Below are 57,671 nucleotides of genomic sequence, written 5' to 3'. Positions count from 1 at the left end.
AATGGGAGCACAAAAAATTATTGCAATTGAACTCAATCAAGAAGCGACCCATCCCTATTTATTACATCGTGAAAATATCACTTTTATTAGACCGTCTAAGCATTTAGGTGGCTTTCTTGATTTTAATCGAGAGCTATTGGATCAAAGAATACGCTTAGGTTATCTTGATACTTTAAAAACATTTAAAAAATTAAAAGGGCATCGTTTTGCTTTTTATCCTGAAGAAAATATTCAAGAAATAGCTTTATCTTTTCATAATCAAATTTTAAACTATGAAAATCAATACAATCATCATTTACTTACAATTTCAGATGAAACACCTATTCTTGATTTATTAAAAGAAAATACGTATTTAGATTACTTAAAATTAGAAGATTATTTTATCTTAGGTTTAGAACTTTATATGAGTGAACATGATTACGATGATTTAAAGGTTTATCATTTTAAAGATATTATTCAAGACATCAAAAACCAAATTAAACCTGATTTAAGAGAAATAGAAAGAATTGATTTTAAAAATATCGCCCAATCTTTTAAAGATCTCACAAATCATCAAATTCTTAAAAATTACTTATCTTATTTTATAAATAAAAAAGAAGAACATTTAAATTATGAAAATCTTTTCTTAAAAGAATTTGTCCTAGCGATGTTTATTACTTGTGTCTTAAGCTATGAAGTCTCATAGCTTTTTTTGACATCCTTACTGTTTTTCTATAAACTAGTACTGATAGAAAGTTGGAATATTATGAAAAATATATTAAAAATCATTTTATGTGTTCTTGTTTGTTACATAGCAATCGGACTTGGCTGGGTGACAAAAGACATCATTATTCATGAAAACGGTAAAGATGGAATTGCTATCTTAGGATACCATGGTGTCGTAAGTGAACAAGAAAAAAAAGAAAACTATGCATCAAATCCTTATTTTATGTCTATAAGTGAATTTGAAAAACAAATGAAATATTTAGCGGATAATAATTATCAATGTCTATCCATGGAAGATGTTGAAGCCTATTATCACGGAAAAAAAGAAGTATCTAAAAAAGCTGTATGTTTAACTTTTGATGATGGATATAAAAACTTTAACACTATTGTTAAACCTATTATAAAAAAATATAATTTGCAAGCTACAAACTTTGTCATTGGTTATAAAACCAAAACCAATAATCCACTTTACTTACAAACAAATGATTTGAAAAATGATCAATATGTTGAATACTACAGTCATTCTTATGATATGCACCATATTGGTCATTTACCCTATAAAAAGAAAATAGAAACCATGACAACAAATGAAATAAAAAAAGACTTTGAAAAAAACAAAGGCCTTGTTTCAACAGATTACTTTGCCTTTCCATATGGTGTCAGTTGTCAAAATGCACAAGATTATCTCAAATCAAGTTCTGTTAAACTAGCCTTTAGTTACAATCAAAATAGACATATGACATGCAATGATAAACAATACTTGCTTCCACGTTATCTTATGTTTTCTAATATGCCCTTCCCCCTATTTAAATGGTGGATAGAATAAAAGAACTATACGAATGAATCGTATAGCTCTTTTAATTGATAATTTTTAAAACATCTTCTTCATTTCTTACATTAAATATGTTTAATGTAAGAACATTTAATTTTTCTAGCGATGCATTTGTAATTTGTTTTTCTAAAGGTCTTGATAAAGTTCCTAGTTTCACTTTAAGCAGTTCTTTTAAAGTATTGAGTTTTCCTTCATCTCTAAGTAGTTTTTTACAAGTACTGTCACTTGCATTTCTTTAATGCACATCCGCTTTCCTCATATAAATTTTTTATATTAAGATTTTATACATTGCTTTTTGTTTATATTGTTTATCATATTTATAAGGAGTTTTTCTGATTTAATTGTATCATATGCTTAAAGATAATTTGTCTCATATTTGTTTCACATTTGTCTCATTTCTATTATCATTTTATCTTCTTTTTCCCTTCTTTCAATGGACAAATAGTCCAAAAAAAGAAGTCCCTTAGGACTTCTTGAAATACCTTTATCAAGTTTTATTTAATCACTCTTACATTAATAATTCCTTCAGCTGCTTCGATACGTTCAATAATATCTTGACGTACATCATCATTTGTATCAATTAATGTATAAGCATAATCCCCACGAGAACGGTTCACCATATTTTCTATATTTAAGTTGTGATCAGCAAATAATTTAGAAATACGTGCCAAGATATTTGGCATATTTTTATTGGTAATACATAGTCTTACTTTTGATTCTCTTGGTTGATTAACAGCTGGGAAATTCACAGAATTTTTAATATTTCCATTTTCTAAGAAATCTTTTAATTCTTGAACAGCCATTTTCGCACAGTTATCTTCACTTTCAGGAGTAGAAGCTCCTAAGTGAGGTAATACAATAATATTATCTTTTCCAATTAATTCTTGTGAAGCAAAATCAGTTATATATTTACTTAATTTACCTGATTCAACTGCTTCTAATAAATCCTCGTTTACAACTAAGTCCCCTCTAGCAAAGTTCAATAAACGTGCTCCGTCTTTCATTAATGCAAACTTTTCTTTATTTAACATACCCTTTGTATCTTTAGTACTTGGTACATGGACAGTAATGTAGTCACATGTTTTAAATATTTCATCCATATCTTTTGCTTGACGTACATGTTTTGATAAAGCCCAAGCAGAATTGACGGACATAAATGGATCATATCCATAAACTTCCATTCCTAGTTTATTAGCTGCATTTGCAACTAAAACTCCAATAGCACCTAAACCAATAACCCCTAATTTTTTACCTTCGATTTCAGGTCCTACAAAGTTTGATTTTCCTTTTTCTGCTGTCTTTCCTACATTTTCATCATCCTTTAAAGTATTGACCCATTCAATACTTTCAACGATCTTACGACTTGATAAAAATAAAGCACATAAAACAAGTTCTTTTACCGCATTCGCATTTGCCCCCGGTGTATTAAAAACAACAATTCCTTTTTCTGAACATTTTTCAACAGGAATGTTATTGACCCCCGCACCAGCTCTCGCAATCGCTTTAACATTTTTTGTAAATTCATATTCATGTAAAGATGCACTTCTAAGTAAAATAGCATCTTCATTTTCTAACGTTTCCCCATATTCATAATCTTCATTAAAATAATCCAATCCTACTGAAGATATTTTATTCATCAATTTAACCTTATACATACTTGACTCCTTATCGATTATTTTCTTCAAATTCTTTCATAAATGCGACAAGTTTTTCAACACCTTCATATGGCATTGCATTGTAAATAGAAGCACGAATTCCCCCTACAGAACGATGACCTTTTAAATTTGTCATGCCTGCTTCGATACTTTCTTTAACAAACTTCGCATCTAAATCTTTATTTGGTGTTGTAAAAGTCACATTCATAAGTGATCTATTTTCTTTATCACTATGTGCTTTATAGAAAGTCGATTGATCTAAATAGTCATAAACTAATTTAGCTTTCTTTTCATTTCTTTCTTTCATAACTTCTAATCCACCTAAAGAATCGATCCATTCAAGAACAAGTCCTAAAACATAAATTGCATAAGCTGGTGGTGTGTTATACATTGAATCATTTTTAATCATCAATTTATAATCTAATAAAACAGGTGTTGTTTTGGCAACATCTTGAAGTAAATCTTCACGAATAATTGCTACTCCTAATCCAGCAATTCCCATGTTCTTTTGAGCACCCGCATAAATCATCCCATATTTACTTACATCTACTGGTTTTGATAAAATATTAGATGACATATCCGCAATAATTGGTACCCCATTTGTTTCAGGTACATATTTCCATTCTGTTCCATAAATTGTGTTATTGGCACAGATGTGTAAATAAGATGCATCTTTAGATAAATCTAATTCATCTTGTGTTGGAATATGTTTAAAATCATTGCTACTACCATCATAAACAATATGAATATCCCCATATTTTTTTGCTTCTGCAGCTGCTTTTTTACTAAAAGCACCTGTAATCGCATAATCAGCTTTCCCATTCTTTAAAAGATTTAAAGGAACCATTGAAAATTGTTGAGTTGCTCCCCCTTGAATAAAAACAATTTTATAATTTTCAGGAACATTCATCACTTTCTTTAATAATCCTTTTGTTTTTTCAAAGATATCTAAGTAGGAAGAGGATCTATGACTCATCTCCATTACAGACATACCACTGCCTTCATAATTCAACATTTGTTTTGCTGCTTTTTCAAGTACAGCAACAGGCAACATTGAAGGACCTGCTGAGAAATTGTAAACTCTTTTTTCGGTCATATATAAAACCTTCCTTTCTTATTTGTATTGCTAACATTATATTGTATACAATTTTGTTTGTCTAGTGATATTGTATAAATTCATACAATTTATAATTTGTTATCAAATAGATAAAAAATTATAAATAAAAAGACAGATTACTCTGCCTTATATATATGCCAAACAAAAAGAATCATGCCAATCATTAAAGATACCATTGCCACAATCAAATAAGAATCAATACTTATAGATGAAATAGGAATATTTAACATCTTAATATAAAAAGATTTTGATATTTCAATTAATCCTATCATCATATAGTCAATCAAGGCTTTTACTAAAAGAACTATTGAAAAAACCAAAGAAAAACTTGATTTATTTAAATTATATAATCTAAAAAAACATAATAATATCCACAATAAAATAATTATTCTAAAAAATATTGATTGCATAATCGAATAAATAAAAACAAAGATTTTTGAAAAAGAACTTAACTTATTTTTCATACGATGAATCATTTTATTCCAAAACTGATTTTGTTTTAAAATATTCATAATTTGTTTTTCTTCAATAGATATATTCAATTCATCTTTGATCATTTTTTTACATAATGTAGAAAATTTTTGTAATTCTTTTTGATCTAATTTTATTTTATTTTTATTGGTATTTCGCATAGATTGATCAAAAGCATATCTATTTAATTGATAAAGAGCATCACTCTTTTTTATTTTATTTTGTAACTGATTTATTTGTTGAAAATTTGCATCTGTTTCTTCGTCTATAATTAAATCAATAATTTGATTGACAATAAGTGAATTAATATAATTATCACTGATTGTCTTTACACAAATTGTTTGAAATGTCATGGAGATCGTTAGTAGACACATTAAAACGACAACAACAATACAAGTTTTTAATTGTCTCTTTTTTTGCATTAAACTCACCTTATTTTTATTATACCTAATAATACAAAAAAAGAAACTGTTCTTTAAAGATGTAAAAAACAATTTCTATCATGATGATTATAAATCCCAATTGCTTCTAAATAAGAATAGATTGTAATACTTCCTACAAATGACATACCTTTTTTCTTTAAATCCTTAGAAATTTGATCTGATAACGTACTCGTTGTTTCATTTTCTTTTTTTTCATAAATAATTTTATCATTTGTATAAGCCCATAAATATTTAGAAAAAGAACCATATTCTTTCTGTATTTCAATAAATATTTGTGCATTTTTAACTGCTGCTTTAATTTTTCTAGAATTACGAATAATCTTTGGATTATTCATTAACTCATTTATTTTGCAATCATCATACATTGCTATTTTATTAACATCAAATTGATCAAAAGCCTCTTTAAAAGCTTCTCTTTTATGTAAAATAGTGATCCAAGAAAGCCCTGCTTGAAATGTCTCTAATAAAAACATTTCATACAATTTTTGATCATCATAAACAGGTTTTCCCCATTCATGATCATGATAATCAATATAAAGAGGATCATCATTGACCCATGAACATCTATGCATTTTTAACCTTTCTAAAATCAGTTAATTCAATTTGATACTCTTTAAGCCAATCTTTTAACCATGATGAACATAGAAAATCACATTCCATTGCCCTAATAAGCGTAAAAGATGAATGTGTTAGAATATATTGATCTAAATACCCTGGATGGAAAACCATCACGGATACATCATGATTTCTAATAAATTCTAAACTGTTTTCAATATATTCTTTTGGATCATAAAGCATTTGTTCATTAAGCTTGGCCATTGCAATACCATAAATATTATTTTCTTTTTCAAACTCTTGATCAAATAAAACATTTTCATAAAAAAGACCATATTTTTTAGCCACATTTCTTAAAGCTATAAAAAATTTTTGTGAAATAACAGCATGACATTCAAAATAATCAGGATCTTTTCCAGTGATTTCTTTAAAACGTAAATATTGTGCTTCAATTTCCATCTCAGCTTCTTCAATAACTACTGTATCTTCTTTTCTACTTCTAATTTCTCTTGATGAACAAAATTCACCATTTTCTTGAACTAAAGATGGTATAAGCTTAGGATCAGTTAAGGGTCTTCCCGCACAAATATTTGTATGTTGCCCTAAAGCAATATCAAAATCTTTTACAAGTTCATACCCATGGTTTGCATGTTCCATATTTGTCATCATCCCAACACTTGTAATAACACCCTCTTTAACTGCTTTATAAATTCCTAAATTGACTGCTTCACTAAATCCTAAATCATCAGCTCTCATAATCAATTTCATACTTTTGTCTCCTTTTCCTATCTTTAAGATAACTTTTAGCTTTCGCATATGTTTTTATATTTTTTTCTTTAATTGTTCTAATATGTTGAATAACATCTTTATTTAAAACAATACTTCTTTCTTTATGATAAGGATTAATGATAATTCCATCAAGTTTATCTTGATTTAAACACATTCTAGAATAATCATCAAAACTATAAACTGAACCTTTTTTATTTTTACATTTTTGATCTTTATTCATTTCTAATTGACTTGTATAAATTGGATAATATTTTTTATCATTTATTTGATAAATAGGAAAATCTTGATAATCAAATACAGCTAAAAAATAAGCTCTTGTCGCAAGTTGTTCAAATAAAATATCTAAATAATCATAGTGTTGACGATTAACTTGGTCTAATAAAAATTGAAGATAAGGATTATAAACTTCTTCTCGAGAAGAAGCTAAATGATTATTTTTATTCGTAAAGATATACCCTTGGTCTATTTCTTCTTGAAAACATTGATCAATCAATAATGCATAATAGTTTTGCTTAGAATCTACTTCTATCCATTCTTGAATCTCTACTTTTTCTTCATAGCCATAAGGACCTATCAAAAATAAAGAATCTAATTTTTGTATAATTCCATCAACTATTCCTAAAACAAACAATTCATCATTTTTATGTTCATAAATTCCTTCAACACAAAAAGAAAAGTACTCCTCTTTTTCAATTTTACTTTCTTTCTTAAATAATTTCATAGCATCACACCCTTTAATTATTATATTTATTTTATTTGTATTTTACATGAACTTTAGATACGCTTTTAAAACTTTTAAATGAGCAGTTGATAAAGGTAAAGCCTCTATTTCCTCTAAAGTATACATTCCTTCTATTTCATGTTCTAAAACAAAATGATAAACATGCATAAACCATATACGATGACTAAAAACATGTTTAATGTCTTTAATATGTGCTTGAATTATTAATTCTTGATGATACTTTTCTTGAAAAGAAGAAACAAAACTATAGGGACTTTCAACATCATATTGTACAAAACCATAAAAATTTTCTAATAATCCCCCTGGTGGATTTTGAATAAGTAAATATTTATCTTGATAAGTGATGATTCCTGTAATATAACTTATCTCTTGTTTTTTTATTTTTTTTATATTAATAGGTAAAACATCCATTTGTTTATTTTTAAAAGCTAAACATTCTTTTTGAATCGGACAACGAGAACAAAGTGGATGGACAGGTTTACAAATCGTTGCTCCTAAATCCATCATTCCTTGATTAAAAGCAGAAGCATCTTGATTTAAAATCAATTCTTGAACTATTTGATATATTTTCTTTTGTACTTTTGTTTCTGCAATATTTTCTTTAAGCAAATAATAGCGACTGATAATTCTTAAAACATTGCCATCTACAGCTGGAACTTGCTTTCCATAAGCAATTGAACTAATAGCACCGGCAGTATATTCTCCAATTCCTTTTAAAGATAAAATATCATTATATTCATAAGGAAATTTCCCTTGATATTTTTCAACAATTATTTGAGCACTTTCATGTAAATGCTTCGCACGTCGATAATATCCTAAACCTTCCCACATTTTATAGACTTCTTCTAAAGAAGCACTGGCAAGTGCTTCAATTGTAGGAAAGTTTTCTAGAAAACGCTCATAATAAGGGATAACTGTTTCTGTCGTTGTTTGTTGTAACATAATTTCACTGATCCAAATATGATATGGATTTTGGTCTTTTCTCCAAGGAAAGTCTCTTTTATTTTGTTGATACCATTGTATTAATTGTTTTTGCATTCTTTTCACCTTTATTTATTTTAAAGGATATTATTTCTTTTGAAAAGAAAAATATGGCTTTCGCCATATTTAAAGTAACATTAATAATGTTCCACCAACAAGAATCAAAAATCCAATCAATGATTTCTTATTTAATTTTTCATGGAAGACAACATATGAGAAAATAATTGTCACAACAATACTTAATTTATCAATTGGTACAACTATACTTGCTAGTCCTTCTTGAAGAGCCTTGTAATAACAAAGCCATGATAACCCTGTAGCAATTCCTGATAAACAAATAAAAAGTAATTCATGACGGTCTATCTCTTTGATGGCATGTTGTTTTCCTACAACAAACACAACGACCCATGACATGATTAAAACAACTACAGTACGAATAGCTGTTCCCAAATTAGAGTCAATATTTTGCATACCTACTTTTCCAAGTAAAGACGTTAAGCTTGCAAAAACAGCTGAAAGTAAAGCATAAATCAACCAACTTTTATGATGTGTCGTTGTTGAACTTTCTTTTTGATCAATCATTAAATACGTACCTGCACCAATTAGAATAACACACATCCATTTTAATAAAGTCATATCTTCTTTTAAGAAGATAAAAGCTAAAACAATTGTAAGAATTATACTTGATTTATCAATCGGTACGACTTTATTAACATCTCCTAATTGTAAAGCTTTAAAATAACAAAGCCATGATGATCCTGTCGCAAAACCAGATAAGATTAGAAAAATCCATGTATTTATTGAAATTGTTGAAATCTGATTTTGACTATGTACAATAAAAACCATTAACCATGAAAAAATCAAAACAACAATTGTACGTAATACTGTTGCTACATGAGAATCTGTTTTTTTAATTCCACACTTGGCAAGAATTGATGTAATTCCTGCAAACAAAGCTGATCCAAACGCATATAAAACCCACATAAATAAATCTCCCCAAAAAATTATAGTTCTTTATGCTTATTTTGTTAAGAATGCAATCTAAATCATAACAATTAATTAACATTAAATATATTTCTTTAAAACTTGAATAACAATATTCATATCAATTGGTTTAGCAATATGATCATTCATTCTAAATTCTAAAGCTTTCTTTTTATCTTCGGCAAAAGCATTGGCTGTCATCGCAATAATTGGAATATGTGATCTAATAGGATCATTCATTCTTCTTATTTTTTGAGTAGTATAATAACTATCTAAAATAGGCATTTGAATATTCATTAAAATCAAAGAATAATAATCTGTGGGCTGTTTTTCAATTTGTTCAATACACTCTACACCATTTTTAACACGATCAATAAACATTCCTTCTTCATTTAAAAGTTCTATTGCTATTTCAGCATTTAAATCATTATCTTCTACTAATAAAATTCTTTTTTATAATTATTTTGTAAAATATATGTATAAATTGAAAGGAATAAAGCAGCCACTAAAATGGTAAAAATAATTTCCCACCCTAAACGATGTTCTTTTTTTGAATTATTATATAGATCTTTTTTATTTTTCATAACTGCCCTCCTACAAAAAAACAGGAAAAATATGCACAAAGGTATGGTTTTCCTGTTTAATATAGTTGCAACTGGCTGTCATTTTAAAGACCCTATAGCTTTGCGTCACAATTTTTCAATTGCTTTGCCTATTAAGTTATCTTCATTATATTTTACCCAACAATCTATGTCAATTTATTGAAAATAAAAACGAATACTAATTCAGTATTCGCTTTAAAAAGTGTGATTTTTCAATAATCTTTTGACAATGTTTTTGATATAATTCATGTCCTTTGACCCATTCTTTAATTCGATTTGATGATTCCATCAAACAAATCGCACCAATAATAAAAAATGGTACTTGAGGAACAACAGGAAGCAATAATCCAACAAATCCTAATAATATAAAAAATACTCCTATAACAAATAAAAGACTACGATAAATGTATCTTAACTTCATATAACTGCCTCCTTTTTACAAACAAAAGAATAAGAAAGTTATATGAACAAGTCATGAACTAATTCTAAACAATTCTTAAAGATATTCTGGACTATTTCTTAAGAAATAATAATTGTTAAAAATTTTGTGTATGATTTATCAAAATCAATCATGTTACTTAAAAACATAAATAACCATTCATTATATTATTGAAAATCTTAAAGTAACTTCAGTAAATCTATTGGGTTTTCAAAAGTATATTGACTAGGAATATCTTGACAAGCAACACTTCCCCATTTAGCTAGTCCAAAATCAATGTTGGCATTTAAAGCAGCTTGATAATCCGAATAGGCATCTCCAATATAAATCACCTCATCAGAATTCAAATTTAATTTTTCTATACATTTTAATAAAGGCTCTGGATGAGGTTTATGATGCGTTGTATCATCTTCTAAAATAACAGCTGACATATATTGATCAATGCCTTTAGAAACAATATCAATTTCATATTGATCTCTTAACTTTGAAGAAACGATTGCTTGTTTAATTTTATGATTTTTAAAGGTTTCTAAAACTTCTTCAAATCCTTCAAATAAAGTAGCTCCCTCTTCATAGTCATTAACATATTGCACCCATCTAGCATAGGTTTTTTCTTGATCTTTAACACCTAATTCTTCCATGACCTTCATACCTGGATAGGCTGCAAATTTTAAAACTTGTTCAAAAGTCCAATCTTCTCCCGTTTCTTCTTTAATGATTTTCATCAATGGATACATGTTCATATTCAATGTATTTAACAAAGTTCCATCAATATCATAAATAATTGCTTCATATTTTTTCATTTCTTTCAATCCTTTCCTTTAATAAATAAACAACCCCTCTATAAACTAATCCATCAAATAACATAGAAGAAACATCTTCATGAAAATAAAGATTTTCAAAACAACTTTGATTTATTTCATTTAATACTTTTTCAATAATATTTTTTTCATATCGCCATTTTAAATCTAATGAGAGTTCTAAACGCTTTGGATCAATCATTGTAAAAACTATACTTAGCAACAAACTAAGAATCTCATTAAATTCTTCTTGGTTTTGACATTCACGAATTTGTTGATTGATTGTTTTCCCTTTTAAAGATATCAACCCTATTTCCCCCATGATTCCACTTCTTCCATAAAGTGGTTCATCTTTATAGAAATAAGAACTTCCTATACCTACTTCATTAATATACAAATAATAAGTAGAATCTTGTTGATAAGTAAAATAACATCCTTGATGAATCATCTTAACATCATTTTGTAATTGAAGAGGAATGTTTATTTCTTTTTTGATATCTTTTAACCATTGATGTTTTTCAAGAACATTATGATGATCCGTCACATAGACATCTTCATAAACAATACCTTCTACTGCTATTTGACAACAATGTATCTTTTCTTGATCAATTAAATCTTTGATAGTCTTTTTCAATTCATCCTCACTTTGATAAAATAGAATACCCTCTTTTTTTATTTCATTAAAATTTCTTAATTGATAAATAACTTTATCTACTTGAACATAAAGACAAAGAATCAAATAATTCTTTTCATTTAATGCAAAGCGTGTTGGACATCTTCCTCCACTTGATAAATCATTTCCTACTTCTTGAATCAATTGTTTTTCTTGAAGCGTTCTTACCATATTACGAATACTTGGTTGGGATAATTGTAGATTTTCTACCAATTCATTCATTGTTGAACTGTTATGAAGATAAAGATATTTTAAAATAGCTAATAAATGTTTTTTCTTTGTTTCTTTTAATGCATTCATATTCTCACCTTTACTTTTATTATACTATAATAAAAGTAAATTAAAAGAAAAACCAGAATCATCTGGCTTTAGGTTTAAAATAACGTGTCATATCCACACCTTCATGTTTTAATAAAGCGATTTTTTTATCAATACCTCCTGCATATCCCGTTAAACTGCCATTTGTACCAACGACACGATGACAAGGAATAATAATTGAAATAGGATTATGCCCTACAGCATTTCCTACTGCTTGTCCTGACATTTTTTCTTTATGCATTTTTTGAGCTACAACTTTTGCAATTTTTCCATAAGTTGTGACTTCACCATAAGGTATTTCACAAAGTATCTTCCACACTTCTTGTCTAAAATCACTACCTTGTGGTTTTAATGAGAGTTCTTTAATATTTGGTTTTTCTCCTTTGAAATAGCGATTTAACCATTCTTTTGTTCTATGCAGTATTTCTATTTGATCATTAATAATGGTTTCTTCTTTTAATGTTGCTTGAAAATATTTTTGTCCTTCTAACCACAATCCTATTAAATTTTTTTCATCACTTACTAAAAATAAAGTTCCCACGGGTGATTTATATGTTGTTTGATAATACATAATCTTTTCTCCTAAATATCTTGTATATTATTTTGATGACTAAAAAGCTGTTTTTGATATTGTTTTGGTGTAATGCTCATTCTTTTTTTAAAGCTTTGAATAAAATGACTGACATCGTTAAAACCAACTTCTAAAGCAATTTGTGAAATGGTTGTTTTTTCTTTCCCTAATAGTTCTAAACTTTTTTTAATACGATAATTGATTAAATATTCATACGGTGTTGTTTGAAGAACTTGCATAAAAAGTCTTCCACAATGACCAACACTCATATTTCCATAAGAAGCAATTTCTTCAAGAGAAATATTTTCTTGATAATGTAAATGAATAAAAGCGAGACATTTTGTAAACTATGATGATAATCTTGTAAAGTATTTTCTTCATGATCTGCTTGTAATAAAAGATAATACATAAATTGAACAAGTTGTGTTGCTAAATAGTATTCTTTATGTTTTTCTTGATAAAATTCAAAAGATACATGATTGATGTTTTTAATAATGTCGATTATTTCTTTTTGTTTTAAAAGACAAATTCCAATGTTCATTTGTTCAATTTCTTTTTCCATAGGACCTTTTTCATAAAAATTAATAAAACTTTTTGGAAAAAGAAAAGAACGATAATGTGCTGTTTCTACTTCGATAAACTGATGAAATACTCTTTGAGAAATAAAAACAGCTTCTCCTTGAGGAACTTCTATCGTTTTTCCAAGTGAAATAATTTTTATAATTCCTTCTAAAACATAAGTTATTTGCATATCTTCATGCCAATGCATTTCTTGAAAACGCATACGCGGTGGAATTGTTTTTTTATTATTACAATCAAGAGCAAGAAAAGGAAAATTGGTATGAATACGTGGATTTTTTACAAATAAATCATAAGAGTTATAATCTTGCATCCAATCACCCCTTTTCTTTTATTTTAATCTATTTATTTAAAAAATTCATTAAAATCTTTTGGTGATTCTTTTCTATTTGATAAAGTATATGTACGTTTTGATTACACCACTTTTCTTCATTTTTCCTCCACATTTGGTAATAACATTGAACAAGCAAGAGCAATTGCACAAACAATTGTCATAATAATAAAAGCATAATTTAAACCATAAGCATCTGAAACATAGCCAAGAACAGGACATAATGCTGCGCCAATACTTACCACTAAACCTAAAGTAATACCAGAGGCAAATCCAGTATGATTAGGTATATACTTTTGTTCTAAAACAACCATTGGACTATAAGAAAGACTTTCACCACATATCATGAAAATAAGCATTATTAAGGCAATCACGAAATGACTTGTATTAGTAAAAATAAAGATTGCAGGTAAGAAGATACAAAAACTAAGACGTACCATTTTACGATGTCCAAAACAATCGGCAATTCCTCCACCTAAAAAAGTAATCGATCCTATTCCATAAAAAACACTCAATAACATACTTGCGAATGAATTTGATTTAGAAAATTGTTGAATAAAATAAAACGCTAAGAATGTGGAAATTCCATTAGAAAGAATAGAACGACTAAAAACAACACAACATAATTTAATAAAACCACTCCAATCATCATTTTGTTCACTTTTTACTTCTTCTTTCTTTTCAACTTCTAAAACATCCAAATTTTCAAAATCTTTATCAAAGAAAGAACAAACAATTCCAAAAACAATACCAGGAATCAAGAAAAGAATTGTTCCTTTCATCCCAAATAAATTCATTAAAAAAGCTGTATAAACTGGTCCTAATGTAAAACCAACCTTACCACCAAAAGAGAAAATACTCATTCCTTTTCCTTTGGCATTTTTACTAGGAACACTATTGAAAAGTTTGGCAGCTTGAGGATGGAACATCGCTACTCCAATTCCACTCATAATGACTACAATCCATAATCCAAAGAAATTAGAAATAAAACCCGTAACTGCCATTCCACCTGAAGCAAGTAATACGCCTAATGTCATATATAATAGTTTATTCTTTTTATCCGATAACATCCCAATAAATGGTTGAACGAAAGCTCCAAAAACATTTGATACCGTAACTAACATGGCAGCTGTTGTATAATCATAATGATATGTTGCAATTAAAAATGGTAATACAGCAGATAAAATACTTTGATTAATGTCTGAACATAAATGTCCTAAAGATAAAATATATTTATAGGGAGATATCCACAAAAAGCACTAAAAAATATAACAATATCAACATTTATATAAGAATATAAAAAAAAGATGCCGAAGCATCTTTCTCATTAATAATTTTCTGCATGAACTTCAAAGTATGCTTGTGGATGATTACATACTGGACAAACATCAGGTGCTTTTTCACCAACAACGATATGTCCACAGTTACGACATTCCCAAACTTTGACTTCACTTTTAGCGAAAACTTCTTGCATTTCTACATTATGTAATAAAGCTCTATAACGTTCTTCATGATGTTTTTCAATTTCTCCAACTTTGCGGAATTTAGCAGCAAGTTCTGGGAAACCTTCTTCTTCTGCAGTTTTTGCGAAACCTTCATACATATCAGTCCATTCGTAGTTTTCACCTTCAGCTGCAGCCGCTAAATTTTCTGCTGTATTTCCAATACCATTTAATTCTTTAAACCACATTTTAGCATGTTCTTTTTCATTATCAGCTGTTTTTAAAAATAATGATGAGATTTGTTCAAAACCTTCTTTTTTAGCTTTTGAAGCAAAGTAAGTATATTTATTTCTTGCTTGAGATTCTCCCGCAAATGCTTCCATTAAGTTTTTTTCTGTTTGTGTTCCTGCATATTTATTAGCCATATTATATCTCCTCTTTTCTATTCCTTGTTAGGAATAATTCCTACTTATATATTAATTCAACTCATCCTATTTGTCAATAAAAATGAATAGAAATAAAAGTGAGGCTATTTAACCTCACTTCGTTCAACCCATTTAATACATACATCTTTTCCATATTATAAACTTTTTTTAAATCTTTATTAATATACAAAAAAATCTAACATTTGATTGTTAGATTATTTGACACCGTGTGTTGTATTTTCATCATAATGATATGTATCAACCATTTGATGAACTTCTTTTCTAATATTACTATCTTCATCATAAGCCACTTGATAAAGATGATCTAATTGATCAAAGAAATCATGAGATAACTCAATAGGTTTACCAATATGAATCATCTTATTAGGTGTTGTTTGCATACCTTCTTCTTTCATCAACATTTCTTCATATAACTTTTCACCAGGTCTTAGACCAATAAATTTAATTTCAATATCTACATTTGGCTCTAATCCCGATAATTTAATTAAGTTTTTAGCCATATCTAAAATCTTAACAGGTTTTCCCATATCTAAGACAAAGATTTCCCCACCATGAGCATAAGCACCTGCTTGTAATACAAGTGAAACAGCTTCAGGAATCGTCATAAAATAACGAATAATATCAGGATGAGTAATTGTAATTGGTCCTCCATTTTGAATTTGTTTTTTAAATAATGGAATAACTGATCCATTAGATCCTAATACATTTCCAAAACGTACAGCTACAAATTCTGTTTTTGATTTCTTATCAAATGATTGAACAATCATTTCACATAATCTTTTTGAAGCACCCATAATATTGGTTGGGTTAACAGCTTTATCTGTTGAAATTAAAATAAACTTTTTAACTCCATATTGATCTGCAGCTTTAGCAACATTTAAAGTTCCAAAAACATTATTTTTAATTGCTTCATGTGGTGCATCTTCCATTAAAGGTACATGCTTATGAGCTGCTGCATGATAAACAATATCTGGATGGTAATAAGCAAATAAATCATTGATCTTATTTTGATCTCTAACAGAAGCAATCATTGTTTCTAAATTTAATTTAGGATATTTACGTTGTAATTCTAATTGAATATCATAAGCATTATTTTCATAAATATCTACAATAATTAATTGTTTAGGATGACTCTTAGCAATTTGTCGACATAACTCACTACCAATAGATCCTCCACCACCAGTAACCATGACAACTTTATCTTGAACATATCCCATAATTTCTTCTAAGTTTACTTTAATAGGATCTCTTCCAAGTAAATCTTGAACTTCTACATCTTTTAATTTTTCTAAAGTAATTTCATCATTTAAGAATTGATAAATACCTGGTAATTTTTTTAATTTACATTTAGTTTCTTTACAAATATTTAAAATTTCAGAAACTTCTTTATCATCAATAGAAGGTAAAGCAATATAAATTTCATCTACATGATATTTTTCAGCTTGTTGCAAGATTTCATTTCTTCCTCCAACAACAGGTACATTATGGATTCTTCTTCCTTTTTTAGATAAATCATCATCAATAAAACATACCACTTCTTTATTGATTTTTGGTGTAACTAATGTTTCTCTTAAAATCTTTTCACCAGCTGAACCAGCACCAATAATCATGACACGACTTTCTATATGTTCTCCTCTACCTAATAAATGGTGTCTAGAAGCATATAATCTTAAAAAACGATATCCAAATCTAGCTCCACCAACAAGCATAAGCAAGATAAGTAAATAAAGGAACACCGTACTAATAGGTGGGGTCACCGGACAAATCGTACATAAAATACAATAAACAATCGTACTTAAAAATGATGCTATAATAACATTTAATAATTCATTGACAGAAGCATATCTCCATAAACTATCATATAATCTTAATAAGACAAAAAAGATTAAGCTACTAACAATTAAACCACTTAATAAATAATAAGAATATCGTAAAAAACTTAATTCTATATGACCGTTATAAGCAATAATAGATGATAAAAAGAAAGCAATAATGACACTTAAAATATCAAAAGCGACTAAGCAAGTTTTTCTTATTAAAATCTAACTTCTTTCTTTTGTCATAAAATCCCCTCTCTTAATTTTTGACATTTTTATTTTCACTTTCTAAGTAGAATAATAAAATATTAACTATAATCATTATAATGTCCAAAATAAAAATAACAATAATTATTTTGTTCTTTTTACTAAACGACATTATTTGACACTCAACAACACTATCATTCATTTTTTGTATTCAAATACTACCATATCAATATTCTTAATACAATTCATTTCTATTGATTTTTCAAACTAATTGATAGATAATATCAATTAGTATTGGAGGAGATTTCATGTCTTTTATTGATATACATGGTCATTATGCTTGGAATATTGATGATGGTATACCATCTTATGAAGATGCAAGAAAAGCTTTAGAGCTTGCTAGAGAAAATAGAATAAGTGCAATCGTTGCTACACCACATGTAACTCCCGGTGTTCATACTAAAGATGATATTCATGATTTTATTCAAAGAATTGATGATTTAAGAATGCTAGCAACTGAATATAATATTGATATATTAGATGGCTGTGAATTATTTCTTAATCATGATTATCAAAAAGCTCTAGATCAAAATCTTTTTATTCCTATCGAAAACACACAATATGTTTTAGTAGAATTTGATGTACGAAAAGAAATAGGAAATGAACAAGAAGTAGAAGAAAGATTATATGATGTACAATTTAAAGGTTATACTCCTATTATTGCTCATGTTGAAAGATATTTTAAAAATGGAATAGATATTGAAAGAGTAAATGGTTTTATTGAAAGTGGTTGTATTATTCAAGTAAATGCTACAAGCTTTTTAGGGTATCATGGTAAACAAGCTAAAAAAATAGCTTTTCAACTATTAGATGAAGGCTTGATCCATGTAATTGCTACAGATACGCATCGAGCTACTGGTTCTCGAAAACCTTGTTTAAATAAAATATTTTATTTACTTGAAAAAAAATATAATTATCATGCTATTCATACTTTAATGTCAGAAAATCCTTTACATATTTTAAAAAATGAATGGTTAGAACCGGTCTATGCAAGAGAATCATTTTTTAAAAAATTAGCTAAAAAACTTAAATCTAAATAATTCAAAAGGAGTCAACAAAGACTCCTTTTATTTATTCCTATAAAAACTTAAAAAGTAAGCGTCAATTTATAAGCATAGAATAAAAGAAGTTTAACAACTTTTATTGTTTAAACTTCTTTTGTAATTTATTAAAATACTTTTTTCTTTTTTAAGATAATAATTGCTAGTAATGATACCAAACATCCCATTGTAAGTAATTCAACTGGTGTTTGATCACCTGTTTTTGTACTCTTTTGAGTTGTATTTTTGACAACAGTTGTCGTAACATTATTTGTTTTGTTGTTTGCATCATCTTTTTTATCTGTTGTTGGTTTTTGACTTGAATTGTCATCTTTTCCAGTATCTGGTTTTGAATTATCATCTTTAGAATTACTAACTGTAAATACTGTTTCAACATTTCCTAATGTAGAAGTAATTTTAATCGTATATTCTCCATTATCTAATGTTTTTAAATATTCTTCACTTAAAATAATGTTTACTTTGTTAGAAACATTTTCAATTGTATAGTATTTTGTATCTAATTCTTTACCATTAACAAATACTTTTAAAACATTTCCTTTAGAAACATTCATTGTAATTTTCAATGGTTTTGAATCTTTAACATCATATTTACTATTTTCACCAGCAATAATTTGTGCTCTTTCTTGAACATTAATTAAAGCTGTTCCAACTTTACCATCAATTCCTGAATATTTAACACTTACTTCTTTTGTATCTTTTGTGATTTTTTCTTTTGGATTTTCAAATACCCAACCTTCAGGTAATTTAATTGTATCTAATGTATCACCAACGAAACCATTTAATTCTAATCCAGATTTTTCTAAATCTTTTTCGAAAATTCTTTCTTCAACTGTAAGTAAAACTTCTCTTCTTGTTCTTGCAGCTGTTGTATTTCCTTTTTCATATACTGTGTAATATAAATTATATGTTCCTGGTTTTAATGATTTTAAGGCTTCTTGATCATCTTTACCTGTACATAATAGTGATACATGTGTGTTTCCACCAACATTTGTGAACATTGGTTCATCATTAATAGAGTAATCAACAACAGTTCCTTCATCAACAGTAATACCTGCTAATAAATCTGGCATGTCTCCTTCTGTCATCGTAACATCTTTTTCACCACTAATTTTATAAGCATTTGCATAGAAAGTATCCGCATCTTTTTGTTGTTGTTCATTTCTAGCATAGCGAACATAATCTACTTCAAATTTTGTTCCTGCTAAGTTTTCACCTGCAGCACCAGGCCAAGCTCCACCTAAAGCCAAATTAAATTCAATATATTGCGGTCTATCGATACATTCTAAAGCTCTTTGATCATCACTATAATCAACTGTTCTTACAATTTGATCATCTACATACCATTCAATTTTTCCTTTTGACCAATTGATTCCAAAAACATGATAATCATCATTAAAGATACCACTTGGTAATGTATAACAAGTACCATGTCCAGCATACTTTCCATCATCTTCACCATTAGTACCATAATGAAGTGTTTGATAAACTTGTTTATTACCATTAACCCCACCAGCAGTTCCATTACCAATTAATTCCATGATATCTATTTCACCACTATCGGGCCATCCAATACCTTGAGCAATGTTACCATCTAAATGAAAATCAGAACCTAAGGTCCAAAACGCTGGAAATACTGCTTGACCTTTAGGTAATTTAGCTTTCATTTCAATTCTTCCATATAAGAATTCTTGTTTACCATGAGTTCTTACACTTCCTGAATCATAAATAACTTTTCTTGTTGTATCTCCTTGTGTTACTTCATATTGATCTTCTGTTTTTCTATTTGTTGCTTTAATAACTAAATTTCCATCTTCAAGATAAACATTATCTTTACTATTTGTATAATGTTGTTGTTCTAAACCACGAATATGTCCTAATTCATAACCCCAATTCTTTTTATCTAATTCACTTTCATTAAATTCATCAGCCCATACAAGATTATAATTGTCATCTTCATTTGTCACTTCTGTTAAAGAAACATTATCAACAAATACTTTTCCTTTATATGTAGCATCACTTGTTGATTCAGTCCATTTCATAAAACAAACTGTTAAATCAGTAGAATTTTTACCATTAAAAATACTTTCTTGGTCTCCTGTATCGATATCTAATTCAATATCTTGATATTGTCCTTTATTTTCTTCTGTACATTTTACTGTAACTTCATTGTTATTTACAAGATATTGTGCATTCTTTTTTAAGTTGACAAACATTGTTTGTCCTACTTCTGTTAATTGCACTTTTGCCTTTAGTTTATATTTTGTATTTTTCTTTAAATTAACTGTTTGATAAATATTAGCATTTCCATTATTTTCTGGTAAAAAACCACACCAGCTTCCTTCATATGAACATCCTGGCCATTTTGTAAATCTTGCATTTGTGACTTGCCATGATGTACGACTATTTATTTCATATCCTGATGAAGGATTTGTACCATTTTCAAAAGAACCATTTTTAATAAGTTCTCGATCTAATTCAATTAAATCTTGTTTATCATTAGGTAAAACAGTAAGTATAACTGCTCTTCTTGTTGATGGTTTTGTAGAATCAGTACTACTTCTAGCTGTATAGTATAAGTTATATTTACCTGGTTTTAATTTCTTTAAACTTTGTTTATCATTTTTACCTGAACAAACTAAATCAACAGAAGTAAGTCCACCTTTTGATTTAAATGAATATTCATTATCAATTGAATAATCTAAAATACTATCTTGATCAGAAGTCACACCTTCTAATAAATTAGGTGTTTCACCTTCTGTCATTGTCACATCATGTTCACCATTGATTTTGATTGCATTTTCATAGTATTCCTTAGAATCTGCTTTTTGTTGAGCATTTTGACCATAATAAACATAATCAATTTCATATTTTTGCCCTGCAAGATTATCTCCAGCATCTCCTGCCCAGTTTCCACCAGTTGCTAGATTCATTTGAATATATTGTGGTCTGTTAAAACATCTTTTATATTCTTCATTATTGCTATAATCAATAGATCCTACAATTTTATTATCAACATAAAATTCCATTTTATTTTTAGACCAATTAAGACCAAAAATATGATAATCATCATTAAAGATTCCTTCTGGTAATGTATATGTTGAAATAGATTTTGAATGATCTACATCTGTAGCTGAACCAGCATGTAAAGTTTGATAAACTTTTTTATTACTTTTTCCATTTAAATCTTCATTTTCTGCACCAATCATTTCCATGATATCGATTTCACCGCAAACTGGCCACGAAGCACCTTGTTCACTGCTAATTCTACCATCTAACGTAAAATCTGAACCTAATGTCCAAAAAGCAGGGAAAGCACCTTTTCCTTTAGGAAGTTTTGCTTTCATTTCAATTCTTCCATATAAAAATTCTCTTTTCCCATGAGTTCTAACACTTCCTGAATTATAAATAACTTGTCTATTTCCTCTTGGATTTTTATATTGATCTTCTTTATCACGATTAGTTACTTGTAATACTAATTGACCATCTTTAACATAAACATTTTCTGGATCATTAACATAATGTTCTTGTTCAACACCTCTAATAGAACCTAATTCATAATCCCAATTTGATGTATCTAATTGATTTTCATTAAAGTCATCAGCCCAAACCATTTCATATTGATCATCTTCTGAAGCATCGCTTACTGCTTTAACTGATACATCATCGATCCATACTTCTTCATCAATAATATCTTGATTTCCATTTCTTTCTGTCCATTTAATAAAAGCAATAGATCCAGAAGTATTATCACCTGAATTAAAAGTAAATTCTACATCTTGATATTGACCTGCTTTATCTTCTGATGAAGAAATCGTCGTTTCAATCGTTTTTCCATTATTATCTTTTAATCCTGCACTTAATTGACCATTTTTTACTGCTAAAAATACTTGACCTTTCGCATTAGAAATTTTTACTTTTCCTTTAACAACATAATCTGTATTTTTCTTAAAACTTACTCCTTGATAAACTGCGGCATTATTAGAATTTGATGATAACTTTCCATAATAATTTCCATTATCATTTCCAAATGTACCTGTACCTGTTTTAGACCATGAAGCACCATTATTATCAAAACTTCCATTAACAATTAAATCACCATTACGATCTAATTTAACTAAATCATACTCATGGGCAACTTGTGAAGTTGCACCTTGAGTCGTATTTTCAGCAAAAACCATTGCTGAATACGAACTAAGCATTGACATTGACGTCAATACAGATAAAACAACTTTACTTATCTTTTTATTTTTCATATTATTTCCTTTCCTTGCTTATCTAATAATTGTTACTCTTTTTTTAACAAAAAATAAAGACCAAATAAGATACACTAAAAAAAGTGTAAGTTATTTGGTCTTGCCTACTTAAAGTAACAATCCATATTTACATCTTGTATTTTAACATAGAGTTTTTGTCTATGCAAGGGGTTACATTTAATTTAAATCAATTAAAAAAGTTGAGTTTCCTCAACCTTTTTATAAATTTTCACCATTAGAAGCAATAACTTTCTTATACCAATCATAAGAATCTTTTTTGCTCCTTTTTAATGTTCCATTACCTTCATTATCTCTATCTACATAGATAAATCCGTAACGTTTTTTCATTTCACCTGTTGTAAATGAAACACAGTCAATACATCCCCAAGGAGTATATCCCATTAAATCAACACCATCTTCTTCAACAGCTTTTTTCATTTCTTCGATATGAGCTCTTAAGTAATCAATACGATATGGATCATGGCATGAACCATCTTCTTCTTTAACATCAATTGCTCCAAAACCATTTTCTACAATAAATAATGGTTTTTCATATCTTTCATAGAACATATTTAATGCATATCTTAATCCTTCTGGATCAATAGCCCATCCCCAATCTGATTCTTTAATATATGGGTTTTTAACTGAATGTTCACTTGAACCATCTGTTGATTTTGAAACATCTTTTGTGACTGTTGAATCTACAACATTTGTCATATAATAACTAAATCCAATATAATCAACAGTACCTTCAGCTAATGCTTTTTTATCTTCTTCAGTGATATCAATATTGAATCCTTTTCTTTCAAACATTTTTAAAGCATAAGCAGGATAATGTCCACGACATTGTACATCGCAGAAGAAAAAACGATCATGCATTTGTTGTTGTGCTAATACTTGATCAGCTGGACGACAACTAAATGGATAAATTGGAACCATTGCAATCATATTTCCAATTTTGAAATCAGGATTGATTTCTTTACCAATTTTTACTGCTTTAGCAGATGCTACTAATGTATGATGTCCACAGATATACATTGCTTCTTCTGGATTATCATAGTTTCCAAAATGAGCTCCACTGTTTGTCCAACCAAAGATATCGTTTTTAAAGTTCATTTGGTTATTAATTTCATTGAATGTCATCCAATATTTAACTTTATTTTTATATCTTTTGAAACATACTTCTGCAAATTTAACAAAGAAATCAATTGTTTTACGGTTCATAAATCCACCGTATTCTTTAGCTAAATGATAAGGCATTTCAAAGTGTGATAATGTGATAACAGGTTCAATACCATATTTTAATAATTCATCAAAAACATCATCATAGAATTGTAATCCTTCTTCGTTAGGTTCTTTTTCATCCCCTAATGGGAAAATTCTTGTCCAAGCAATAGAAGTTCTAAAACATTTAAATCCCATATCCGCAAACATGGCGATATCTTCTTTATAATGTCCATAGAAATCAATACCAACATGGTTAGGATAGTATTTACCTTCTACTACACCATCAGTGATTTCTCTAGGTACACCATGTGCTCCTGCAGTCATGACATCCGCTACAGAATATCCTTTAGAAGTATTTAATACTCCCCCTTCAAATTGATGAGCAGCTAACGCTCCACCCCATAAAAAGTCTTTTTGTAAAGCCATATACTACCTCCGTCTTCTTTTTTCATCATTATACCATAAGGTTATAAATCTATAAAATATTCTCTTATCATTTAAACCAACATTTACAAAAATCAGCTTATAAAAGTAATCATTGTAAATAATATTTACAAAAAAAGCTAGAGAGTATTCTCTAACTTTTAAAATAAAACATAAATATATTGATAAATAAGAAGCTTTAATGATGAATTATTTTCTTGAATCAATGTTAAACACTCTTCAACATAATTTCTAATTTCATCTAATTCCTCTTGTAAAATCACAGTATTTGAATAAGCTGCTTTTAAAGCGATATATCGATAATTATTTTCTATTTCTGAATTATACTGTTTTAATTCATTTAAATAATCATAATAAGCAATATATTTTTTATTTATATTTTCTTGAGATAAAAGTTTTTCTCTTTGTTTTAAAAGATATTTTCTTCTTAAAACAAGGATAATAGTTGCAATAACAAAGAATAACACAAAGATTACCACAATAAATATAACTTTATGATCTTCACTTTGGTTTTGTACTTCTTTTTTCTTTATATCCTTTTTAGTCTTTTTCTTTTTTTTCTTTTCTGTTTGCTTATTTTCACTATTACTTTGTGTGTTACCTTGTGATTTTTGTTCTTTATTTTCAGGATTTGGTTCACTACTTTGTGAGTTTTGTTGACTACTTTGACTTCCACTACTATTTGAACCTTGTTGATCATTTGAATTTGATTTTTGTTCTTCAATATTTTGTTGATTCGTTTCTTCCGCTTTTCCAGCTGCCGGTTCATCCATCGGATCACTTCCAGAAGCATCACCAGATCCCGGAGTCGCTTCAATCATTACCCAACCAACACCTTTTACATAAACTTCGACCCAAGCATGTGCTTTTGCTTGAGTAACAGCAGCAACATTGCCCCCTTTAAAATCACTTTCATCTAAAACAAATCCCGTCGTATAACGAGCTGGAATATTTATAGTACGTAATAATAAGGCTGCACTTGAAGCAAAATGCATACAATAGCCTTTTTTATTTTCTAACAAGAAATATAAAACAGGGTCTTGATCACTTGGACAACTACCTGGATGTAATGTATAAACACATTGACTAGCAAGTAGATTTTTAACAAGTGTTACTTTTTCATAGATTGTCATTTCTTCATGATAACCCGCTTGATTTAATAAATTTAATAATTGATTTTTTATATCTTGTGAAACACCTAGATAATTTTCTTCTACAAATTGATCATATTGAGGTGTTGTATAATCCCCTGAAGCATTTAATAAGTCACTAGATGAAACACCTATTTTTACATTCGTATGTCTTGATGAACTTTGACCTTTTGAATAGCTATCTAATTTAAACGTTTCTCCATCATAACTATAATAAGGATAATATTTATAAGGAACTCTTTTGAAATGTAAATAAGCTAAATGATTTCTTTTAGCGATAAAATGTTCATGTGTTTTTTCAACATCTACATGTCTCATTCCTGGTAAAGAAATGACTAAAGATAGAATTGGTAAAATAAGTAAAATATATGTACAAATAAGCAAAGAATAAACAGATGTCGTTAAATATAAAAATAACACAACGCCTAATATACTAAAGTATTTGATTCTACCATTTCTCATATTTTTATTTTTGGTTCCTTTACTTCTTTTAAAATACTTTTAATAACGTCTTGAATAACAACATCTTTAACTTTTGCATCATAGGTTAAAATCAAACGATGTGACAATACATCATAAATAACTTTTTTAATATCATCAGGAATAACATAATTTCTATGATCCATATAAGCTATTGCTTTCACCATTTTTAATAAAGAAATAGATGTACGTGGAGAAGCCCCTTGTTGAATCAATTCATGATCACGTGTTTTATGAATAATTCTTACAATATAATCATAAATCTTATCATCCACATAAACTTGATCTACTTGTTTTTGTAATTCTATTATATCTTGCGGTTTACATACAGATCGAATGATATCTAAAGGATTTTCTTGACTTTTTCTTTTTAAAATTTCAATTTCATCTTCTAATGAGGGATACCCCATTGTAAGTCTCACCATAAAATGATCTAATTGTGAATCTGGTAATAATTGTGTTCCTGCTGATCCATAAGGATTTTGTGTAGCCAGGACTGTAAATGGTTGTGGTAATTGATAAGTGATACCATCAACTGTTGTTCTTCCTTCTTCCATTACTTCTAATAAAGCAGATTGTGTTTTAGGAGATGTTCTATTTATTTCATCTGCTAAAAATAAATTACACATGATAGGTCCTTCTTTATATTCAAAATCATTGGTTTTTTGATTATAAATAATAAAACCTGTAACATCTCCTGGTAAGACATCACTTGTAAATTGCATACGATGAAAATCTAAAGATAAAGCTTTAGAAAGTGCTAACGTTAAATTTGTTTTCCCAACACCAGGTATATCTTCTAATAAAACATGACCCCTTGCTAAAATACAAGCCAATATTTTTTTAATATGTTCATCTTTTCCAACGACCGCCTTTTTGACCTCGTTAATTACTAATTCTAATTCATTCATTCTTTTTCTCCATATTGCTTTCATCATAGTCTCTTTCAAATCACTAAAAAAAAGAAAACCTCGAGAATATCCCAAGGTTTTCTATCAATGATTGTGAGTATATTTTGATATCCTATAAATTAGAATACCCCATTAAATCTTCATCAACTGCACGTGCCACTTCACGTCCTTCTCTAATTGCCCAAACAACTAAAGATTGACCTCTACGCATATCACCAGCAACATACAATTGTTTTTGATTTGTTTGGTAATTTTCATCTGCCACATTTCCTCTTGGTGTAAGTTTTACATCAAAAGCTTTAGCAACATAATCTTCGCAGCCTACAAATCCTGCAGCAATTAAAACAATATCTGCATCTAATGTTTTTTCGCTTCCTTTAACAGGAACCATTTGCATGCGACCTTCTACTTGTTTTGATTCAAGTGAGACAATAACGACTTGTTTTACATTTCCTTTATCATCTTTAATAAACTCTTTAACAGTTGTTTGATAAAGACGAGGATCATGTCCAAAGACAGCAATAGATTCATTTTGTCCATAATCTGTCTTTTTCACACGTGGCCATTCAGGCCATGGATTTGAATCCAAACGTTCATGAGGTGGTTCTGGCATCATTTCTAATTGAATAACTGATTTACATCCTAAACGAATAGCTGAACCAACACAATCATTACCAGTATCTCCACCACCAATAACAAGTACATTTTTACCTTTTGTTTCAACAAAAGTTTGATCTTCTAATTGACTATTAAGTAATGATTTAGTAATTCCAGTTAAATAATCAACCGCAAAGTAAATACCTTTGGCATCTCTCCCTGGTGCTTTAATATCTCTAGCTTTTTTACTACCACAAGCAAGAATAACACGATCAAATTCTTTATATAATTGTTGAACTTGTTTTCTATTTTCAATACCGGCATTTGTTTTAAAAACAACACCTTCTTCTTCCATTAATTCAATACGACGATCAATAATATGTTTTTCAAGTTTCATGTTAGGAATACCATACATTAATAGCCCTCCTAAACGATCTTCTCTTTCAAAGACTGTTATTTGATAACCTCTTTTATTTAATTGATCGGCTGCTGCAAGTCCTGAAGGGCCTGACCCAATAATTGCTATTTTTTTATCAATACGATGTTTAGGTGGATGGGGTTGCATCCAATTGGAAGCATAAGCTGTTTCAATAATTGCATTTTCATTTTCTCTTACGGTAACGGGATTTCCATTTAATCCACAAGTACATGCTGCTTCACATAAAGCAGGACATACTCTTGATGTGAATTCTGGAAAATTATTTGTTTTTAAAAGTCTTTTTAAAGCGGCTTTATAATTTTTATGGAAAATTAAATCATTCCATTCAGGTATCAAGTTGTTTAGTGGACAACCTGATACCATTCCTTGAATCATTTTTCCATTTTGACAGAAAGGAACTCCACAATCCATGCAGCGAGCTCCTTGGCATGATTGTTCATCACGAGATAATGGTTTATGAAATTCATTAAAGTTCTTAATACGTTTTAATGGTTCAACTTCTGTTGATACTTGTCTTTCTATTTCTAAAAATCCTGTTGGCTTTCCCATAATCTACATTCCTTTCTTAAAAGCATTGAATGCTTCTACTTTTGCTTGTTCATTTGTAAGTCCTTGTTGTTCAAATGAACTAATAAGTGACATCATACGTTTATAATCATGAGGAACAACTTTTTTGAAGTGTGCAACTTCATTTCCAAAGTCATCTAAAATCTTTTTCGCAACATTTGAATTTGTATATTGATAATGTTTTTGAATCATTTCTTTTAATTGATCTTCATCATAACGTGATTTCACATTTTTATATTCTACGAGTTCTTTATTGACATGTTCATAGAATGTATTATCTGGATCATAGACATAAGCAATACCTCCAGACATACCAGCAGCAAAGTTACGCCCTGTTTTTCCTAAAACAATAACCATACCACCTGTCATATATTCAAGACCATGATCTCCAATACCTTCAACAACGGCATGTGCTCCTGAGTTACGTACGGCAAATCTTTCACCAGCAATTCCATTGATATAAACTTCACCAGATGTTGCTCCATATAAAGCAACGTTACCAATGATAATATTATCTTCTGGTTTAATTGTTGAATCTTTTGGTGGTACCACAATTAATTTACCACCTGATAAGCCTTTTCCAAAGTAGTCATTACTATCTCCATAAAGATGTAATGTTAAACCTTGAGGAATGAAAGCACCAAATGATTGACCACCTGCTCCATAGCAGTTAACTTTGAAAGTATCTTCTTCTAATGATGTTCCATATTTCTTCGTAATTTCTGATCCAAAGAGTGTTCCAAATGAACGATCGATATTTGTAACATGGACATCAATTTCTTTACCTTGATGTTTATCTAAAGCTTCTTTAAATTGTTTATAAAGAACTGTTGTATCTTTGACTTCATTTAATTTGAAATCATATTCATTATTCTTTTCATGATGACTATGTTTACTAGAAGTAAATGGATTATTTAAGATTTTTGATAAATCAATATTTTTAACATCATCCTTAGGTTCTAATAAATCACTACGACCAACCATTTCATCAACTGTTTTGAATCCAAGCTGAGCCATATATTCTCTTAATTCTTGAGCAATGAAACGCATAAAGTTTTCAACATATTCAGGTTTACCTTTAAAACGTTTTCTTAAAATAGGATTTTGTGTAGCAACCCCTACTGGACATGTATCTAAGTTACATACTCTCATCATAACGCATCCCATTGTTACAAGTGGTGCTGTCGCAAAACCAAATTCTTCTGCTCCAAGTAAAGTAGCAATTGCAAGATCTCTACCTGTCATGAGTTTACCATCTGTTTCAATAACAACACGGCTTCTTAAATCATTCATGATCAATGTTTGATGAGCTTCTGCTAAACCTAATTCCCATGGAAGACCTGCATTATAAACTGAGTTTTTAGGAGCAGCCCCTGTTCCTCCATCATATCCTGAAATAAGGATAACACCTGCACCTGCTTTAGCAACACCGGCAGCAACTGTTCCAACACCAGCTTCTGATACAAGTTTAACTGAAATACGTGCTTCTTTATTAGCGTTCTTTAAGTCATAAATCAATTGTGCTAGGTCTTCAATTGAATAAATATCATGATGTGGTGGTGGTGAAATTAAGCTAACCCCTGGTGTAGAGTGTCTTGTTTTAGCAATCCATGGATAAACTTTACCACCTGGTAAGTGTCCACCTTCTCCTGGTTTTGCTCCTTGTGCCATTTTAATTTGAATTTCATTGGCACTACATAAGTATTCACTTGTTACTCCAAAACGTCCTGAGGCAACTTGTTTAATAGCTGAACATTTACTATCACCATTAGGAAGTGTTTCAAATCTTTCTGGATCTTCTCCACCTTCACCACTGTTAGACTTACCATGTAATCTATTCATTGCAATCGCCATTGTTTCATGTGCTTCTTTTGAAATTGATCCATAAGACATCGCACCTGTTTTAAATCTTCTAACAATTGATTCCACAGGTTCAACTTCTTCAATTGGAATTGATTTTGTCTTTTTAAATTGCATTAAACCTCTTAAGTTTAAATGTGCTCCTTCTTCATCAATCATTTTTGAATATTCTTTAAATAATTGATAGTCACCTAAACGTGTTGCTTGTTGTAATTTATGAATCGTTGCTGGATTATATAAATGTTCTTCTTTTCCTGATCTTTCTTTATGATCACCGGCGCTATTTAATGAAATGTCTACATCTAATCCAAGTGGATCATATACTTGATCATGTCTATATTCGACATCTTTTTCAATATCTTTAATTGTTTTTCCTTCAATACGACTTACTGTTTTAGAAAAATATTTATTCACTAAATCACTTGATAAACCGATTGCTTCAAAGTTTTGTGATCCACGATAAGATTGAATTGTACTAATTCCCATTTTAGAAGCAATTTTAACAATACCATGTAAAATACCACTATTATAATCATCAACGGCTGCATAATAATCTTTATCTAATAAACCTTGATCAATTAAATCAAAGATTGTATCTTGTGCTAAATAACCATTGATAGCTGAAACACCATATCCAAGTAATGTCGCATAATGATGTACTTCTCTTGGTTCAGCTGATTCAAGAATTAAAGCTAAACTGTTACGTTTTTTAGTTCTTACTAAATAAGAGTTAACAGCTCCAACAGCTAATAATGAAGGAATTGGTAAATGGTTATCATCTACTGCCCTATCTGATAAAATAACAATATTACATCCTTCATGATAACGTTTATCTACTTCTACAAAAACACGATCAATTGCTTTTTCTAATGAAGTATTTTTAATATATGTAATATTAACTTCACCTACTTTAAAGCCTTCTTTTTTCAAGTTTTTGATTTTTAAAATATCTGTATTACTTAAAATAGGGTGATTGATTTTTAATAAATGACAGTTTTCTGGTTTATCTTCCAACATATTTCCATCTCGACCAATACAAATACTTGTTGAAGTAATGATTTCTTCACGAATCGCATCGATTGGTGGATTGGTTACTTGTGCAAACAATTGTTTAAAGTAATTAAATAATGGTGGATGTTTTGTTGATAAAGCTGCAATTGGTGTATCATTTCCCATTGCTACAATATTTTCATTACCAGTTAAAGCTAAGTTTTTAATATAGTTTGTATCTTCGTAACTATAACCATGAATCTTTTGTAATTTAGTTAATTCTTCTCCTTCGTATCTTTCTACTCTAATACTAGGAATTCTCATATCTTTTAAATTAATTAAATTGCTTTCCAACCATTCTCCATAAGGTTGTTTTGTTGCATACGTTTCCTTTAAAACGTCATCTTCAATAAGTTCACCTTTAACAGTATCAACTAATAACATTTTTCCAGGTCTTAGTCTTTCTTTTAAAACAATATCTTTAGCTGGAATATCTAATGATCCTACTTCTGAAGATAATACTAAATAATGATCTTTTGTAATGTAATAACGTGATGGTCTTAAACCATTTCTATCTAAGATAGCCCCCATGATGTCTCCATCACTAAATAAGATAGAAGCTGGTCCATCCCAAGGTTCCATAAGTGTAGCATTATATTCATAGAAATCTTTTTTTGCTTGTGACATGCTTTTATCATTTTCATAAGGTTCTGGAATACACATCATGACAGCTCTTGGAAGTTCCATACCTGACATTACTAAAAATTCCAATGTATTATCTAACATAGCTGAATCGGAACCATTGACATCAACAACAGGATATACTTTTGAAGTATCCACAACATCTGTTTGCATGTTTTCTTCTCGACAGAGCATGTTATTCGCATTTCCTTTAATTGTATTGATTTCACCATTGTGAACAATAAATCTATTAGGATGGGCTCTTTTCCATGATGGCATTGTATTTGTTGAGAAACGTGAATGAACTAAAGCAATGGCACTTTTATAACTTTTATCTTGTAAATCTTTAAAGAATAATCGAAGTTGTTGTACTAAGAACATTCCTTTATAAACAATTGTACGACTTGAAAGTGAACATACATAAGTATCTTCAAATTGACTTTGTTCAAAAATTCTTCTCACTTGATATAATTTTCTATCAAAATCTAAACCACAATTTACACCATGAGGTTTTTTAATAAATGCTTGGACAATATATGGCATGGCATCTAATGCTTTTTTCCCTAAAACACTAGGTACAGTTGGTACAGCACGCCAACCTAAAAATTCTAATCCTTCTTTTTTAACAACTGTTTCAAACATTTTTTTGACACGTAAACGTACTTTTTCATCTTGAGGCATAAAGAACATTCCAACTCCATAATGTCCTTTTTGAGGTAATGTAAAATCTTTAATAATCTTTTGAAAATATTCATCTGGTATTTGTGTTAAGATTCCTACACCATCTCCAGTTTCCCCTGCTGCATCCTTTCCAGCACGATGTTCTAATTGTTCAACGATTTTTAAAGCATCATCTACTGTTTTATAAGTTTTTAATCCTTTGATATTAACAACGGCCCCTATTCCGCAGTTATCATGTTCAAATGACTGATCATATAAACCTACATTTTCTTTGTTCATAAAGGTTCCTCCTTTTTTTGTACAGTTAGAATAGCACATTTAGTAATATGTGTAAAGATTAGCGTTTTTTTTATGATTTTCCTAAAAAATAGCTAGATTGTATACATTTTTTAATGTTTTATCAATGATTTGATAATCTTTTTTTAGCAAATTAATAAATTTATTACAAAAGTGAGAAAAAATTTTTTTATTTTTTTTTTATTTATTGGCATTAAATGATAAAAAGAGTAGAATAAATGTAGTATTAATATATGGAAAGAGGAGAAAAATATGGAAGGTATGTTTATTGTCGAAACTTCTGCTAGACATATTCACTTAAGTGATAAAGATTTAGCAACTTTATTTGGTGAAGGTCATCAATTAACAAATAAAAAAGATTTATCTCAACCTGGTCAATTCGCTTGTGTTGAAAGAGTAAAAGTAATTGGACCTAAAGGAGAATTAAATATGTCTGTTTTAGGACCTACAAGAAAAGAAACTCAAGTAGAAATTTCTTTAACTGACGCTAGAAGCATTGGTGTTCAAGCATTAATTAGAGAATCAGGAGACATCGAAGGAACTGCTGGATGTAAATTAGTTGGTCCTGCAGGAGAAGTTGAAATTCCTTGTGGCGTGATTGCTGCAAAAAGACATATTCACTTAACACCTGAAGATGCTGAAAAATTTGGAGTAAAAGATAAAGAAATCGTTAAAGTTGAAATTAATACAGATGGACGTTCTTTGATCTTTGGTGATGTTGTTTGTCGTGTAAGCGCTTCATATGCAACAGCTATGCATATTGATACTGATGAAAGTAATGCAGCAGCTTGTGGTAGAGAAGTTTACGGTAAAATCATTAAATAAGAAAAAGAATGGTTTTAGATATAATTTCTAAAATCATTCTTTTTTTATACCTATAATATCTTACTTCGACAAATTATGATATAATCTTCGTGGGTGATGACATGAAAATATTAGATACTCTTGGAAAGTCAAAAAAGGCTATTGGTGGTGTTATAGCAATTATCGTTTTAGTTATTGCAATCTTTTTTGCAGGTGTTCATTATGCAAGTGGTAGTAACAATGATAAAATTACTTCAACAACCATTAAAAATCAATTAACTGAAATTAATGAGCTTGCACTTTATTCATATGATTATAGTAAGGTAGGAAAATTTTCTAATAAATTATCTTTTAATGGTTGGAAAATTCCTTTAACACAAAAAACTTTTATTATTACATATAATGGATCTATTAAAGCAGGGATTGATTTAAAACAGGCTAAAATAAGTATTGATAATGATCAATTAAATATTACTTTACCTGCAGCAAAAATTTTAAGTCATGAAATTGATGAAAAATCTATTGAAGTATATGATGAATCATCAAATATTTTTAATCAGATAAGTATTAACGATTATAAATCTTTTGCAACTAAAGAAAAGAAAAAAAATGAAAAAGAAGCTATTTCTAATGGTATTTTAGAAAAGTCTAAAACAAAAGCTGAACAAACCTTAACCACATATCTACAGGCTATTCCAGAAATTAAAGATCATTATAAATTAAATATTACAATTGAAGATGCAAAAACCGATGAGTAACAAACTCATCGGTTTTCTATTATTATTTATTAACAGCTTTTTTTAATGCAGAACTTGCTTTAAATGCAGGTGCTTTACTTGCAGCAATTGTCATTGTTTCACCAGTTCTTGGGTTTCTACCTGTTCTTTCACTACGAGTACGAACTTCAAAATTACCAAAACCTTTTAAAGAAACTTTATCTCCTTTAGCTAAAGCATCAGTAACAACTTCAACTAAAGCAGTTACTACTTTATCTACATCAGTTTTTGTTAATTCAGTGCTTGAAGCAATAGCTTCTACTAATTCAGTTTTATTCATTTTTATTATCTCCATTTCTCGAAATTTAGGATAATAAATCCTAGTCATATTCTACTACGTTATCTATTTATTTACAATAAAATAGTATGTAATCAATTATAATTCTTCTATAAATTGTTCACATATTTCTTTGGACGTTGCCCATGATGTAACTAGACGTATACATGTATGTTGGTCATCTATTGTAAACATATACGTTGTTATATAGTTTTTATTTATTTTTTCCAACGTTTGTTGATCAACGATTGGAAATATTTGATTAGAAGGACTTTCAATATACATCTTATAGCCTTTATCTTTGAATCCTTTTCTTAATATATCAGCACATTCATTTTCATGTTTTCCTATTTCTAGATATAAATCATTTTCAAATAAAGCATTAAATTGAACTCCTAATAATCTTCCTTTAGCAAGCATGGCACCTTTTTGTTTAATATGATATCTAAAATCGGTTTTTAATTCATCATTAATAATAACTAAACATTCACCAAATAAGGCTCCCATTTTTGTACCACCAATATAGAAAACATCACTATAAAGCGCCATCTCTTGTAAAGTTGGTGCATCTTTCAAGACAAGTGCACTTCCAAGTCTTGCTCCATCTATAAATAAATATAAATTATTTTGTTGACAGCATTCATAAATGCCTTTTAATTCTTCTAAAGTATAGTACGTACCATATTCTGTTGTTTGTGAAATATATACCATTTTAGGTTGCACCATATGTTCATCAGGATGTTCACGCATGATTTCATCAATCATTTCAGGAATCATCTTTCCATCTTGATGTGGCTTTGTTAAAATCTTATGCCCGGTAAATTCAACAGCTCCTGTTTCATGAACATTGATATGTCCACTATCAACAGCAATAACAGCTTGATAATCTTTTAATGCTGAAGAAATCATAATCATATTTGTCTGTGTACCACCTACTAAAAAATGAATATCTACATTTTCATTTTCTAATATAGCTTTTATTTTATCTTTAGCTTTTTGACAATATTGATCTTCCCCATATCCTACTGTTTGAATAAAATTTGTCTTATTTAAAGCTTCCATCACTTGTGGATGAGCTCCTTCTAAATAATCACTTGCAAAGTTATACACCTTAACCTCCTAAAGAAAATAGGAAACACTGTTTCCTATAATTCTTCTCCATTTGTTTCAATTACTTTTTTATACCAATAATATGAATCTTTTTTGTATCTATTTAAAGTACCTGAATTTTCATCTTCTTCACGATCAACATAAACAAAACCATAACGTTTTTGATATCCGTTTAGCCAGCTTAATAAATCAGTATAAGACCATGTACAATAAGCAAGAACACGACAACCATCATCACATGCTTTTTTAAGTTCTTCGATATGACGTTTTAAATAATCAATACGATATGGATCATGAATTTGTCCATCTTCTAATTTATCAAATGCACCTAAACCATTTTCGGAAATAACGATTGGTAAATCATAACGCGAAGTAATTTCACGACAACACATTCTAATTCCCATTGGATCAATTGTCCAATCCCAATCTGTTGTTGGTAAAAACTCATTTTGTGGTTTTTTATAAAGACCAGGTACACCTTGAACTTTAGCGGTACCTTTTTTACCAGTGTTATTCATTGTATGATCACTACCAACACCATTAATATCATTATATTCAACAACACATGTTTGATAATAGTTCACACCCATGAAATCAATAAGTGAAGCTGCTTTTTTCATTAATGCTTCATCACCTTCTTCGAAGATAGGAGCACATCCTAATGATTTTAAATATTGAATAGCAGCACGTGGATAACGTCCATAAGCATAAGCATCCATCCAATAATAATTTTGTAAATCATCATAGTCCGCTTTAGCCATTGCATTTTCAGGTTTACGATCATAAGCATAACTTGGACTATAAGCAAATGAAGCTCCTACTTTTGCTTCTGGATGAAGTTCTTTTAAAGCTATAACACTTTTAGCATGTGCAATATTGGCATGATGATTGACTTGATAGAATGTTTTCATATCATCTACTTTTCCTGGTGGATGCATTCCTTCTAACCATCCATGTCCTGTAAAGATATTTTGTTCATTCATTGTAATCCAATATTTTACACGATCTCCATATCTTTTAAATAATGTTGTGGCATAATTTACATAATCATCAACAATTTTTCTGCTTTCCCAACCATGATATTGGTCTTCTAAAGCTTGTGGCATATCCCAGTGATAAACTGTAACCATAGGTTCAATTCCATATTTTAATAATTCATTGATAAGATTATCATAAAATTCTAAACCTTTTTCATTGACTTCACCATTTCCATTTGGATAAATACGTGTCCAAGCAATTGAAAAACGATATGTTTTCAATCCCATTTCTGCCATCAACTTGACATCTTCTTTGTAACGATGATAATGATCAACGGCCTTATCACCTGTTGTTGCTTTAAAAGTCTTTCCTGGAATTCTTACAAATTTGTCCCAGTTGGAAACACCTTTACCATCTGCATCCCAGCCACCTTCTACTTGATAAGCAGCAGATGCACTTCCCCAAAGAAAATCTTTAGGAAATCCTTTTGTTTCTTTAAAATACATTCTTTTTCTCCTTATTTCATATATTTTTTGATAAACTGACTTAATGTTTGTTTAAAGTCATCGTTTTCAACAAGTTCATATAAGTATTTTTCATCTTTTAAGACAAACAATACTTTTTCTCCTCTATTTTTATTATATAGCGGATAAACCATCTTTAATGGTACAAAATCGTCATCTTTTGCATGAAAATACAATGTAGGTATATCATTGTGTCTAACATATTTTGTTGTATTTTCTTTTAAATCAATATGCACAGCTTTTTTAATATGGCGTGCAATAATTGAAATTGCTGGATATTTTGAAATCTTATAATCTGCTTCTAAACGATATCCAATAATATCATATGGTGACGTATAAGCCCCATCTGAAATAATAGCTTCAACATTTTTTAAAACATGTCTACCTGAAGCATTTAAAATTGTATTTGCTCCTTGTTCTTTACCATACATTAATATTTTATGATCTTTCCCATAAGTTTCTAATAGGTACTTATTCCAACATACTAAATCATTGACATCCTTGATTCCAAATCCTCTAATATAACCATCACTTTGTCCATGTGCACAAGCATCTATTAATAAGATTTGTGCTTCTGGCAAATGGTCTTCAAAATATGGAACATATAATTGCATATCTTTTGCCTGTAAACCAAATGGATGTGAAATTAAAACTGTCATTTGAGGGTTTTCTTTAGGAATCAAAATTCCTCTTAATTGAATATCTTGGTCATTTTTTATATAAATATTTTGACTATTGAATTTTGTTTCTAAAATACTTGGTCTATCTTCTTGTTTATGATGTCTGTATAATAATTTTTTTGCATATTTTTTGGATAATGTGTAAACAGATGCTGCTGCAGTAGAAACACCTCCTAAAACTAATAATCCTTTAATTGCTGTTTTATTATTCTTTACCATTTGAATATTCCTCCTTATATTCTTCCATTAATAATCTATTAATATTAGCTACCTGTTCAAATGAAGTAAGACGATATTCATCATGATTCATCCTTGCTGCATAGAAACGAATTGCTTTTTCTAATTCCAAACGCATAATTTCTTTATATTCTGGTGGAAATGTTGAAATTGGAAAACATACAAATAAGAATGTATTATAATCTTTTGAAAATAAATCGATAAGTAAATCATATCCTTCTATTTCTAAAATTCTATTTCCTATTTCTTTTTGTAAATCATGATTAGCAAAAGTCAACACATCATTCATTACAAAACGTAGAATATCTTCACATGCATCAATATATTGTTCATGATTATTTTTATAAAGTGATTTGAGATATGAAATAACAATATTATTTTCTAACTGATCTGGATTTAATCTTTCAAAATGATTAAATAATCTTTCAGCAACTTCTTTATTCAATAAAATAAGGTTTCCAAATTCTTTTATAATTGAAAGTGTAAATCTTGGCATTTGACATAAGCGCTCAAAGATTTCTAATAATTCATCTTTAGTTGATTTAAAAAATCCATCTATATGATTTGTCATTTTCTTTATGGTCTCTTTAAAATATTCTAAATGAAATTGATATTCAGTATCTAAATATTTTGCATTTACTCCATCCCATTCATATTCATATAAAATTTTATCTAATAAAAGAGCTATTGAATCCATAAATTTTTTATAATTTTTATTATATAATAATCTATCTAAATATGGATTAAAAAATGTATAAAATTCATCAACAGTTTCTTGGTTTGTACCAGAATGATATTCTAAGTAATCTAGAATATTTCGATAATCTAAAGGTTCTAGTATTGTATTAACTGTATGTGTTTCAATAAAATGCTCAAAAACATGACAATGTAAAATTGTTTTAAATTGATTAAAATAAAGAATCTTATTTAAAGCATCTTTTATAATGTATTCTTGTTCTTGTTCATGAAGATTAACAGAAAATGTTGGTACGATTTCATCTCCAGAATAATCTATAGTAACAAATACATCGATTGCTTTAAATTGAATATCTAAAATATAATAATGAAATTTATGTTCAAATTTTTTTGTTTGTACTGCACTATGACACCTGTATCTTCCTATATATGTGCTTTTATGGGTTTCTAAATATTTTTCAATACATTTTCTTGCCATCATTTTTTCTCCTTTATATTCTTATTTTACCATTTTTGATTATTGATGAAAACAAAAAAAGGAAATCAATCAATGAGTTTCCTTTAATTATCATCTTTATAAAAGTTTCTAATTATATCGGATTATAAGAACTATAATCTATTTCCTGGGAAATATAGCAAATATTGTTTTATTTATAAAAAACTTCATGTAAATATAGTCCTTGTGGTTTAGCTTTAAATAAACACTTTTTTTGTCCTTTACTTTCTAGTAACTCTTCTAAAAATTCTTTAGTAATTCTGTGTGCCCCTACTTGAATCAAGCCACCAACTAAATGTCTTACCATATATCTTCTAAATCCATTACCTACAAGCTTAAAAGTAACAATACCTTGATTATTTTCAATTTCAATTTGATAAAGTGTTCTAATTGTATTGCCATATTGATCAACAGCACAAAAGGATGCAAAATCGTGTTCACCAATAAAAATTTTTGCAGCATTCCTCATTGCTTCTATATCTAATTCTTTTCCATATTGATAAATATAATTTGTTTCGAATGGAGAATAATCATTCATACTTAACATATAATGATATTCTTTCTTAATAGCAGAATAACGACTATGAAAATTTTCATCAACTAAGAAACTATCAATAATATAAATATCATTAGGTAAAAAGTGATTAATAGCCCTTTTCCATTGTTTTTCAGGCATTTCCCTTAAAGTATCAAAGTGAAAGACTTGTCTTCTACCATGAACTTTAGCGTCTGTTCGACCACTTGCATGAATAACAATATTTTCATCTTTACAAATATTTTTTATAGCTTTTTGAATTTCACCTTGAACTGTTCTAAATTGATTTTGAACTTGAAATCCGTGAAATTTACTACCATCATAACTTACAATACATTTTATTCTATTCATTACATAAAACTCATTATAATCACACCACAACATACACCTAATGTTATTAACATTGATAACGTATCTAAATGCGTCCATGTTAAAACTTTGTATTTTGTACGTGTTGCTTCTGGATTATAATTTCTACTTTCCATAGCGTTAGCAAGTTCTTCTGCCCTTTGAAAAGCAGAAATAAATAAAGGAATAATTAATGAAATAATTGATTTTATTTTTTCCATAAAAGATCCCTCATTAAAATCCGCACCTCTACTAGCCTGTGCTTTCATAATTCTTTTCGCTTCATCTAATAAATCAGGTATAAATCTTAATGCAATTGAAATCATCATAGCAAGTTCATGCACTGGAAAATGAAATCTTTTTAATGGATTTAATAAACTTTCAATAGCTAGTGTTAATTCTAAAGGCTTCGTTGTAGAAGTCATTAATGTTGTTAAAGTAATAATCAATACAAGCCTTATAAAAATATAAGCAGTTTGTATTAAAGCACCTGAGTAGATACTAATACTTCCTATTTTTATTATAACATCACCTGTTTTCATTAAAAATATATTAAAAATCATCAAAAACACCATCATAAAGACCATCGGTTTTATTGCTTTTAAAATATGAGAAAGTTTAATTTTAGAAACTAACGAACATAATAAAACATAAATTGCTAAGATACCGTATCCTATAAATCCCGCATCAAAAAAAACAGAAATTAAAAATATGAAAACAGCACATATTTTTAATCGTGGATCTAAACGATGAATTATTGAATTCCCCGGTATATATTTACCAAAAGTCATATTATCCATGAAGTTCACCACCAATCGCTTCAACTAAATCATCAATATCATTGATAGATGTATCTAGATGATAGCCTTTTAGATTTAACTGAATAATAAGATTTGTGATTAAAGGTAAATCTATTCCTAAATTTAATAAATAATCACTATCTAGAAAAATATCTTTTACTTTCCCAGCTTTTTCAACTTGTCCGTCATTCATTACAACAACATTGTCACAATATTCTAAAACATGGTTCATATCATGAGTTACTAAAACTACTGTTTTACCCATTTCATGAATTTTTTTAAATAAATCCATCATTTCTTTAATCCCTGATGGATCTAATCCAGCTGTTGGTTCATCTAAAACAAGAATATCTGGATCCATAGCAAGTATTCCAGCAATCGCTACCCTACGTTTTTGACCACCTGATAAATCAAATGGGGACTTTTCTAAATAAGTTTCATCTAAACCTACCATTTCAAGAGATTTTTTAGCTATTTCTTTAGCACTATTTTCGTCAATTCCAAAATTCATTGGACCAAACATTATATCTCTTTCGATTGTTTCTTCAAACAATTGATATTCTGGAAATTGAAAAACAAGACCTGATTTTTTTCTAAGACTTTTTAAATTTTGAGGCTTATTATTTTGTGAAATAATATAATCATCTATTTTTATTTCTCCACTTGTTGGTAATAATAAAGCATTTATATGTTGGATAAGTGTCGATTTCCCACTACCTGTTTGTCCAATGATAGCTGTAAATGAACCCTTTTCTATTTTTAAATTCACATTTTTAAGTGCATAATATTCAAAAGGCGTATTATATCCATATATATGATCTAAACTTTTGCATGTAATTGACATAGTTGTTTCTCCAATTCTTCTACATCTAATGTATCTTTAATTTGATAACCTTTTTTTTGTAATTTTCTAGCAATTTTTAATGAAAAAGGAATATCTAATTTTAATTCTTTTAATAATTTTTCATTTGTTAATATTTTTTGAGGTTTGTCGCAATCTACAATCTCTCCTTTATTTAAAAGAATAACTCGGTCAGCATTTTTTGCTTCTTCAATATCATGCGTTATTGAAATGATTGTCATATTATTTTGTTTCTTTAACTCTTTTACTAATTCATTTATTTCTTTTCTACCTCGTGGATCCAACATACTTGTTGCTTCATCTAAAATAATGATAGATGGACTCATCGCTAAAATACCTGCAATCGCAACTCTTTGTTTTTGACCACCGGACAATTTAGTTGGTTCATGATCCAAAAAATTCTCCATTCTAACTACTTTAGAATACCTATTAATAAGTTCATCCATTTGTTCTCTTGGTACACAAATATTTTCTAGTCCAAAAGCTATATCATCTCTAACAGTAGCACCAATAAATTGATTATCTGGATTTTGAAAAACAATTCCTACTTTTTCTCTTATTTTATATAAATTTTCTAAATTTAATTGATAATCATCGATATAAATTTCACCAGATTTTTTTTCTAATAATCCTATAAGTAATTTAGCAATTGTACTTTTACCACTACCATTATGTCCTAAAATAGCTACATATTCACCTTTATGGATTTGAAAAGAAATATTGTTTATTGTTTGTAATCCAGGTTCGTATTCAAAACATAAATTTTCTACCTTAATTATTTCTTCCATTGTCTTCTCCTCATGAACGTGTTTAGTTCATTCTATAATTTATAAGGAAACAAGTCAAATAAAAAAGGACTGAATTTCTTCAGTCCAACATCATTATTTAGTTAATGATAAGATTGCCATTGGTGCATTATCACCTTTACGGTTATATGTTTTTAAGATAGTAGTATATCCACCATTAACATCTTTGAATTTAGGTGCAACGTCATCAAATAAGATTTGAACAGCTGTTTTTCCAGTTGCTTCATCAACAACTTTGTGCATATCTGCAGCAGCTTGTCTTCTTGCATGTAAGTCTCCACGTTTACCTAAAGTAATTAATTCATCAACAACACTACGAACTTCTTTAGCTCTTGTTACAGTTGTTTCAACTTTTCCGTATACAATAACTTCAGTAGCTAAACTACGTAACATAGATTTTCTAATATCTGAAGTGCGTCCTAATTTTCTATTTTTAGCCATGAGATTAACGCTCCTTTTCGAGTATTCTGAATTAATCGATAGGTTTAAATCCTAAACCTAATTCAATTAATTTTTCTTTAACTTCTTTTAATGATTTTTTACCTAAGTTTCTTACTTTAATCATGTCATCTTCTGATTTAGAAGCAAGATCTTGAACTGTTTGAATACCAGCTCTCTTTAAACAGTTATATGAACGAACAGATAAATCTAATTCTTCGATAGTCATATCTAATACTTTATTTGTAGTATCATTTTGAGTTTCAGACATAACTTCCATATTCATAGCCATATCAGTTAATTCAACAAACATATTTAAATGTTCAACTAAAATTTTTGCTGCTAATGAAATAGCTTCAAATGGTTTTAGCGAACCATTAGTTTCAACTTCTAATACTAATTGATCATACTTAGCACTTTCTCCAACACGAGTTGGTTCTACAGAGTAAGCAACTTTTTCAATTGGTGAAAAGATTGAATCTGTTGGAATAACACCAAGAGTGTTAATATTTACTTTATTTTGATCAGCAGATACATATCCACGATCTTTTTTAGCAAATAATTCCATATATAAGTGACCACCTTCTGCAACATGTGCAATTACCATGTCATTTGAAATCATTTTGACTTCAGCTGGACATTGAATATCAGCACCAGTTACAGTAGCAGGACCTTTTACATCAATAATCATTGTAGCAGTGTCTTCACTGTCTACATCAAAAACTAATTTCTTAATATTTAAAATCATTGCTGTGACATCTTCAACGACACCATCAATTGCGGAAAATTCATGGATTGCTCCTTGAACTTTGATTGCATAAACAGCAGAACCAGGTAAAGAAGAAAGTAATACTCTTCTTAAGGCATTACCCAAAGTAATACCAAATCCTCTTTCTAATGGTTCAATGACGAACTTACCATAATTTTCAGTTTCGTCATAATGATCTATATTAAAGTTTGCTTTTTCGAATTTATGCATATGTTCCCTCCTCTATAGGAATGTTTTGTATTCTAATTTACTACAATAATACTATCCACGAGGACGTTTTGGTGGACGACAACCGTTATGTGGAATTGGTGTTACATCATTAATTGAAGTAACTTCTAATCCAGCAGCTTGTAAAGCTCTAACTGCTGCTTCACGTCCTGGTCCTGGACCTTTTACATTTACATCTACAGTTTTTACTCCATGTTCCATAGAAGCTTTAGCTGCAGCTTCTGATGCCATTTGTGCAGCAAATGGTGTTGATTTTCTTGATCCTTTGAAACCTAATGCTCCAGCACTTGACCAAGTTAATACATTACCATGTTCATCAGTAATTGTTACAATAGTATTATTGAAAGTAGAATGAACGTGTGCAACACCTTTTGCAATATTTTTTCTTACACGTTTTTTACCACGTGTTTGTTTTACTCTAGCCATTTCCTTTCAACCTCCTATTATTTTTTCTTTCCTGCGATTGGTCTAGCTTTACCCTTACGAGTTCTAGCATTAGTTTTAGTTTTTTGACCACGAACAGGAAGTCCTTTACGGTGACGCATACCTCTGTAGCTTCCGATTTCCATTAAACGTTTGATGTTTAATTGAACTTCTCTACGTAAGTCACCTTCAACTTTAATTTTTTCAACTTCTTTTCTGATTTTTGTAACTTCTTCTTCAGTTAAATCTTTAACTCTTACATCTTCACTGATACCAGTAGCTTTTAAGATTTCTTTAGCTGTAGATTTACCGATACCATATACATAAGTTAATGAGATAACAACACGTTTATCACGTGGGATATCTACACCTGCAATACGAGCCATTTTGTTTCCTCCTAAATACTAACCTTGTCTTTGTTTATGTTTTGGGTTTTCGCAAATAATCATTACGCGCCCTTTTCTTTTAATTACTCTGCATTTATCACACATTGGTTTTACAGATGGTCTTACCTTCATCCTGTCTACCTCCTTTTGGAAGATTTTTTATTTATGTCTAAATGTAATTCGCCCACGTGTTAAATCATATGGAGATATTTCAACGGTAACTCTATCCCCCGGTAAAATGCGAATGTAGTGCATACGGATTTTACCAGAAACGTGAGCAAGAATTTCCACTCCATTTTCTAAAGCCACTTTAAACATTGCATTTGGTAATGTTTCTAAAACAGTAGCTTCTACTTCAATAACGTCATCTTTTTTTGCCATCGTTCTTCAACTCCTTTTATTAAAGTTTTGTAAGAATTCTATAACCGTCATCAGTAATGACGATTGTATGTTCATAATGAGCAGCTAACGAATGATCCTTTGTAATAACAGTCCACCCATCATCAAGAGTAACTGTTTCTTTTGCTCCTAAATGTGCCATTGGTTCAATAGCCAAACACATACCTTTTTTTAATCTAGGACCTCTCCCAGGAGCTCCGTAATTAGGAACAGCGGGATCTTCGTGAACGTCTGTTCCAATCCCATGACCAGTATAATCACGAGGAGTAGTACATCCGTTTTTAGTAAGATATTCTTCAATTGCATGTGAAATATCAGAAAGTCTAACTCCTGGTCTTACTTGTTCTAATCCAGCAAATAAAGCACCTTCACAAACATTCATAAGTCTTTTTGTTTCATTGCTTACATTTCCTACTGCATAAGTCCAAGCACTGTCACCATGATATCCTTTGTAACATGCTCCAACATCAACTGAAATAATATCTCCATCTTTTAGCTTTCTATTACTAGGTATTCCATGTACTACAACTTCATTAATTGAAGTACATACACTATTTGGAAAACCATAAAGATGTAGAAAGGAAGGTGTTGCACCATGTTCCCTAATTATTTTATCACAAATTTGATCAATTTCGTTAGTAGTTATTCCCGGTACAATAACTTCTTTCAATTTTTCATGAACTAAAGCAACAATTCTACCTGCTTCAGTCATTAATTCAATTTCTCTATCATCTTTAGTAATTATCATTAATAAACCTCCAGGCTTTCATCGATATCATAAAGACGTTAAACATAACTTCTTAACTTTGATAACTGCTTCTTCAAAATTAATTTATTTCTTTAGATATTTATGAATCCATAAAAGAAATCATTATTATTTACGAATATAACCATGATATTCTTTTCTAGTAATATATGTTTTGATTTGTTTTACTGTTTCAAGTGCAACTCCTGTAACGATAATCAAACCAGTACCACCAAGTGATAGGTTTGCATTTTCAGTTTGTGTCCAAATAATTGGAGTAATAATTGGAATTGCAGCAATAATACATAAAGTAAGCGAACCAGCAACAGTTACTTGATTAAGAACTCTTTTAATGAAGTTCTTAGTTTCAATACCAGTTCTTACACCAGGTATTGATCCACCATTTTTCTTCAAATCATCACTAATTTTTTCAGCATCAATTTGTAAGTTTGAATAAAAGAAAGTAAATCCTATAATCATTAAAATATATAAACAGAAACCAACAGGTTCTTGATAATTAAATATAGTATTTATCATCTTAGTTGTACTAGATGCTTTCATGAAACTTACTATTGTTCTTGGTGCTGCTAGTACTGAAGAAGCAAAGATTACTGGTAAAACACCTGAACTATTAATTTTAATAGGCATATGTGTTTGTTCCCTAGTTCTCATTGTTACACTTGTACTAGATGCATAATTGACTGGGATTTTTCTTATTGCGCCTTCAGTAAATACTACAAAGACTACAATTGAAAGATAAACCACAACAAATAATACATACCAAGCAATATCTAACCACATTCCACTATCATAAGTGACGAGGTTATCATAAGTTGTTAAGAATGCATTTGGTAAGTTTGAAACAATTCCTGTAAAGATTAGTAATGAAACACCATTACCAATTCCTTTTTGAGTAATTTGATCACCTAACCAAATAGCTAACATACTTCCAGCCATCATAATGAGCACTACATAAATATATGACCAGATTGAAGTATCAACTAATATATTATAACTTGTATCAAAGGCATAAGTTAAAACTCCACCTTGTAACGCAGCTAATAATAAAGTTAATACACGAGTAACACGGTCTTTTTTCTTCTTACCTGTGTTACCTTCTTTACGCCAGCGTGTTAACGCTGGAATAACATCCATCGATAATAATTCAATTATAATAGATGATGTAATGTATGGTGAAACACCTAAAGCGAAAAGAGAAAATCTTTCCAAGGTACCTCCACCAAGTAAATTCATGATTCCGAAAATTCCATTTGTAGCATCACTACTACTTAATGAACCTACATTAACACCTGGAATTGTAATTCCTGCACCTAAACGGTACACGAATAAAATTCCAAGTGTGAAAATGACTTTTCGACGAAGCTCACCCTTTTTGAATACATTCTTCAAAAAAGTTAACATCTTAAATCACCTCAGTTTTTCCACCTGCAGCTTCAATTGCGGCAACAGCTGATTTAGAGAATTTAGCAGCTTGAACAGTTAATTTCTTTTCAATAGCTCCATTTCCTAATACTTTAACACCATCTAATTCTTTTTTGATGATTCCTGCTTCTTTTAACGCAGCAGCGTTAACTGTTGCACCATCTTCAAATTTATTTAAAGTTTCAAGATTTACGATAGCATATTCTTTACGAGTAAAGTTTGTAAATCCTCTTTTAGGTAAACGCATGAATAATGGAGTTTGTCCACCTTCGAATCCTGGTTTTTTACCTCCACCAGATCTAGCTCCTTGACCTTTTTGACCTCTACCTGCTGTTTTACCATTTCCTGAACTTGTACCACGTCCAACACGTTTTCTTGCTTTACGAGCACCTTCAGTATATTGTAATTCGTGAAGTTTCATTGTTACACCTCCTATTATTTTTCTTCAACTGTTACTAGGTGTCCAACTACTCTAATCATACCTTGAGTAGTAGGGTTATTTTCTAATTCAACAGTTTTATTAATTTTAGTTAAACCTAAAGCTTTAAGAGTCTTTCTTTGATTTGGTAAGCAACCAATTGGACTCTTTTTAAGTGTAATACTTACTTTTGCCATTTTGTTTGCCTCCTATCCAAAAATTTCATCAACAGTTTTTTCTCTTAATTCAGCAACTTCATTAACTGTTTTTAATGAAGCTAATCCTTGCATTGTTGCTCTTACCATGTTGATTGGTGTTCTAGAACCAATACATTTAGATAAGATATCACGGTAACCAGCTAATTCAACAACAGCACGAACTGGTCCACCAGCGATGATTCCAGTACCTTGAGATGCTGGTTTAATAAATACATTTCCTGATCCGTAAACACCGTTTACTTCATGAGGAATAGTACCATGTACAGAAGGTACTTTGATAACATTACGTTTAGCATTTTCACATGCTTTTCTGATTGCATCAGGTACTTCGTTAGCTTTACCAGTACCAAATCCAACTCTACCTTTTCTATCTCCAATAACAACTAAAGCAGCAAAACGCATTCTACGTCCACCTTTTACTACTTTTGTTACACGGTTAATAGTAACAACACGTTCTTCAAATTCTTTTTCTTCTCTTCTTGGTGCTCTTCTTTGACCATTTCTTCTTGGTTTTCTTTCACCATTGTTAGTTCTTGGTTTACGTTGTTCCATATTGACCTCCTTCTAGAATTCTAATCCAGCTTCTCTAGCAGCTTCTGCTAATGCTTTTACACGACCATGATAAATATATCCACCACGATCAAATACTACATTTTTAATTTCTTTTGCAATTGCTCTTTCTGCAATTTCTTTACCTACTGCAGTTGCAGCAGCAATGTTTCCACCGTTTTCTAATTTCATTTCAACGCTTGATGCGCTAACTAATGTAACACCATTGACATCATCAATAATTTGAGCGTGAATATGAGCATTTGAACGGAAAACATTTAAACGTGGACATTCTGGAGTTCCACTAATTTTTCTACGAACTCTAGCATGACGTTTTAAACGTACATCATTACGAGATTGTAATTTAGCCATAAAGATAGCTCCTTTCTTACTCTTAGACTACTTCTTACCAGCAGTTTTTCCTTCTTTTCTGATGATTCTTTCATCACTATATTTGATACCTTTTCCTTTATAAGGTTCAGGTTTTTTCTTAGATCTAATTAATGCAGCCATTTGACCAACACGTTCTTTATCAATTCCAGAAACTACGATAGTATTTGGATTTGGAGTTTCAACTTTAACTCCTTCTTCAGCTTCGATTTCAACTTGATGTGAGAAACCGATATTTAATACTAATGTATTTCCTTTCATTTGACCACGGTATCCAATACCAACGATTTCTAATGTTTTAGAATATCCATTATGAACACCTTCGATCATGTTAGCAAGTAAAGCTCTTGTTGTACCATGTAATTGTTTTACATGTTTTTCTTCACTACTTCTTACTACAGTAATTTCATTACCTTCTTGTTTGAATGAAATTGCTGGAGAAAATTGTTTCACTAAAGTCCCTTTTGATCCAGTAACTGTTACTGTGTTATCATCAGCGATTTCAACAGTTACTCCTTCAGGTACAGTGATAATTTTATTACCGATACGAGACATCAGTTATACCTCCTGTATAATTTTTTTATTACCAGATATATGCTAATACTTCTCCACCAACTTGTTTAGCTCTAGCTTCTTTATCAGTCATTAAACCTTGTGAAGTTGATAGAATAACAATACCTAAACCATTTAATACTCTAGGAATTTCGTTTACTTTTGCATATACACGTAACCCTGGTTTAGAAATTCTTTTTAAATCAGTGATTACTTTATCTTTTCCTCTATATTTTAAAGTGATAATAATGTTTGATTCAGCACCTTCGCCTTCAACTTTATATCCTTTAATGAACCCTTCATTTTTTAAGATTTCAGCAATTCCAACTTTTAATGTTGAAGTAGGAATACTTACTTCTTCTTTTAACGTATTATTTGCGTTACGGATTCTTGTTAACATATCTGCAATTGGATCTGTCATTACCATTTGCGTGTCCTCCTTCCAATACGGATTATTTTATCATTACCAACTTGCTTTTTTTACACCAGGAATTTCACCTTTATAAGCTAATTCGCGGAAGCAAATTCTGCAAAGTTTGAACTTTCTAATTACTGAATGTGGTCTACCACAACGTTCACAACGTGTGTATTCACGTACTTTATATTTTTGAGGACGTTGTTGTTTCACTTTCATTGATGTTTTAGCCATTTATTAAGTCCTCCTTATTTATGGAAAGGCATTCCTAATTGAGCTAATAACTCATGACCTTCTTCATCAGTTTTAGCTGTTGTTACGAATACGATATCCATTCCTCTTAATTTGTTTACTTTATCAAAATCAATTTCAGGGAAGATTAATTGTTCTTTAACACCTAAAGTATAATTTCCTCTTCCATCGAATGAGTTATTTGATACACCTCTAAAGTCTCTTACACGAGGTAAAGATACATTTACTAATTTATCTAAAAATTCATACATTCTTTCACCACGTAAAGTGACTTTACAACCGATTGCTTGACCTTCTCTTAATTTGAAACCAGCAATTGATTTTTTAGCTCTAGTGACAACTGGTTTTTGACCAGTAATTAATGTTAATTCATTAACTGCATCATCTAATAATTTTGAATTAGATACTGCATCACCAACACCAATATTTAATACGATTTTTTCGATTTTTGGTGCTTGCATTTTAGAAGAATAATTGAATTTTTCCATTAACGATTTAACTACTTCGTTTTCATAACGTTCTTGTAAACGATTCATTTGCTATCTCCTTTCAATTATTTCTTTTTCTTAGAATCAACTTCTGCACCTGTTTTTTTGTTAACACGTACTTTAGTTTTCTTTCCATTTTCATCTACAGATACTTTATATCCTAATTTAACTGCAGATTTTGATTTTGAATCATAGAATGCAACATTAGAAACATGAATTGGAGCTTCTTTGTTAACGATTCCACCTTCAGGATCAGCTTGTGAAGGTTTAACATGTTTTGTTACCATGTTTACTCCTTCAACGATTACTCTTTCTTCTTTAGCAAGAACTTGTAACACTTCACCTGTCTTACCTTTATCTTTACCTGCGATAACTACAACAGTATCACCAACACGGATTTTCATGTGCCACGCCTCCTTATAATACTTCTGGAGCTAATGATACGATTTTCATGAAATCAGCATCTCTTAACTCTCTTGCAACTGGTCCAAAGATACGAGTCCCTCTTGGAGACTTGTCATCTCTGATAATAACACAAGCGTTATCATCAAATTTGATGTAAGATCCGTTTTCACGTCCTACAGCATATTTAGTTCTAACGATAACAGCTTTTACTACTTCACCTTTTTTAACAGTACCATTTGGAGCTGCTTGTTTAACTGTTGCTACAACAACATCTCCAATACTACTTGTTTTTCTATTTGACCCACCTAAGTTACGAATTACTAATACTTCTTTAGCACCAGTATTATCAGCAACTTTAAGTCTACTTTCGTTTTGAATCATTCCGGTTACCTCCTTTTAGAGTTTATTAAACTGTTTCTGCTTTTTTTACGATTTCTACTAAACGGAAACGTTTTGTAGCAGATAATGGTCTTGTTGACATGATTTTAACTGTATCTCCAACTTGAGCAGTGTTGTTTTCATCATGTGCATGAAATTTTGTAGATGATTTCATACGTTTACCATATAACTTATGTTTTACATGTGTTTCAACTAGCACTGTAATAGTTTTATCCATTTTAGTAGATACAACTGTACCAGTATAAACTTTACGGTTATTTCTTTCCATTTGTATCTCCTCCTATTGGTTTAATTCTCTTTCTCTAATCACTGTTTTAATACGAGCGATTGTTTTACGAACTTGTCTAATACGTGCAGTGTTTTCTAATTGTCCTGTAGCTTGTTGGAATCTTAATCCAAAAAGCTCTTTTTTGTATTCTTCAACTTTAGCTAATAAAGCTTCAGTATCTAATTCTCTAATTTCTTGCGCTGTCATAACTATTCACCCTTTCCAATGATTTTACATTTAATAGGTAATTTATGAGATGCAAGTCTTAAAGCTTCTCTTAATGTAGCTTCATCTAAACCAGCAACTTCAAATAATACTCTACCAGTTTTAACTACTGCTACCCATTCTTCTGGAGAACCTTTACCTGATCCCATACGTACTTCTAATGGTTTTTTAGTTTTAGCTAAATGAGGGAAAATTCTAATCCATACTTTACCACCACGGTTCATATAACGGTTGATGGCAATACGTGCTGCTTCAATTTGACGAGAAGTAATCCAAGCACCTTCAGTTGCTACTAAACCAAATTCACCAAATGATACTTTGTCTCCACCTTTAGTTCTACCTTCGTAGCTAACACGGTGAGGTCTTCTGTATTTTGTTCTTTTAGGCATCAACATGATTATTTATCCCCTTTCTTTTTTTCAGGAAGGATTTCTCCCTTACAAATCCAAACTTTAACTCCTAATTTACCATAAGTTGTATCTGCTTCTGCAGTCGCATAATCGATATCAGCTCTTAAAGTATGAAGAGGGACATTCCCTTCAGAGTAACCTTCAGCACGAGCCATATCAGCTCCACCTAAACGTCCTGAAACATTAGTTTTAATTCCTTTAGCTCCAGCTCTCATTGCTCTTTGAATAGCACGTTTTTGAACAGTTCTAAAAGATGCACGATTTTCTAATTGTTCTGCAATATTGTTTGCTACTAATTGAGCAACAACATCTGGATTTTTAATTTCAACAATGTTAATGAAAACTTGTTTACTACTTACTAATTTAGATACTTCTTTTCTTAAAGCATCAACTGCTTCACCATCTTTACCGATAACTACACCAGGTCTAGATGTGTGAACAAAAATTGTTACACGATTTTTTGATCTTTCGATTTCAACTTTTGCTACTGAAGCTGTTTTAAGTTTTTTAAGAATATAATCACGAACTTTAATATCTTCATGTAATAAACCAGCGAAATCTTGATCATTTGCGTACCATCTTGAATCCCAATTACGGTTAACACCAACACGTAAACCTACTGGACTTACTTTTTGACCCATTCTAGTACCTCCTATCTTTCATCAACCACACAAGTAATGTGGCATGTTCTTTTTAAAATTCTTGTTCCGCTACCTTTAGCTCTTGCAGCGAATCTTTTTAAAATTGGACCTTCATCAACGAAGATTGCTTTAACATATAATTTTTCTGCATCTGCATCATTGTTGTATACTGCATTTTGAGCTGCAGATTTAACAACTTTTGAGATTGCAGGAGAAGCAGCTTTATTAGTATATTCTAAGATACCAAGTGCTTCTTTAACTGTTTTACCTCTTACTAAATCAACTACTAATCTTGCTTTTTGAGGTGATACACGAATTGTTTTAGCTACTGCTTTTGCTTCCATGTTCTATTCTCCTCTCTATTTCTTTCCTTTTTTATCGTCAGCATCATGACCATGGAAAGTTCTAGTTGGAGCGAATTCTCCTAATTTATGACCAACCATGTCTTCAGTAACGTAAACAGGAATATGTTCTTTTCCGTTATATACTGCAAATGTATGTTCGATAAATTGAGGGAAGATTGTTGAACGTCTTGACCAAGTTTTGATAACTTCTTTTTTACCTGATTCATTTAACGCTTCTACTTTTTTCATTAAATGAGCATCAACAAATGGTCCCTTTTTTAAACTACGTGCCATTTTTTCTTTCCTCCTTATTATTTACCATTGCGACGACGTACGATTAATTTAGTCGAAGCTTTTTTGTTCTTTCTAGTTTTAACACCCATAGCTTTTTTACCCCAAGGAGTCATTGGTGCTTTACGTCCGATAGAAGTTCTACCTTCCCCACCACCATGAGGGTGATCATTAGGGTTCATTACAGAACCACGAACTGTAGGTCTAACACCTTTCCATCTCATACGTCCTGCTTTACCATAGTTTACTAAACCATGATCTTCATTTCCTACTACACCAACTGTAGCTCTACATACTGATAATAATTTTCTAACTTCACCAGATGCAAGTCTTACAGTTACATATTTTCCTTCTTTACCTAAGATTTGAGCAGACACACCAGCAGATCTTGCGATTTGTCCACCTTTTCCAGGTTGCATTTCAATATTGTGAATTACAGTACCTTCAGGCATATTTCCCATTGGTAATGCGTTACCAACTTTGATATCTGCTTCTTCACCAGAAATGATTTCCATTCCTACTTCTAACCCTTTTGGAGCTAAAATATATCTTTTTTCACCATCTACATAGTTAATTAATGCGATGTTTGCTGATCTATTTGGATCATATTCAATAGTTGCAACTTTACCTGGGATATTATCTTTATTTCTTTTGAAATCGATAATACGGTATTTTTGTTTGTGTCCACCACCATGATGACGAGTTGTGATCACACCTTGGTTGTTACGTCCACCGTTTTTAGATTTTTTTGCAACTAAAGATTTTTCAGGTTTATTAGTTGTAATTTCTTCATAAGTTAATGAAGTCATATTACGACGACCGTTTGTCACTGGCTTATATGTTTTAATTGCCATCTTTAGTTTCCTCCTGTTTTTCTTATCTGGAACGAGTTATTCCAATATTTTATCAATTAATCTTCATCAAAATAATTGATTGAGTTTCCTTCAGCTAATTTAACGATAGCTTTTCTTCTTTTGTTAGTTTTACCTTCATATCTACCCATTCTTTTAGCTTTAGGTTTAACATTCATGATGTTAACTTTTTCAACTTTTACATTGAATAATTTTTCAACTGCGATTTTAACTTCTGTTTTGTTAGCGTCTAAATCTACATCGAATGTATATTTATTTTCTTCAGTTTGAAGAGCTAATGACTTTTCAGTAAGTACTGGTTTTTTTAATACATCTGTCATGTGTGCCATTATGCTAATACCTCCTCAACAGCTTTAATTGCAGCTTCAGTCATAATTAACTTATCGCTGTTTAAGATATCATAAACATTAACATGTTTAGCATCTAATAACTTAACTCCTGGAATATTGCTTGCTGATTTTTCAACATTTAATGTGATTTCATCAACAACGATTAATGTTTTTACTGGAGCATTTAAGTTTTCTAATACTTTAACCATTTGTTTAGTTTTTGGAGCTTCGAATGAAATTCCATCGATTGCTGTAAATTCATTATCTTGAACTTTTGAAGATAATGCTGATTTTAAAGCTAATCTTCTAACTTTACGGTTTAATTTGAATTTATAACTTCTTGGTGTAGGACCGAAGACAACTCCTCCACCTCTCCATTGTGGAGCACGTGTTGAACCTTGTCTAGCTCTACCTGTACCTTTTTGACGCCATGGTTTTCTTCCACCACCAGCAACTTCAGTACGGTTTTTAACTTTATGTGTACCTTGTCTTAAAGATGCTCTTTGTAATAAGACCATATCAAACATAGCTTGTTTATGTGGTTCAATACCGAAAACTGCTTCATTTAATTCTAAGTCTTTAACTTCTGCACCTTCTTGGTTAAATACTTTTACGTTAAGCATTCTCATTTCCTCCTTCTTCAAATTATTCTGCAGCAGCTGCTTCTACAGCTTCTTCTACTACAGTTTCTTCAACTTCTTCTGGAGTGTAATCTACTAATTCATGTACTGGATTTACTTGACCAGCTTTTTTGATAGCAGTTTTAACAACAACTAAACCTTTTTTAGGTCCTGGTACTGAACCTTTGATTAATAATAAGTTGTTTTCTGGATCTACTGCTACAACTTCTAAGTTTTGAATTGTACGAGTTACATGTCCCATTTGTCCTGGTAATTTTTTACCTGGAGCGATTCTGTTTGGAGCGATTGGTCCCATTGAACCAACAATTCTATGAGCTCCTGAACCATGTCCTTTAGGACCAATGTGTTGTCCATGTCTCTTAATAACACCTTGATAACCTTTACCTTTTGAAGTTCCTGTTACATCTACGACTTCACCAGCTACGAAGCTATCAACAGTAATTTTATCTCCAACTTCATAACTCATCATTTCGTCATAACGAAATTCTTTAATGAAGCGCTTAGGAGCTGTGTTAGCTTTGTTTGCAATTCCTTTTTCAGCTTTGTTTGCTAATTTTTCTCTTTTATCTTCGAAACCAACTTTTACAGCATCATAACCATCAGTTGCAACTGTTTTCTTTTGTAATACTACATTTTCAGTAGCTTCTACAACAGTAACTGGGATTAAAACACCATCAGTAGTGAAGACTTGAGTCATTCCAATCTTACGACCTAAGATTCCTTTCATGAGTTACACCTTTTACCTTTCTTATAATTTAATTTCAATATCTACACCGCTAGGTAATTCTAATCTAGTTAAAACATCAACTGTTTCTGGTGTAGGATTCACAATGTCGATTAAACGTTTGTGAGTTCTGATTTCAAATTGTTCACGTGAATCTTTATATTTGTGAACAGCTCTAAGGATTGTATATACTTCCTTTTCAGTAGGTAATGGTACTGGACCAACTACTTGAGCACCTGATTTTTTTGCAGAAGAAATAATTTTTTCTGCTGACGCATCTAGAATTTTATGATCAAATGATTTTAATCTAATTCTGATTTTATTATTTGCCATGATATTCTCTCCTTTCAAATTCTTATAGGATTTGATTCACTCGTTACGAATTACCTGAAACATGCCGTTTCATGACAACGCTTTTCGGTGTTTCAGCAACCTCGCACTTCTCCGTGACATCAACATGGGTATTATATGATAATTATACCCATAATGCAATACTTTTTTTTATTTTTTTATAAAAAAATTTACAAAGAAATAATTTTGGATAAATAACCATCTTATTAATAGAATAGATACTAATTTTGAACTTCTAGCTTTTATTATTTAATAAAAATAATCGTTCATAAATGGATAGTTATTAAAGCAAGTTACCTCTAAATGAAATAATCAATAAAAAATAGATCAATGCTTACATTTGATCACTATAAAAAATAAAATATTTAATATCAATGATCAAATACATACTAAAAAAGCCATACCACAATAGTATGACCTGTCAAGGATCATGTAAAAACATAAAAAAAAAGAAGGAACTGGCAACGAGCTATTTTCGCACAATGTACTATCTTCGCCGCGATGATGCTTAACTTCTGTGTTCGGAATGGG

The 57,671-nt window shown here is 29.9% G+C and carries 69 protein-coding genes and 1 riboswitch (1 of these 70 running past the window's edge); of the genes, 5 read left to right on the top strand and 64 right to left on the bottom strand.

Going from position 1 to position 57,671, the window contains the following annotated elements; genetic code table 11:
• Positions 1–685, top strand: partial view of a patatin-like phospholipase family protein gene (locus tag OCV55_RS11345; protein WP_117480808.1) — the 3' portion only. It extends 572 nt beyond the left edge of the window; only the last 685 of its 1,257 coding nucleotides appear in the window; the start codon falls outside the window, past its left edge; the stop codon is at positions 683–685.
• A gap of 60 nt (positions 686–745) precedes the next feature.
• A complete protein-coding gene (locus OCV55_RS11340) occupies positions 746–1,531 on the top strand; it encodes a polysaccharide deacetylase family protein (protein WP_147580666.1) in 786 nt (261 codons plus the stop codon).
• Positions 1,532–1,562: 31 nt separating this feature from the next.
• Here OCV55_RS11340 and OCV55_RS11335 read toward each other — a convergent pair whose 3' ends face one another.
• From OCV55_RS11335 to OCV55_RS11240, 20 genes are all read right to left on the bottom strand, one after another.
• Positions 1,563–1,694: a hypothetical protein gene (locus OCV55_RS11335; RefSeq protein WP_267309919.1), complete on the bottom strand. Its 132-nt coding sequence runs from the start codon at positions 1,692–1,694 to the stop codon at positions 1,563–1,565.
• Between the two features lie 337 nt (positions 1,695–2,031).
• A complete protein-coding gene (locus OCV55_RS11330) occupies positions 2,032–3,192 on the bottom strand; it encodes a phosphoglycerate dehydrogenase (protein WP_117575490.1) in 1,161 nt (386 codons plus the stop codon).
• A gap of 10 nt (positions 3,193–3,202) precedes the next feature.
• Complete coding sequence (gene serC / locus OCV55_RS11325; protein WP_119362771.1) at positions 3,203–4,288, bottom strand: 3-phosphoserine/phosphohydroxythreonine transaminase; 1,086 nt, start codon at positions 4,286–4,288, stop codon at positions 3,203–3,205.
• Between the two features lie 137 nt (positions 4,289–4,425).
• Entirely contained in the window at positions 4,426–5,202 is a 777-nt protein-coding gene (locus OCV55_RS11320; protein ID WP_147580665.1) for a hypothetical protein, read from the bottom strand.
• Between the two features lie 53 nt (positions 5,203–5,255).
• Positions 5,256–5,795: a DNA-3-methyladenine glycosylase I gene (locus OCV55_RS11315; RefSeq protein ID WP_032089481.1), complete on the bottom strand. Its 540-nt coding sequence runs from the start codon at positions 5,793–5,795 to the stop codon at positions 5,256–5,258.
• A complete protein-coding gene (locus tag OCV55_RS11310; RefSeq protein ID WP_147580664.1) occupies positions 5,788–6,546 on the bottom strand; it encodes a ChbG/HpnK family deacetylase in 759 nt (252 codons plus the stop codon). The genes OCV55_RS11315 and OCV55_RS11310 overlap by 8 nt, the downstream gene beginning before the upstream one ends.
• Positions 6,524–7,288, bottom strand: a complete 765-nt coding sequence (locus OCV55_RS11305; RefSeq protein ID WP_147580663.1) for an SseB family protein — start codon at positions 7,286–7,288, stop codon at positions 6,524–6,526. The genes OCV55_RS11310 and OCV55_RS11305 overlap by 23 nt, the downstream gene beginning before the upstream one ends.
• 42 nt (positions 7,289–7,330) lie before the next feature.
• Entirely contained in the window at positions 7,331–8,347 is a 1,017-nt protein-coding gene (gene mutY / locus OCV55_RS11300; RefSeq protein ID WP_032089478.1) for an A/G-specific adenine glycosylase, read from the bottom strand.
• 69 nt (positions 8,348–8,416) lie between these two features.
• Complete coding sequence (locus OCV55_RS11295; RefSeq protein WP_147580662.1) at positions 8,417–9,274, bottom strand: EamA family transporter; 858 nt, start codon at positions 9,272–9,274, stop codon at positions 8,417–8,419.
• 81 nt (positions 9,275–9,355) lie between these two features.
• A complete protein-coding gene (locus tag OCV55_RS11290; RefSeq protein ID WP_267309920.1) occupies positions 9,356–9,679 on the bottom strand; it encodes a response regulator in 324 nt (107 codons plus the stop codon).
• Between the two features lie 32 nt (positions 9,680–9,711).
• The gene (locus tag OCV55_RS11285; protein WP_267309918.1) at positions 9,712–9,858 is read right to left on the bottom strand and encodes a hypothetical protein; all 147 of its coding nucleotides are present in this window, start codon (positions 9,856–9,858) and stop codon (positions 9,712–9,714) included.
• Positions 9,859–9,921: 63 nt separating this feature from the next.
• Positions 9,922–9,997, bottom strand: a riboswitch (cyclic di-GMP riboswitch).
• Positions 9,998–10,054: 57 nt separating this feature from the next.
• Positions 10,055–10,297, bottom strand: coding sequence for a DUF454 family protein (locus tag OCV55_RS11280; RefSeq protein ID WP_052010789.1), 243 nt, complete (start codon positions 10,295–10,297; stop codon positions 10,055–10,057).
• Positions 10,298–10,494: 197 nt separating this feature from the next.
• The gene (locus OCV55_RS11275; RefSeq protein ID WP_147580660.1) at positions 10,495–11,118 is read right to left on the bottom strand and encodes an HAD family hydrolase; all 624 of its coding nucleotides are present in this window, start codon (positions 11,116–11,118) and stop codon (positions 10,495–10,497) included.
• Positions 11,105–12,088: an ROK family protein gene (locus OCV55_RS11270; RefSeq protein WP_147580659.1), complete on the bottom strand. Its 984-nt coding sequence runs from the start codon at positions 12,086–12,088 to the stop codon at positions 11,105–11,107. Before OCV55_RS11270 ends, OCV55_RS11275 begins: the two co-directional genes overlap by 14 nt.
• Positions 12,089–12,146: 58 nt before the next feature.
• Complete coding sequence (locus OCV55_RS11265) at positions 12,147–12,677, bottom strand: methylated-DNA--[protein]-cysteine S-methyltransferase (protein WP_147580658.1); 531 nt, start codon at positions 12,675–12,677, stop codon at positions 12,147–12,149.
• A gap of 11 nt (positions 12,678–12,688) precedes the next feature.
• A complete protein-coding gene (locus OCV55_RS11260; protein WP_267309917.1) occupies positions 12,689–12,916 on the bottom strand; it encodes a helix-turn-helix domain-containing protein in 228 nt (75 codons plus the stop codon).
• Between the two features lie 26 nt (positions 12,917–12,942).
• A complete protein-coding gene (locus OCV55_RS11255; protein ID WP_147580656.1) occupies positions 12,943–13,569 on the bottom strand; it encodes a cupin domain-containing protein in 627 nt (208 codons plus the stop codon).
• A 116-nt stretch (positions 13,570–13,685) separates the two neighbouring features.
• A complete protein-coding gene (locus OCV55_RS11250; protein WP_147580655.1) occupies positions 13,686–14,840 on the bottom strand; it encodes an MFS transporter in 1,155 nt (384 codons plus the stop codon).
• A gap of 74 nt (positions 14,841–14,914) precedes the next feature.
• Complete coding sequence (gene rbr, locus OCV55_RS11245; RefSeq protein ID WP_147580654.1) at positions 14,915–15,454, bottom strand: rubrerythrin; 540 nt, start codon at positions 15,452–15,454, stop codon at positions 14,915–14,917.
• Between the two features lie 215 nt (positions 15,455–15,669).
• The gene (locus OCV55_RS11240) at positions 15,670–17,511 is read right to left on the bottom strand and encodes a polysaccharide biosynthesis protein (RefSeq protein WP_394802870.1); all 1,842 of its coding nucleotides are present in this window, start codon (positions 17,509–17,511) and stop codon (positions 15,670–15,672) included.
• Positions 17,512–17,807: 296 nt separating this feature from the next.
• On the opposite strand from OCV55_RS11240, the gene OCV55_RS11235 reads away from it, so the two are divergent.
• Positions 17,808–18,599, top strand: a complete 792-nt coding sequence (locus OCV55_RS11235; protein ID WP_147580652.1) for a tyrosine-protein phosphatase — start codon at positions 17,808–17,810, stop codon at positions 18,597–18,599.
• 128 nt (positions 18,600–18,727) lie between these two features.
• On the opposite strand, the gene OCV55_RS11230 is transcribed toward OCV55_RS11235, so the two are convergent.
• The 6 genes from OCV55_RS11230 to gltB form a co-directional block, all read right to left on the bottom strand.
• Positions 18,728–22,873: a family 16 glycosylhydrolase gene (locus tag OCV55_RS11230; RefSeq protein ID WP_147580651.1), complete on the bottom strand. Its 4,146-nt coding sequence runs from the start codon at positions 22,871–22,873 to the stop codon at positions 18,728–18,730.
• A 219-nt stretch (positions 22,874–23,092) separates the two neighbouring features.
• Positions 23,093–24,526, bottom strand: a complete 1,434-nt coding sequence (locus tag OCV55_RS11225) for a 6-phospho-beta-glucosidase (protein ID WP_147580650.1) — start codon at positions 24,524–24,526, stop codon at positions 23,093–23,095.
• A 158-nt stretch (positions 24,527–24,684) separates the two neighbouring features.
• Positions 24,685–26,115 carry a transglutaminase-like domain-containing protein gene (locus tag OCV55_RS11220; RefSeq protein ID WP_267309916.1) on the bottom strand — a complete coding sequence of 477 codons (1,431 nt, stop codon included), beginning with the start codon at positions 26,113–26,115 and terminating at the stop codon, positions 24,685–24,687.
• A gap of 38 nt (positions 26,116–26,153) precedes the next feature.
• Positions 26,154–27,086, bottom strand: coding sequence for an AAA family ATPase (locus tag OCV55_RS11215; RefSeq protein WP_147580648.1), 933 nt, complete (start codon positions 27,084–27,086; stop codon positions 26,154–26,156).
• A 112-nt stretch (positions 27,087–27,198) separates the two neighbouring features.
• Entirely contained in the window at positions 27,199–28,671 is a 1,473-nt protein-coding gene (locus OCV55_RS11210; RefSeq protein WP_147580647.1) for a glutamate synthase subunit beta, read from the bottom strand.
• A gap of 3 nt (positions 28,672–28,674) precedes the next feature.
• Positions 28,675–33,180: a glutamate synthase large subunit gene (gene gltB, locus OCV55_RS11205; protein WP_147580646.1), complete on the bottom strand. Its 4,506-nt coding sequence runs from the start codon at positions 33,178–33,180 to the stop codon at positions 28,675–28,677.
• A gap of 270 nt (positions 33,181–33,450) precedes the next feature.
• Here gltB and OCV55_RS11200 point away from each other — a divergent pair, with 270 nt between their 5' ends.
• Together OCV55_RS11200 and OCV55_RS11195 are read left to right on the top strand one after the other, a co-directional pair.
• A complete protein-coding gene (locus tag OCV55_RS11200; protein ID WP_032089461.1) occupies positions 33,451–34,023 on the top strand; it encodes a PduL/EutD family phosphate acyltransferase in 573 nt (190 codons plus the stop codon).
• Positions 34,024–34,124: 101 nt separating this feature from the next.
• Positions 34,125–34,760, top strand: coding sequence for a DUF4230 domain-containing protein (locus tag OCV55_RS11195; protein ID WP_032089460.1), 636 nt, complete (start codon positions 34,125–34,127; stop codon positions 34,758–34,760).
• Between the two features lie 22 nt (positions 34,761–34,782).
• Here the strand turns inward: OCV55_RS11195 and OCV55_RS11190 are convergent, their stop codons facing one another.
• The 38 genes from OCV55_RS11190 to rpsJ form a co-directional block, all read right to left on the bottom strand.
• A complete protein-coding gene (locus tag OCV55_RS11190) occupies positions 34,783–35,058 on the bottom strand; it encodes an HU family DNA-binding protein (RefSeq protein WP_022001382.1) in 276 nt (91 codons plus the stop codon).
• Positions 35,059–35,154: 96 nt separating this feature from the next.
• Positions 35,155–36,165 (bottom strand): threonine aldolase family protein, encoded by a 1,011-nt coding sequence (locus OCV55_RS11185; protein WP_147580645.1) that lies wholly within the window; start codon positions 36,163–36,165, stop codon positions 35,155–35,157.
• Between the two features lie 35 nt (positions 36,166–36,200).
• The gene (locus tag OCV55_RS11180; RefSeq protein WP_117850641.1) at positions 36,201–37,649 is read right to left on the bottom strand and encodes a glycoside hydrolase family 1 protein; all 1,449 of its coding nucleotides are present in this window, start codon (positions 37,647–37,649) and stop codon (positions 36,201–36,203) included.
• An 11-nt stretch (positions 37,650–37,660) separates the two neighbouring features.
• Entirely contained in the window at positions 37,661–38,566 is a 906-nt protein-coding gene (locus OCV55_RS11175) for an alpha/beta hydrolase (protein WP_117480822.1), read from the bottom strand.
• Complete coding sequence (locus OCV55_RS11170; RefSeq protein WP_147580677.1) at positions 38,553–39,758, bottom strand: hypothetical protein; 1,206 nt, start codon at positions 39,756–39,758, stop codon at positions 38,553–38,555. The genes OCV55_RS11175 and OCV55_RS11170 overlap by 14 nt, the downstream gene beginning before the upstream one ends.
• Positions 39,759–39,927: 169 nt before the next feature.
• Entirely contained in the window at positions 39,928–40,662 is a 735-nt protein-coding gene (gene truA / locus OCV55_RS11165; protein WP_147580644.1) for a tRNA pseudouridine(38-40) synthase TruA, read from the bottom strand.
• Positions 40,662–41,459, bottom strand: a complete 798-nt coding sequence (locus OCV55_RS11160; RefSeq protein ID WP_147580643.1) for an energy-coupling factor transporter transmembrane component T family protein — start codon at positions 41,457–41,459, stop codon at positions 40,662–40,664. The genes truA and OCV55_RS11160 overlap by 1 nt, the downstream gene beginning before the upstream one ends.
• Positions 41,452–42,303 carry an energy-coupling factor transporter ATPase gene (locus OCV55_RS11155; RefSeq protein WP_147580642.1) on the bottom strand — a complete coding sequence of 284 codons (852 nt, stop codon included), beginning with the start codon at positions 42,301–42,303 and terminating at the stop codon, positions 41,452–41,454. Before OCV55_RS11155 ends, OCV55_RS11160 begins: the two co-directional genes overlap by 8 nt.
• Positions 42,279–43,109: an energy-coupling factor transporter ATPase gene (locus OCV55_RS11150; protein ID WP_147580641.1), complete on the bottom strand. Its 831-nt coding sequence runs from the start codon at positions 43,107–43,109 to the stop codon at positions 42,279–42,281. The genes OCV55_RS11155 and OCV55_RS11150 overlap by 25 nt, the downstream gene beginning before the upstream one ends.
• 93 nt (positions 43,110–43,202) lie before the next feature.
• Positions 43,203–43,568: a 50S ribosomal protein L17 gene (gene rplQ / locus OCV55_RS11145; protein ID WP_022001373.1), complete on the bottom strand. Its 366-nt coding sequence runs from the start codon at positions 43,566–43,568 to the stop codon at positions 43,203–43,205.
• Positions 43,569–43,599: 31 nt separating this feature from the next.
• On the bottom strand, positions 43,600–44,544 hold the full coding sequence (locus OCV55_RS11140) for a DNA-directed RNA polymerase subunit alpha (RefSeq protein WP_032089450.1): 945 nt from the start codon (positions 44,542–44,544) through the stop codon (positions 43,600–43,602).
• 51 nt (positions 44,545–44,595) lie between these two features.
• On the bottom strand, positions 44,596–44,988 hold the full coding sequence (gene rpsK, locus OCV55_RS11135; protein WP_022001371.1) for a 30S ribosomal protein S11: 393 nt from the start codon (positions 44,986–44,988) through the stop codon (positions 44,596–44,598).
• Between the two features lie 17 nt (positions 44,989–45,005).
• A complete protein-coding gene (gene rpsM / locus OCV55_RS11130; RefSeq protein ID WP_022001370.1) occupies positions 45,006–45,371 on the bottom strand; it encodes a 30S ribosomal protein S13 in 366 nt (121 codons plus the stop codon).
• A gap of 18 nt (positions 45,372–45,389) precedes the next feature.
• Entirely contained in the window at positions 45,390–45,503 is a 114-nt protein-coding gene (gene rpmJ, locus OCV55_RS11125; RefSeq protein WP_022001369.1) for a 50S ribosomal protein L36, read from the bottom strand.
• Positions 45,504–45,530: 27 nt separating this feature from the next.
• A complete protein-coding gene (gene infA, locus OCV55_RS11120) occupies positions 45,531–45,752 on the bottom strand; it encodes a translation initiation factor IF-1 (protein WP_022001368.1) in 222 nt (73 codons plus the stop codon).
• A 19-nt stretch (positions 45,753–45,771) separates the two neighbouring features.
• A complete protein-coding gene (map, locus tag OCV55_RS11115) occupies positions 45,772–46,518 on the bottom strand; it encodes a type I methionyl aminopeptidase (protein WP_147580640.1) in 747 nt (248 codons plus the stop codon).
• 126 nt (positions 46,519–46,644) lie between these two features.
• Positions 46,645–47,937 carry a preprotein translocase subunit SecY gene (gene secY / locus OCV55_RS11110; protein WP_032089448.1) on the bottom strand — a complete coding sequence of 431 codons (1,293 nt, stop codon included), beginning with the start codon at positions 47,935–47,937 and terminating at the stop codon, positions 46,645–46,647.
• A 1-nt stretch (position 47,938) separates the two neighbouring features.
• On the bottom strand, positions 47,939–48,379 hold the full coding sequence (rplO, locus tag OCV55_RS11105; RefSeq protein WP_032089447.1) for a 50S ribosomal protein L15: 441 nt from the start codon (positions 48,377–48,379) through the stop codon (positions 47,939–47,941).
• A gap of 14 nt (positions 48,380–48,393) precedes the next feature.
• Entirely contained in the window at positions 48,394–48,573 is a 180-nt protein-coding gene (gene rpmD, locus OCV55_RS11100) for a 50S ribosomal protein L30 (RefSeq protein WP_022001364.1), read from the bottom strand.
• Positions 48,574–48,585: 12 nt separating this feature from the next.
• Complete coding sequence (rpsE, locus tag OCV55_RS11095) at positions 48,586–49,146, bottom strand: 30S ribosomal protein S5 (protein ID WP_022001363.1); 561 nt, start codon at positions 49,144–49,146, stop codon at positions 48,586–48,588.
• 12 nt (positions 49,147–49,158) lie between these two features.
• Positions 49,159–49,515 carry a 50S ribosomal protein L18 gene (gene rplR / locus OCV55_RS11090; protein ID WP_022001362.1) on the bottom strand — a complete coding sequence of 119 codons (357 nt, stop codon included), beginning with the start codon at positions 49,513–49,515 and terminating at the stop codon, positions 49,159–49,161.
• Between the two features lie 27 nt (positions 49,516–49,542).
• Complete coding sequence (gene rplF, locus OCV55_RS11085; RefSeq protein ID WP_032089446.1) at positions 49,543–50,088, bottom strand: 50S ribosomal protein L6; 546 nt, start codon at positions 50,086–50,088, stop codon at positions 49,543–49,545.
• 28 nt (positions 50,089–50,116) lie between these two features.
• Positions 50,117–50,512, bottom strand: a complete 396-nt coding sequence (gene rpsH / locus OCV55_RS11080) for a 30S ribosomal protein S8 (protein WP_022001360.1) — start codon at positions 50,510–50,512, stop codon at positions 50,117–50,119.
• A 36-nt stretch (positions 50,513–50,548) separates the two neighbouring features.
• Positions 50,549–50,734, bottom strand: a complete 186-nt coding sequence (locus OCV55_RS11075) for a type Z 30S ribosomal protein S14 (protein ID WP_003536834.1) — start codon at positions 50,732–50,734, stop codon at positions 50,549–50,551.
• 14 nt (positions 50,735–50,748) lie between these two features.
• Complete coding sequence (gene rplE, locus OCV55_RS11070) at positions 50,749–51,288, bottom strand: 50S ribosomal protein L5 (RefSeq protein ID WP_022001359.1); 540 nt, start codon at positions 51,286–51,288, stop codon at positions 50,749–50,751.
• Positions 51,289–51,305: 17 nt separating this feature from the next.
• Positions 51,306–51,644 (bottom strand): 50S ribosomal protein L24, encoded by a 339-nt coding sequence (rplX, locus tag OCV55_RS11065; RefSeq protein ID WP_032089445.1) that lies wholly within the window; start codon positions 51,642–51,644, stop codon positions 51,306–51,308.
• A 13-nt stretch (positions 51,645–51,657) separates the two neighbouring features.
• On the bottom strand, positions 51,658–52,026 hold the full coding sequence (rplN, locus tag OCV55_RS11060) for a 50S ribosomal protein L14 (protein WP_032089444.1): 369 nt from the start codon (positions 52,024–52,026) through the stop codon (positions 51,658–51,660).
• Between the two features lie 25 nt (positions 52,027–52,051).
• On the bottom strand, positions 52,052–52,312 hold the full coding sequence (gene rpsQ, locus OCV55_RS11055; protein WP_022001356.1) for a 30S ribosomal protein S17: 261 nt from the start codon (positions 52,310–52,312) through the stop codon (positions 52,052–52,054).
• 12 nt (positions 52,313–52,324) lie between these two features.
• The gene (gene rpmC / locus OCV55_RS11050; protein ID WP_022001355.1) at positions 52,325–52,519 is read right to left on the bottom strand and encodes a 50S ribosomal protein L29; all 195 of its coding nucleotides are present in this window, start codon (positions 52,517–52,519) and stop codon (positions 52,325–52,327) included.
• A 2-nt stretch (positions 52,520–52,521) separates the two neighbouring features.
• The gene (gene rplP / locus OCV55_RS11045) at positions 52,522–52,932 is read right to left on the bottom strand and encodes a 50S ribosomal protein L16 (protein WP_022001354.1); all 411 of its coding nucleotides are present in this window, start codon (positions 52,930–52,932) and stop codon (positions 52,522–52,524) included.
• 2 nt (positions 52,933–52,934) lie between these two features.
• Positions 52,935–53,588 (bottom strand): 30S ribosomal protein S3, encoded by a 654-nt coding sequence (rpsC, locus tag OCV55_RS11040; RefSeq protein ID WP_022001353.1) that lies wholly within the window; start codon positions 53,586–53,588, stop codon positions 52,935–52,937.
• An 11-nt stretch (positions 53,589–53,599) separates the two neighbouring features.
• Positions 53,600–53,932 carry a 50S ribosomal protein L22 gene (rplV, locus tag OCV55_RS11035; RefSeq protein WP_022001352.1) on the bottom strand — a complete coding sequence of 111 codons (333 nt, stop codon included), beginning with the start codon at positions 53,930–53,932 and terminating at the stop codon, positions 53,600–53,602.
• 15 nt (positions 53,933–53,947) lie between these two features.
• Positions 53,948–54,226, bottom strand: coding sequence for a 30S ribosomal protein S19 (gene rpsS / locus OCV55_RS11030; protein ID WP_022001351.1), 279 nt, complete (start codon positions 54,224–54,226; stop codon positions 53,948–53,950).
• A gap of 17 nt (positions 54,227–54,243) precedes the next feature.
• Entirely contained in the window at positions 54,244–55,077 is an 834-nt protein-coding gene (gene rplB, locus OCV55_RS11025) for a 50S ribosomal protein L2 (RefSeq protein ID WP_022001350.1), read from the bottom strand.
• 56 nt (positions 55,078–55,133) lie between these two features.
• Complete coding sequence (gene rplW / locus OCV55_RS11020; protein ID WP_022001349.1) at positions 55,134–55,424, bottom strand: 50S ribosomal protein L23; 291 nt, start codon at positions 55,422–55,424, stop codon at positions 55,134–55,136.
• On the bottom strand, positions 55,424–56,047 hold the full coding sequence (gene rplD, locus OCV55_RS11015; protein WP_022001348.1) for a 50S ribosomal protein L4: 624 nt from the start codon (positions 56,045–56,047) through the stop codon (positions 55,424–55,426). The genes rplW and rplD overlap by 1 nt, the downstream gene beginning before the upstream one ends.
• Positions 56,048–56,069: 22 nt before the next feature.
• Positions 56,070–56,792 (bottom strand): 50S ribosomal protein L3, encoded by a 723-nt coding sequence (gene rplC, locus OCV55_RS11010; RefSeq protein ID WP_022001347.1) that lies wholly within the window; start codon positions 56,790–56,792, stop codon positions 56,070–56,072.
• A gap of 21 nt (positions 56,793–56,813) precedes the next feature.
• A complete protein-coding gene (gene rpsJ, locus OCV55_RS11005; protein ID WP_022001346.1) occupies positions 56,814–57,122 on the bottom strand; it encodes a 30S ribosomal protein S10 in 309 nt (102 codons plus the stop codon).
• Positions 57,123–57,671 lie beyond the last annotated feature (549 nt).

The organism is [Clostridium] ammoniilyticum (assembly GCF_025566905.1).
In the GTDB taxonomy this organism is placed as follows: domain Bacteria; phylum Bacillota_I; class Bacilli_A; order Erysipelotrichales; family Coprobacillaceae; genus Faecalibacillus; species Faecalibacillus intestinalis.
The sequence above is the reverse complement of the archived record's forward strand: the minus strand, read 5'-3'. Positions and strand labels throughout refer to the sequence as shown.

What these genes read in the sequence shown, in the direction of transcription:
- OCV55_RS11340 (WP_147580666.1), top strand. Translation starts at nt 746, where the DNA reads ATGAAAAATATATTAAAAATCATTTTATGTGTTCTTGTTTGTTACATA.
- OCV55_RS11330 (WP_117575490.1), bottom strand. Translation starts at nt 3,192, where the DNA reads ATGTATAAGGTTAAATTGATGAATAAAATATCTTCAGTAGGATTGGAT.
- serC (WP_119362771.1), bottom strand. Translation starts at nt 4,288, where the DNA reads ATGACCGAAAAAAGAGTTTACAATTTCTCAGCAGGTCCTTCAATGTTG.
- OCV55_RS11320 (WP_147580665.1), bottom strand. Translation starts at nt 5,202, where the DNA reads ATGCAAAAAAAGAGACAATTAAAAACTTGTATTGTTGTTGTCGTTTTA.
- OCV55_RS11315 (WP_032089481.1), bottom strand. Translation starts at nt 5,795, where the DNA reads ATGCATAGATGTTCATGGGTCAATGATGATCCTCTTTATATTGATTAT.
- OCV55_RS11310 (WP_147580664.1), bottom strand. Translation starts at nt 6,546, where the DNA reads ATGAAATTGATTATGAGAGCTGATGATTTAGGATTTAGTGAAGCAGTC.
- OCV55_RS11305 (WP_147580663.1), bottom strand. Translation starts at nt 7,288, where the DNA reads ATGAAATTATTTAAGAAAGAAAGTAAAATTGAAAAAGAGGAGTACTTT.
- mutY (WP_032089478.1), bottom strand. Translation starts at nt 8,347, where the DNA reads ATGCAAAAACAATTAATACAATGGTATCAACAAAATAAAAGAGACTTT.
- OCV55_RS11295 (WP_147580662.1), bottom strand. Translation starts at nt 9,274, where the DNA reads ATGTGGGTTTTATATGCGTTTGGATCAGCTTTGTTTGCAGGAATTACA.
- OCV55_RS11285 (WP_267309918.1), bottom strand. Translation starts at nt 9,858, where the DNA reads ATGAAAAATAAAAAAGATCTATATAATAATTCAAAAAAAGAACATCGT.
- OCV55_RS11280 (WP_052010789.1), bottom strand. Translation starts at nt 10,297, where the DNA reads ATGAAGTTAAGATACATTTATCGTAGTCTTTTATTTGTTATAGGAGTA.
- OCV55_RS11275 (WP_147580660.1), bottom strand. Translation starts at nt 11,118, where the DNA reads ATGAAAAAATATGAAGCAATTATTTATGATATTGATGGAACTTTGTTA.
- OCV55_RS11270 (WP_147580659.1), bottom strand. Translation starts at nt 12,088, where the DNA reads ATGAATGCATTAAAAGAAACAAAGAAAAAACATTTATTAGCTATTTTA.
- OCV55_RS11265 (WP_147580658.1), bottom strand. Translation starts at nt 12,677, where the DNA reads ATGTATTATCAAACAACATATAAATCACCCGTGGGAACTTTATTTTTA.
- OCV55_RS11260 (WP_267309917.1), bottom strand. Translation starts at nt 12,916, where the DNA reads ATGCAAGTTCTTCAAACAACACCGTATGAATATTTAATCAATTATCGT.
- OCV55_RS11255 (WP_147580656.1), bottom strand. Translation starts at nt 13,569, where the DNA reads ATGCAAGATTATAACTCTTATGATTTATTTGTAAAAAATCCACGTATT.
- rbr (WP_147580654.1), bottom strand. Translation starts at nt 15,454, where the DNA reads ATGGCTAATAAATATGCAGGAACACAAACAGAAAAAAACTTAATGGAA.
- OCV55_RS11235 (WP_147580652.1), top strand. Translation starts at nt 17,808, where the DNA reads ATGTCTTTTATTGATATACATGGTCATTATGCTTGGAATATTGATGAT.
- OCV55_RS11230 (WP_147580651.1), bottom strand. Translation starts at nt 22,873, where the DNA reads ATGAAAAATAAAAAGATAAGTAAAGTTGTTTTATCTGTATTGACGTCA.
- OCV55_RS11225 (WP_147580650.1), bottom strand. Translation starts at nt 24,526, where the DNA reads ATGGCTTTACAAAAAGACTTTTTATGGGGTGGAGCGTTAGCTGCTCAT.
- OCV55_RS11215 (WP_147580648.1), bottom strand. Translation starts at nt 27,086, where the DNA reads ATGAATGAATTAGAATTAGTAATTAACGAGGTCAAAAAGGCGGTCGTT.
- OCV55_RS11210 (WP_147580647.1), bottom strand. Translation starts at nt 28,671, where the DNA reads ATGGGAAAGCCAACAGGATTTTTAGAAATAGAAAGACAAGTATCAACA.
- gltB (WP_147580646.1), bottom strand. Translation starts at nt 33,180, where the DNA reads ATGAACAAAGAAAATGTAGGTTTATATGATCAGTCATTTGAACATGAT.
- OCV55_RS11200 (WP_032089461.1), top strand. Translation starts at nt 33,451, where the DNA reads ATGGAAGGTATGTTTATTGTCGAAACTTCTGCTAGACATATTCACTTA.
- OCV55_RS11195 (WP_032089460.1), top strand. Translation starts at nt 34,125, where the DNA reads ATGAAAATATTAGATACTCTTGGAAAGTCAAAAAAGGCTATTGGTGGT.
- OCV55_RS11190 (WP_022001382.1), bottom strand. Translation starts at nt 35,058, where the DNA reads ATGAATAAAACTGAATTAGTAGAAGCTATTGCTTCAAGCACTGAATTA.
- OCV55_RS11180 (WP_117850641.1), bottom strand. Translation starts at nt 37,649, where the DNA reads ATGTATTTTAAAGAAACAAAAGGATTTCCTAAAGATTTTCTTTGGGGA.
- OCV55_RS11175 (WP_117480822.1), bottom strand. Translation starts at nt 38,566, where the DNA reads ATGGTAAAGAATAATAAAACAGCAATTAAAGGATTATTAGTTTTAGGA.
- OCV55_RS11170 (WP_147580677.1), bottom strand. Translation starts at nt 39,758, where the DNA reads ATGGCAAGAAAATGTATTGAAAAATATTTAGAAACCCATAAAAGCACA.
- truA (WP_147580644.1), bottom strand. Translation starts at nt 40,662, where the DNA reads ATGAATAGAATAAAATGTATTGTAAGTTATGATGGTAGTAAATTTCAC.
- OCV55_RS11160 (WP_147580643.1), bottom strand. Translation starts at nt 41,459, where the DNA reads ATGGATAATATGACTTTTGGTAAATATATACCGGGGAATTCAATAATT.
- OCV55_RS11155 (WP_147580642.1), bottom strand. Translation starts at nt 42,303, where the DNA reads ATGTCAATTACATGCAAAAGTTTAGATCATATATATGGATATAATACG.
- OCV55_RS11150 (WP_147580641.1), bottom strand. Translation starts at nt 43,109, where the DNA reads ATGGAAGAAATAATTAAGGTAGAAAATTTATGTTTTGAATACGAACCT.
- rplQ (WP_022001373.1), bottom strand. Translation starts at nt 43,568, where the DNA reads ATGGCTAAAAATAGAAAATTAGGACGCACTTCAGATATTAGAAAATCT.
- OCV55_RS11140 (WP_032089450.1), bottom strand. Translation starts at nt 44,544, where the DNA reads ATGCATAAATTCGAAAAAGCAAACTTTAATATAGATCATTATGACGAA.
- rpsK (WP_022001371.1), bottom strand. Translation starts at nt 44,988, where the DNA reads ATGGCTAGAGTAAAACAAACACGTGGTAAAAAACGTGTAAGAAAAAAT.
- rpsM (WP_022001370.1), bottom strand. Translation starts at nt 45,371, where the DNA reads ATGGCTCGTATTGCAGGTGTAGATATCCCACGTGATAAACGTGTTGTT.
- rpmJ (WP_022001369.1), bottom strand. Translation starts at nt 45,503, where the DNA reads ATGAAGGTAAGACCATCTGTAAAACCAATGTGTGATAAATGCAGAGTA.
- infA (WP_022001368.1), bottom strand. Translation starts at nt 45,752, where the DNA reads ATGGCAAAAAAAGATGACGTTATTGAAGTAGAAGCTACTGTTTTAGAA.
- map (WP_147580640.1), bottom strand. Translation starts at nt 46,518, where the DNA reads ATGATAATTACTAAAGATGATAGAGAAATTGAATTAATGACTGAAGCA.
- secY (WP_032089448.1), bottom strand. Translation starts at nt 47,937, where the DNA reads ATGTTAACTTTTTTGAAGAATGTATTCAAAAAGGGTGAGCTTCGTCGA.
- rplO (WP_032089447.1), bottom strand. Translation starts at nt 48,379, where the DNA reads ATGAAACTTCACGAATTACAATATACTGAAGGTGCTCGTAAAGCAAGA.
- rpmD (WP_022001364.1), bottom strand. Translation starts at nt 48,573, where the DNA reads ATGGCAAAAGTAAGTATTACACTTAAAAAGAGTCCAATTGGTTGCTTA.
- rpsE (WP_022001363.1), bottom strand. Translation starts at nt 49,146, where the DNA reads ATGGAACAACGTAAACCAAGAACTAACAATGGTGAAAGAAAACCAAGA.
- rplR (WP_022001362.1), bottom strand. Translation starts at nt 49,515, where the DNA reads ATGGCTAAATTACAATCTCGTAATGATGTACGTTTAAAACGTCATGCT.
- rplF (WP_032089446.1), bottom strand. Translation starts at nt 50,088, where the DNA reads ATGTCTCGTATCGGTAATAAAATTATCACTGTACCTGAAGGAGTAACT.
- rpsH (WP_022001360.1), bottom strand. Translation starts at nt 50,512, where the DNA reads ATGGTAATGACAGATCCAATTGCAGATATGTTAACAAGAATCCGTAAC.
- OCV55_RS11075 (WP_003536834.1), bottom strand. Translation starts at nt 50,734, where the DNA reads ATGGCTAAAACATCAATGAAAGTGAAACAACAACGTCCTCAAAAATAT.
- rplE (WP_022001359.1), bottom strand. Translation starts at nt 51,288, where the DNA reads ATGAATCGTTTACAAGAACGTTATGAAAACGAAGTAGTTAAATCGTTA.
- rplX (WP_032089445.1), bottom strand. Translation starts at nt 51,644, where the DNA reads ATGAAAATCCGTGTTGGTGATACTGTTGTAGTTATCGCAGGTAAAGAT.
- rplN (WP_032089444.1), bottom strand. Translation starts at nt 52,026, where the DNA reads ATGATTCAAAACGAAAGTAGACTTAAAGTTGCTGATAATACTGGTGCT.
- rpsQ (WP_022001356.1), bottom strand. Translation starts at nt 52,312, where the DNA reads ATGGAAAGAAATAACCGTAAAGTTTATACTGGTACAGTTGTATCTACT.
- rpmC (WP_022001355.1), bottom strand. Translation starts at nt 52,519, where the DNA reads ATGACAGCGCAAGAAATTAGAGAATTAGATACTGAAGCTTTATTAGCT.
- rplP (WP_022001354.1), bottom strand. Translation starts at nt 52,932, where the DNA reads ATGTTGATGCCTAAAAGAACAAAATACAGAAGACCTCACCGTGTTAGC.
- rpsC (WP_022001353.1), bottom strand. Translation starts at nt 53,588, where the DNA reads ATGGGTCAAAAAGTAAGTCCAGTAGGTTTACGTGTTGGTGTTAACCGT.
- rplV (WP_022001352.1), bottom strand. Translation starts at nt 53,932, where the DNA reads ATGGAAGCAAAAGCAGTAGCTAAAACAATTCGTGTATCACCTCAAAAA.
- rpsS (WP_022001351.1), bottom strand. Translation starts at nt 54,226, where the DNA reads ATGGCACGTAGTTTAAAAAAGGGACCATTTGTTGATGCTCATTTAATG.
- rplB (WP_022001350.1), bottom strand. Translation starts at nt 55,077, where the DNA reads ATGGCAATTAAAACATATAAGCCAGTGACAAACGGTCGTCGTAATATG.
- rplW (WP_022001349.1), bottom strand. Translation starts at nt 55,424, where the DNA reads ATGGCACACATGACAGATGTATTAAAAAAACCAGTACTTACTGAAAAG.
- rplD (WP_022001348.1), bottom strand. Translation starts at nt 56,047, where the DNA reads ATGCTTAACGTAAAAGTATTTAACCAAGAAGGTGCAGAAGTTAAAGAC.
- rplC (WP_022001347.1), bottom strand. Translation starts at nt 56,792, where the DNA reads ATGAAAGGAATCTTAGGTCGTAAGATTGGAATGACTCAAGTCTTCACT.
- rpsJ (WP_022001346.1), bottom strand. Translation starts at nt 57,122, where the DNA reads ATGGCAAATAATAAAATCAGAATTAGATTAAAATCATTTGATCATAAA.